Source organism: Rhizobium sp. 01T444, assembly GCF_056398305.1.
Genome location: NZ_JBFTPD010000004.1, coordinates 115344 through 173014, shown reverse-complemented (window position 1 = coordinate 173014; position 57671 = coordinate 115344). Strand labels below are relative to the sequence as shown.

53 protein-coding genes (1 of these 53 only partly in view) are annotated in these 57671 nt (G+C 56.5%); 23 read left to right on the top strand and 30 right to left on the bottom strand.

Annotated elements, in window-relative coordinates; translation table 11 throughout:
• Positions 1–124: 124 nt before the first annotated feature.
• The 5 genes from AC1DTN_RS09175 to AC1DTN_RS09155 form a co-directional block, all read right to left on the bottom strand.
• Entirely contained in the window at positions 125–1102 is a 978-nt protein-coding gene (locus AC1DTN_RS09175) for a glycosyltransferase (RefSeq protein WP_477920574.1), read from the bottom strand.
• 121 nt (positions 1103–1223) lie between these two features.
• Positions 1224–1967 (bottom strand): glycosyltransferase family protein, encoded by a 744-nt coding sequence (locus AC1DTN_RS09170; RefSeq protein WP_477920573.1) that lies wholly within the window; start codon positions 1965–1967, stop codon positions 1224–1226.
• Complete coding sequence (locus AC1DTN_RS09165) at positions 1960–3453, bottom strand: glycosyltransferase family 2 protein (protein ID WP_113320111.1); 1494 nt, start codon at positions 3451–3453, stop codon at positions 1960–1962. The genes AC1DTN_RS09170 and AC1DTN_RS09165 overlap by 8 nt, the downstream gene beginning before the upstream one ends.
• Positions 3450–4079, bottom strand: coding sequence for an HAD family hydrolase (locus AC1DTN_RS09160; protein ID WP_007823215.1), 630 nt, complete (start codon positions 4077–4079; stop codon positions 3450–3452). The genes AC1DTN_RS09165 and AC1DTN_RS09160 overlap by 4 nt, the downstream gene beginning before the upstream one ends.
• Positions 4076–4750, bottom strand: a complete 675-nt coding sequence (locus tag AC1DTN_RS09155) for a PI-PLC domain-containing protein (protein ID WP_439017868.1) — start codon at positions 4748–4750, stop codon at positions 4076–4078. Before AC1DTN_RS09155 ends, AC1DTN_RS09160 begins: the two co-directional genes overlap by 4 nt.
• 238 nt (positions 4751–4988) lie before the next feature.
• Between AC1DTN_RS09155 and AC1DTN_RS09150 the strand changes: the two genes are divergently transcribed.
• Together AC1DTN_RS09150 and AC1DTN_RS09145 are read left to right on the top strand one after the other, a co-directional pair.
• On the top strand, positions 4989–6494 hold the full coding sequence (locus AC1DTN_RS09150) for an oligosaccharide flippase family protein (protein WP_439017869.1): 1506 nt from the start codon (positions 4989–4991) through the stop codon (positions 6492–6494).
• 254 nt (positions 6495–6748) lie between these two features.
• Positions 6749–7141, top strand: coding sequence for a hypothetical protein (locus AC1DTN_RS09145; RefSeq protein ID WP_113320108.1), 393 nt, complete (start codon positions 6749–6751; stop codon positions 7139–7141).
• 62 nt (positions 7142–7203) lie between these two features.
• Here the strand turns inward: AC1DTN_RS09145 and AC1DTN_RS09140 are convergent, their stop codons facing one another.
• A complete protein-coding gene (locus AC1DTN_RS09140) occupies positions 7204–7575 on the bottom strand; it encodes a GFA family protein (RefSeq protein WP_477920570.1) in 372 nt (123 codons plus the stop codon).
• Between the two features lie 12 nt (positions 7576–7587).
• Complete coding sequence (locus AC1DTN_RS09135; RefSeq protein ID WP_477920568.1) at positions 7588–7851, bottom strand: hypothetical protein; 264 nt, start codon at positions 7849–7851, stop codon at positions 7588–7590.
• Between the two features lie 310 nt (positions 7852–8161).
• Here AC1DTN_RS09135 and AC1DTN_RS09130 point away from each other — a divergent pair, with 310 nt between their 5' ends.
• Positions 8162–8425, top strand: coding sequence for a hypothetical protein (locus AC1DTN_RS09130; RefSeq protein WP_113320105.1), 264 nt, complete (start codon positions 8162–8164; stop codon positions 8423–8425).
• Positions 8426–8497: 72 nt separating this feature from the next.
• Here the strand turns inward: AC1DTN_RS09130 and AC1DTN_RS09125 are convergent, their stop codons facing one another.
• Positions 8498–9052, bottom strand: coding sequence for a hypothetical protein (locus AC1DTN_RS09125; protein WP_113320104.1), 555 nt, complete (start codon positions 9050–9052; stop codon positions 8498–8500).
• Between the two features lie 198 nt (positions 9053–9250).
• Here AC1DTN_RS09125 and AC1DTN_RS09120 point away from each other — a divergent pair, with 198 nt between their 5' ends.
• Positions 9251–9541 (top strand): hypothetical protein, encoded by a 291-nt coding sequence (locus AC1DTN_RS09120; RefSeq protein ID WP_477920565.1) that lies wholly within the window; start codon positions 9251–9253, stop codon positions 9539–9541.
• On the opposite strand, the gene xth is transcribed toward AC1DTN_RS09120, so the two are convergent.
• Positions 9501–10298, bottom strand: coding sequence for an exodeoxyribonuclease III (gene xth, locus AC1DTN_RS09115; protein WP_477920670.1), 798 nt, complete (start codon positions 10296–10298; stop codon positions 9501–9503). The two genes, AC1DTN_RS09120 and xth, sit on opposite strands and share 41 nt — an antisense overlap.
• Positions 10299–10794: 496 nt before the next feature.
• Here xth and rpsU point away from each other — a divergent pair, with 496 nt between their 5' ends.
• Positions 10795–11031: a 30S ribosomal protein S21 gene (gene rpsU, locus AC1DTN_RS09110; protein WP_112545267.1), complete on the top strand. Its 237-nt coding sequence runs from the start codon at positions 10795–10797 to the stop codon at positions 11029–11031.
• Positions 11032–11100: 69 nt separating this feature from the next.
• A complete protein-coding gene (locus AC1DTN_RS09105) occupies positions 11101–11295 on the top strand; it encodes a hypothetical protein (RefSeq protein WP_477920563.1) in 195 nt (64 codons plus the stop codon).
• Positions 11296–11367: 72 nt separating this feature from the next.
• On the opposite strand, the gene AC1DTN_RS09100 is transcribed toward AC1DTN_RS09105, so the two are convergent.
• Positions 11368–12636, bottom strand: coding sequence for an acyltransferase family protein (locus AC1DTN_RS09100; protein WP_477920561.1), 1269 nt, complete (start codon positions 12634–12636; stop codon positions 11368–11370).
• Positions 12637–12832: 196 nt separating this feature from the next.
• Positions 12833–13462 (bottom strand): alpha/beta hydrolase family protein, encoded by a 630-nt coding sequence (locus AC1DTN_RS09095; protein WP_113320100.1) that lies wholly within the window; start codon positions 13460–13462, stop codon positions 12833–12835.
• 312 nt (positions 13463–13774) lie between these two features.
• Here AC1DTN_RS09095 and minC point away from each other — a divergent pair, with 312 nt between their 5' ends.
• From minC to minE, 3 genes are read left to right on the top strand one after another with little or no spacing between them, the layout of a single operon-like run.
• Positions 13775–14518, top strand: coding sequence for a septum site-determining protein MinC (gene minC / locus AC1DTN_RS09090; RefSeq protein WP_477920559.1), 744 nt, complete (start codon positions 13775–13777; stop codon positions 14516–14518).
• 30 nt (positions 14519–14548) lie between these two features.
• Positions 14549–15364, top strand: coding sequence for a septum site-determining protein MinD (gene minD, locus AC1DTN_RS09085; RefSeq protein ID WP_113320098.1), 816 nt, complete (start codon positions 14549–14551; stop codon positions 15362–15364).
• Entirely contained in the window at positions 15361–15618 is a 258-nt protein-coding gene (gene minE, locus AC1DTN_RS09080) for a cell division topological specificity factor MinE (RefSeq protein WP_007823242.1), read from the top strand. The genes minD and minE overlap by 4 nt, the downstream gene beginning before the upstream one ends.
• A gap of 78 nt (positions 15619–15696) precedes the next feature.
• Here the strand turns inward: minE and AC1DTN_RS09075 are convergent, their stop codons facing one another.
• The 6 genes from AC1DTN_RS09075 to AC1DTN_RS09050 all read right to left on the bottom strand — a co-directional run bounded on the left by AC1DTN_RS09075 (position 15697) and on the right by AC1DTN_RS09050 (position 21440).
• A complete protein-coding gene (locus AC1DTN_RS09075; protein ID WP_477920556.1) occupies positions 15697–16584 on the bottom strand; it encodes a MurR/RpiR family transcriptional regulator in 888 nt (295 codons plus the stop codon).
• Positions 16585–16634: 50 nt separating this feature from the next.
• The gene (locus AC1DTN_RS09070) at positions 16635–17681 is read right to left on the bottom strand and encodes an ABC transporter ATP-binding protein (RefSeq protein WP_477920554.1); all 1047 of its coding nucleotides are present in this window, start codon (positions 17679–17681) and stop codon (positions 16635–16637) included.
• Entirely contained in the window at positions 17678–18427 is a 750-nt protein-coding gene (locus AC1DTN_RS09065; RefSeq protein WP_477920552.1) for a glycerophosphodiester phosphodiesterase family protein, read from the bottom strand. The genes AC1DTN_RS09070 and AC1DTN_RS09065 overlap by 4 nt, the downstream gene beginning before the upstream one ends.
• 23 nt (positions 18428–18450) lie before the next feature.
• Positions 18451–19260, bottom strand: a complete 810-nt coding sequence (locus AC1DTN_RS09060; protein WP_477920550.1) for a carbohydrate ABC transporter permease — start codon at positions 19258–19260, stop codon at positions 18451–18453.
• Positions 19250–20119, bottom strand: coding sequence for a carbohydrate ABC transporter permease (locus AC1DTN_RS09055; RefSeq protein ID WP_439017877.1), 870 nt, complete (start codon positions 20117–20119; stop codon positions 19250–19252). Before AC1DTN_RS09055 ends, AC1DTN_RS09060 begins: the two co-directional genes overlap by 11 nt.
• Positions 20120–20180: 61 nt before the next feature.
• Positions 20181–21440, bottom strand: coding sequence for an ABC transporter substrate-binding protein (locus AC1DTN_RS09050; protein WP_477920548.1), 1260 nt, complete (start codon positions 21438–21440; stop codon positions 20181–20183).
• A 395-nt stretch (positions 21441–21835) separates the two neighbouring features.
• Between AC1DTN_RS09050 and AC1DTN_RS09045 the strand changes: the two genes are divergently transcribed.
• Complete coding sequence (locus tag AC1DTN_RS09045) at positions 21836–22900, top strand: acyltransferase family protein (RefSeq protein WP_442206734.1); 1065 nt, start codon at positions 21836–21838, stop codon at positions 22898–22900.
• Between the two features lie 167 nt (positions 22901–23067).
• On the opposite strand, the gene AC1DTN_RS09040 is transcribed toward AC1DTN_RS09045, so the two are convergent.
• On the bottom strand, positions 23068–24246 hold the full coding sequence (locus tag AC1DTN_RS09040) for an acyltransferase family protein (protein ID WP_477920546.1): 1179 nt from the start codon (positions 24244–24246) through the stop codon (positions 23068–23070).
• 605 nt (positions 24247–24851) lie between these two features.
• Between AC1DTN_RS09040 and AC1DTN_RS09035 the strand changes: the two genes are divergently transcribed.
• Positions 24852–25973, top strand: a complete 1122-nt coding sequence (locus AC1DTN_RS09035) for an acyltransferase family protein (RefSeq protein WP_477920544.1) — start codon at positions 24852–24854, stop codon at positions 25971–25973.
• Positions 25973–26602 (top strand): SGNH/GDSL hydrolase family protein, encoded by a 630-nt coding sequence (locus AC1DTN_RS09030; RefSeq protein WP_477920542.1) that lies wholly within the window; start codon positions 25973–25975, stop codon positions 26600–26602. Before AC1DTN_RS09035 ends, AC1DTN_RS09030 begins: the two co-directional genes overlap by 1 nt.
• 114 nt (positions 26603–26716) lie before the next feature.
• Here the strand turns inward: AC1DTN_RS09030 and AC1DTN_RS09025 are convergent, their stop codons facing one another.
• Genes AC1DTN_RS09025 through AC1DTN_RS09010 form a run of 4 tightly spaced genes read right to left on the bottom strand, consistent with a single transcriptional unit; the run spans position 26717 to position 29778 of the window.
• Positions 26717–27265, bottom strand: a complete 549-nt coding sequence (locus AC1DTN_RS09025; protein WP_442206730.1) for a serine O-acetyltransferase — start codon at positions 27263–27265, stop codon at positions 26717–26719.
• 22 nt (positions 27266–27287) lie between these two features.
• Positions 27288–28727 (bottom strand): oligosaccharide flippase family protein, encoded by a 1440-nt coding sequence (locus AC1DTN_RS09020; protein ID WP_442206729.1) that lies wholly within the window; start codon positions 28725–28727, stop codon positions 27288–27290.
• 51 nt (positions 28728–28778) lie between these two features.
• Complete coding sequence (locus AC1DTN_RS09015; protein WP_442206728.1) at positions 28779–29594, bottom strand: hypothetical protein; 816 nt, start codon at positions 29592–29594, stop codon at positions 28779–28781.
• Positions 29595–29619: 25 nt separating this feature from the next.
• Positions 29620–29778: a hypothetical protein gene (locus AC1DTN_RS09010; RefSeq protein ID WP_477818473.1), complete on the bottom strand. Its 159-nt coding sequence runs from the start codon at positions 29776–29778 to the stop codon at positions 29620–29622.
• Positions 29779–29805: 27 nt separating this feature from the next.
• On the opposite strand from AC1DTN_RS09010, the gene AC1DTN_RS09005 reads away from it, so the two are divergent.
• Positions 29806–30981: an alginate lyase family protein gene (locus AC1DTN_RS09005; RefSeq protein ID WP_442206727.1), complete on the top strand. Its 1176-nt coding sequence runs from the start codon at positions 29806–29808 to the stop codon at positions 30979–30981.
• 11 nt (positions 30982–30992) lie between these two features.
• Here AC1DTN_RS09005 and AC1DTN_RS09000 read toward each other — a convergent pair whose 3' ends face one another.
• Positions 30993–31487 (bottom strand): acyltransferase, encoded by a 495-nt coding sequence (locus tag AC1DTN_RS09000; protein WP_007823267.1) that lies wholly within the window; start codon positions 31485–31487, stop codon positions 30993–30995.
• A 259-nt stretch (positions 31488–31746) separates the two neighbouring features.
• Here AC1DTN_RS09000 and AC1DTN_RS08995 point away from each other — a divergent pair, with 259 nt between their 5' ends.
• The 4 genes from AC1DTN_RS08995 (at position 31747) to AC1DTN_RS08980 (ending at position 38642) form a co-directional block, all read left to right on the top strand.
• Positions 31747–32676: an endonuclease/exonuclease/phosphatase family protein gene (locus AC1DTN_RS08995; protein ID WP_477920538.1), complete on the top strand. Its 930-nt coding sequence runs from the start codon at positions 31747–31749 to the stop codon at positions 32674–32676.
• A gap of 162 nt (positions 32677–32838) precedes the next feature.
• A complete protein-coding gene (locus AC1DTN_RS08990; protein WP_477920536.1) occupies positions 32839–35217 on the top strand; it encodes a type I secretion C-terminal target domain-containing protein in 2379 nt (792 codons plus the stop codon).
• 373 nt (positions 35218–35590) lie between these two features.
• Positions 35591–37336 (top strand): type I secretion system permease/ATPase, encoded by a 1746-nt coding sequence (locus tag AC1DTN_RS08985; protein ID WP_477920668.1) that lies wholly within the window; start codon positions 35591–35593, stop codon positions 37334–37336.
• A gap of 49 nt (positions 37337–37385) precedes the next feature.
• The gene (locus tag AC1DTN_RS08980; RefSeq protein WP_442206845.1) at positions 37386–38642 is read left to right on the top strand and encodes an HlyD family type I secretion periplasmic adaptor subunit; all 1257 of its coding nucleotides are present in this window, start codon (positions 37386–37388) and stop codon (positions 38640–38642) included.
• A 198-nt stretch (positions 38643–38840) separates the two neighbouring features.
• On the opposite strand, the gene AC1DTN_RS08975 is transcribed toward AC1DTN_RS08980, so the two are convergent.
• The 3 genes from AC1DTN_RS08975 to AC1DTN_RS08965 all read right to left on the bottom strand — a co-directional run bounded on the left by AC1DTN_RS08975 (position 38841) and on the right by AC1DTN_RS08965 (position 42898).
• Entirely contained in the window at positions 38841–40094 is a 1254-nt protein-coding gene (locus AC1DTN_RS08975) for a glycosyltransferase family 4 protein (RefSeq protein ID WP_477920534.1), read from the bottom strand.
• Positions 40095–40162: 68 nt separating this feature from the next.
• A complete protein-coding gene (locus tag AC1DTN_RS08970) occupies positions 40163–41428 on the bottom strand; it encodes a nucleotide sugar dehydrogenase (protein WP_477920532.1) in 1266 nt (421 codons plus the stop codon).
• A 579-nt stretch (positions 41429–42007) separates the two neighbouring features.
• Positions 42008–42898: a glycosyltransferase family 2 protein gene (locus AC1DTN_RS08965; protein WP_477920530.1), complete on the bottom strand. Its 891-nt coding sequence runs from the start codon at positions 42896–42898 to the stop codon at positions 42008–42010.
• 1286 nt (positions 42899–44184) lie between these two features.
• On the opposite strand from AC1DTN_RS08965, the gene AC1DTN_RS08960 reads away from it, so the two are divergent.
• The gene (locus tag AC1DTN_RS08960; protein WP_113184822.1) at positions 44185–45039 is read left to right on the top strand and encodes a calcium-binding protein; all 855 of its coding nucleotides are present in this window, start codon (positions 44185–44187) and stop codon (positions 45037–45039) included.
• Positions 45040–45590: 551 nt separating this feature from the next.
• Complete coding sequence (locus AC1DTN_RS08955) at positions 45591–46787, top strand: O-antigen ligase family protein (RefSeq protein ID WP_477920528.1); 1197 nt, start codon at positions 45591–45593, stop codon at positions 46785–46787.
• Positions 46788–47455: 668 nt separating this feature from the next.
• Here the strand turns inward: AC1DTN_RS08955 and AC1DTN_RS08950 are convergent.
• Positions 47456–48517 (bottom strand): acyltransferase family protein, encoded by a 1062-nt coding sequence (locus AC1DTN_RS08950; protein ID WP_477920526.1) that lies wholly within the window; start codon positions 48515–48517, stop codon positions 47456–47458.
• 388 nt (positions 48518–48905) lie between these two features.
• Here AC1DTN_RS08950 and AC1DTN_RS08945 point away from each other — a divergent pair, with 388 nt between their 5' ends.
• Complete coding sequence (locus AC1DTN_RS08945; protein ID WP_477920524.1) at positions 48906–50390, top strand: SGNH/GDSL hydrolase family protein; 1485 nt, start codon at positions 48906–48908, stop codon at positions 50388–50390.
• 310 nt (positions 50391–50700) lie between these two features.
• Here the strand turns inward: AC1DTN_RS08945 and AC1DTN_RS08940 are convergent, their stop codons facing one another.
• From AC1DTN_RS08940 to AC1DTN_RS08930, 3 genes are all read right to left on the bottom strand, one after another.
• On the bottom strand, positions 50701–52017 hold the full coding sequence (locus AC1DTN_RS08940) for a UDP-glucose dehydrogenase family protein (RefSeq protein WP_477920522.1): 1317 nt from the start codon (positions 52015–52017) through the stop codon (positions 50701–50703).
• 102 nt (positions 52018–52119) lie between these two features.
• Entirely contained in the window at positions 52120–53547 is a 1428-nt protein-coding gene (locus AC1DTN_RS08935; RefSeq protein ID WP_477920520.1) for a mannose-1-phosphate guanylyltransferase/mannose-6-phosphate isomerase, read from the bottom strand.
• Between the two features lie 43 nt (positions 53548–53590).
• Positions 53591–55015 (bottom strand): phosphomannomutase, encoded by a 1425-nt coding sequence (locus AC1DTN_RS08930; protein ID WP_477920518.1) that lies wholly within the window; start codon positions 55013–55015, stop codon positions 53591–53593.
• 299 nt (positions 55016–55314) lie between these two features.
• Between AC1DTN_RS08930 and ung the strand changes: the two genes are divergently transcribed.
• From ung to AC1DTN_RS08915, 3 genes are all read left to right on the top strand, one after another.
• Positions 55315–56007, top strand: a complete 693-nt coding sequence (gene ung, locus AC1DTN_RS08925; RefSeq protein ID WP_007823289.1) for a uracil-DNA glycosylase — start codon at positions 55315–55317, stop codon at positions 56005–56007.
• A gap of 129 nt (positions 56008–56136) precedes the next feature.
• Complete coding sequence (locus tag AC1DTN_RS08920; protein ID WP_477920516.1) at positions 56137–57069, top strand: VOC family protein; 933 nt, start codon at positions 56137–56139, stop codon at positions 57067–57069.
• Positions 57070–57083: 14 nt separating this feature from the next.
• On the top strand, positions 57084–57671 hold the 5' portion of the coding sequence (locus AC1DTN_RS08915; protein ID WP_442206712.1) for an alpha/beta hydrolase. 21 nt of this gene lie beyond the right edge of the window; 588 of the gene's 609 nt are visible here — the first part of the coding sequence; its start codon is at positions 57084–57086; its stop codon lies off the right edge, out of view.

Here is a 57671-nt window from a genome sequence, read left to right as displayed (position 1 = left end):
CAGTTATCGCACGCCTGTGTCAAATGGTTCTCGAATGGCAGTATCCAGGCCAGTCGGTAGCCGTGCCATGAAGACGATTTGAAAGAGCCTACGCCAATCTGGAACGGGCGGATGCTGTCGACCATCAACGCGATAAGGCCTGCCATGGCGAAAGTCTTCCAAAGAACTTAGCGATGGCCGAGAGCGAGGCAGCCCGCATACGCAACAGTCGTTGCCGGCGAAGGGCATCGACGCGCGTTCCCGGTGCCTTCGCGAGCGCCGCCCTGGCCGCCCTTACGGGCTCCACCAGGCTGCCGGCGACATCCGGCAAGGCATCCACTTCCGCCTCGAGGCGCGTGAGGTAGGCGTTCAGACCATCGGCAGCGGCTTGCCGTAGTCGGCGGGTCGGAGCGTTGCGAAGTCTGCGCGTCGCCCAGCGCAGATGTTCCTCGGCATGCCGGTGGAGTGCCTGCGGATGCTTGTAGGCCCTGTGGTCGCCAAGCATGTCGGCGACAAATGCCACTTCTCCGAGCTCGCCGCAGCGCCACCAGAGCTCCATATCCTGCAGATATTGCCAGGCGGGGTCCCAGCGGCCGGCCTTGAAGAAGACATCCGTGCGGATCGTTGCGCCCGGCATCGCGACCATATTGTTGAGCAGCAGCAGTTCGCGAAATGCCTCACCGCTGTTGCTGTAACTCCACCCGAAGCGGCGGCCGGGAATAGGCTCACCCTCGTAGGTGATCTGCCGGAAACGGCCGTGGATCAGGGCAGGGTGGCGCATTGCCGCGCGCCCGATCGCGCGCAACGCCCCCGGTGCGAGACGGTCGTCGGCATGCAGGGTGACGAGGTAATCGGCATTTGCGCCGGCGGTATAGGCGCGATTCCAGTTGTCCGTGCGCGGCACGGTGTCTCGGTGCAGGGCCGGCTTCAGCAATGGAGATGAGTAGGATGCGATCATCTCCCGGCTGCCGTCCGTGGAGCCGTTGTCGCAGATATGGACCTCGAAGTTCGGATAATCCTGTGCCAGAGCGCTGTCCAGCGCCTCCGCAAGTGTCTCAACATTGTTGTAGCAGGGTATGATAATGGCGAGAGAGGGTAATTTGCTCGATATCCCGGCTGTCATGATGAACTCCCGTTTACTAGGTCCCCTGATCCCGCGAACGAGTGTCGAGGGGATCGTTAGCAAGGCTCCGCCCGTCTCCGTCGAAGTGGAACGGCACCGGTATTTTCCCCTATCCTAGCCACTAGCTGGCAAGGGTCACGTCTGCGATCTTGACATCGAACACGTCACGCGCCGGCAGCGTCCGGACATCGAAACCGTGTGCGACCACGCCGTTCAGCATAGGGCAGACAAAGAGCAGGCCGTTATGCGAGAGGCGCGCCCGGTTCTGCAGGCTGTGGGCCAGAGCCAGCTGAAAAACGGCGACGTTGCGGAACGCATAGACGCCTGCCGATGCATTCTCGGAGATGACGACCTTTTCCCTTGCTTCCAGCATCCGGCCATCATTTCCAAGCCTGATATAGCTGTATTGCGGATGGTGGGAGGCAAATGTGAGTGCCAGACCGCCGAGATTGGGTTCGGTTGCAAAGATTGCAGCAATATCCGCATCGCAGTCGAACATGATATCGCAGAGGTCGACGACAACGGGCGCATCCGGAAAAGCGACGAGTGCCACACCGGCCGCAGCGCTCCAGGCAGCGCCACCGCTCATTTCGGACAGCCAGACGATCCGCGCTGCCGGATAGCGTGCCTGCAATGTTTCCCGAGCGTAGCGCCGTGATGCAGGCCTGTCCCGCAGCACGAAAACAGGCACAGCCGCGCTGCTCCACCAGGGACGCGCCTCCAGCGTGGCGCCGAGCAATGTCGTCTTTCCAACCGGCATCTCCGCCTTCACCGAGCCGTCAGGCCGCTCAAAATCATTCCCGGCCATGGGAATGATGATGTTCAGCGGCGCCATCGCGTCCGGCCTGGTTCCGACGTCATGCATAGGCAGGCTCACGGCCCTGCAGATATTCGGCCAGATCCTCGGGCGTACCAAGCCCGTGCATGTTCCTGACATCGATCTCGTAAACGCCGATGCGTGCACCGTTACGGATGGCGTAATTATAGGCCGGGCAGACATAGAACTCGTTGTTGGTGCGATCGTTGTGCACCATCATGTCGAGCGCGCCCTTCATGAAATCGCCGGCGCGGCGGAAGAAGTAGATACCGACTGTTGCCAGTTCGGAGATCGGCTGCTTTTCGGCAACCCTGAGCACGAATCCTGCCGCATCGGTTTCGGCGAAAGACCATTTCGGGTCGCGCTTCGGGTCGCGAAACACGAGGATCGATCCGTCGAGATCGCGCGACATACAGTCATCGATGAAATCGACGATACGCATGTCCACCACCTGGTCGGAATTGGCGATGAGAAGGGGAGCTTCCTCATCGAGATGCTGACGCGCCAGCAGAACGGTGCAGGCGGTGCCTTCGGTGAGTTGATCGACCGAAACGACCCCGACGCCCTGCGAGCGAAGTTCGGCCACCGCATCCGCCTGGCTGTCCAGATGTTCGCGCAGCAGCAGGACCGTTGGTTGTCCACCCGGCGGCAGCGTGTTTTCGAGCACATGCTGGATCATCGGCCGGCCAAGCACGTCGATGAAGGGCTTCGGGCGGGTGAACCCGACCTTGGCGAAGCGGCTGCCCCGGCCGGCGGCCGGCACCACCAGTTGCACGGGTCGCTGGGCCTGTGCTGAGGATAGGCGGCGGACCCCGTTGACCTCGAAATTCTCGATCATTTTCGGGTTGTAGAAGCTGTGGTAGCGGTCCGCGGGAACGCTTGCGGAAACGACGCGGCCGCCATCCAGGATCACCTCGTTTAGCGACGAGCTGACATAGTAGCGGTCATCCACCGTCACCCCGTGCCTCAAGGCGGCAGTCGCGGCCTTGAAGAAAATCTGGGCCTCGCGGAAATAATAGAACCCAGCGATCGCCTTGTTGCTGATCACATCCTTCTCGGACGTGCGGTTGACGAAACCGTCGTCGCCGAGCGTCACATAGGACCAGCGCGGGTGGATCGTCTCGAAAGTGATGACGCCGGCATCCGCCTTGGCTGCCTCGAATTCCGCAATCACGGATGCAAGCCGGGTGTCGATGATCTGGTCGCTGTTGGCAATCACCAGCGGCTCGGTGGGGTCAATCTTGTCGACCGCCATCAGGCAGGTGCAGAGCGCACCGGCCGTCGGGCCTTTCAGCATGACCACCTCGGAACGGCCGTTGGTGCTGAGGTCAAAGATCCGCTCGTAGGAATATTTGACGGCATCCTGCTGGTCGACGAGGAAGAGGAAATGCGCGTCGCTGCCGAGCGACTTCATGTTTTCGATGGCCCATAGGATCATCGGCTTTCCGGCCACTTCGATAAGCGGGCGCGGATAGGCATAGTCTTCCGGGCTGAAATGCGGGCTTGTGCCCGTAGTGGGGAACAGGACGATCATGCCATCACCTCCGATACACGCTTGATCTCCGACACGATCCGGCCGTAGACAACGTCGGCCGGTGTTCCGATCTGCATGACGTAAGCGCCGCTGTCGCGCGCGGCCTTCAGGCCGTATTCATTGTCCTCGAGAATCAGGCACTCATCCGGTCTGAGGCCGAAGCGCTCCATCGTCGTCACATACATTTCCGGATCCGGCTTGGCGCGGGTGACATCCTCATTGGAAACGATGAGGTCGATATATTCTATCAATCCGGCGCGCCGCATCATGGACTCGATGGTGACACGGATCGAGTTCGAGCAGACGGCGATCTTGTAGCCATCGTGCTTGAGACGGCTGAGCGCGTATTGATGGGCAAACACCGGCTTGCAGCGGGTGTAGATCAGCTCCATCGTATAGTCCTGCTTCAGCTCGTGGATCAGTTCGTTGAGCCCCTTCGGCAGGCCATTGGTACGGGAGAGGATCTCCAGCTTGCGGCGGGTTGGCAGGCCATCGAACGTGGTCAGATGCGCCTGGCGGTCGATCGGCATGCCGAAAAGATCGAGCGCCCGGTTCAGCGCCTCATAATGCCATTCCTTGGCATCGATCAGCACGCCATCCATATCGAACAAAACAGCACGGATCATGTGACTTCCTCCTCAACCATCCAGGCAAAGCTCTGCTCGGCTGCATCGGGCAGATCGGTACAGATCATCAGCCGCTCGAGCGGAAGACCACTCTTTGCAGCCTGTCGCAATGCGCCAGACCAGGCGGCCCAGACCGCTTCATGCGGGCGCTTGTGCAGTTCCGGCGAGACCATCGCGACATATTTGCCGCGCCTTAGATCATCGATCGCGCGTTCGATCGAGGCCGGCTTCTCGGTGAAAGAATCCACCCATACGCCCTCACAGCGTTCGTAGAAGGACGGGTAGAGCTCGACCTCACTGTAGCGGGTGAAAACCGGGATATTGCTATCGAGATAGGGCCTGAGATCGGGAACCGACGCGTCGAAAACGAAGGAGCGTTTCGTCACCTCATATTGTTCCAGCATCGGCAGCAGGGCAGGGCAGAGGCCGTCCGCCTTGATATTGATGGCCAGTCGTCCCGGTGCGCCATTTGCTGCATAGCACTCAAGAACGCGCGCGAAGGACAATGCCCCGGTTGTGGCAGGATCGTGTGAAATTACCAGTTCACCATTCAGATCGCGAACATCCAGTTCAACGCCGTGTCCGGCGGCAAATGCCTTGTCGAATGCGCCTAAAGTGTTCCGCTCATGGGGTGCAAGCCACCAGCCACGATGTGCGAGTATCATCATCATTATGTCCCTCCGGCCCAATCGGCCAACAAACGATTTTGTGTCGTCACAAAGGGCGGATTAAATCCATGCATGTGCCGACCAATCTTCATATGCAGGATTGTAATTTCATCTTGACTATGCAGAAGTGAGTATAGATCGTCAATATCGAATATACACCAAAGTTGTTACTTTGGTAACACATGCGGTACGCGTAATAATGACAATATAAACTCAGATAAACTCAAAAGAACATGTGACCATGGGCACATCTAGTACGGCATCACTACCCGGCGCAGGGGAAGACCAGGAGCCGCGTAGTGTCTCTACATCACGGGATGCGCTATGGGTTTCGGGCGCTCGTCTGGTCAGCCAACTCTGCGGTATCGGTACATTGCTGGTCGCAGCCCGCGTCCTCTCACCGGCCGAGGTTGGCGTCTTTGCCATGGTCTCTTCGACCGTTTTGCTGCAATCGAAGATTGCTGAAGCCGGATGGAGCGAATATCTGATTGCTGCACCGCATGATAGGGAACTGCCCGGAACGGTTCTCTATTGCGCGCTTGCAAGCGGACTCGCCTTCACCATTCTCGGCTTGATTGGACTTGCTGTTTCCCTCGTCTGGCTGGCGCCGACCGGGTCGATCTTCTTCACTCTTCTGCTGCTGATGGCGACCATCGTGCCCGGCACCTTCATCATCTGTCAGAGCGGCGTATTGGTCAGGAGGCGACGCCTGCGCGAACTTGCCTTCTATCAGGCGTCCTCGGAATTTTCGGGCCTTCTCGTAACGACCGGAGGGCTATTGCTCGGCTGGGGCATCGTCGCGCTTGCGGCAGGACGCTGTTGCGTCGTGCTTGTCGCACTCCTGATGTCCACCGGCTTTGCGCGCTGGCTTCCGCGGTTCGAATTCCAGCTCACGACTGCCCGCGAGGCGCTTGCCTATTCCACCCGGCTCCTGGCATCGCGCCTCATGCAATTTGCACAAAGTTATGGCGCGGAGTTCCTGATCGTGTTCTTCATCGGCGCGACGGAGGTCGGCATCTATAGAATGGCAAGCCGTATCGTCGGCGCCGTCACAGAGCTGATTTCCGAACCCGTGCGGATGCTGGCATGGAGCTATTTCTCCCGCCAGCAGAACGCGGCGGGCAGCGGGGCGGAAGGCCTCAGCCGGCTTATGGGATTGATCATGGCGGCCACTGCTTTTGCCGCTCTTCCCGTCTTCATGGGCCTTGCTGTCATATCCGAACAACTCGTCAGCGTGCTGCTCGGGACGCAGTGGCTCGCGGCCGCCCCAGTTCTCATTCTGCTGGCAGCTGCGCGCGGCATTGCCGTCATCCAGATGCTCAACGAGCCCGTGCTCAGCATTATCGGCCGGGTTGCCCTGCTGCCGCGGCTGAACATGCTGTTTACGGCAACAAGCCTCGCTTGCCTTGCAATCGCCGGCTGGATCCGACCGGACCTCGTCAATATCGCGGTCGCGCAGGTCGTGGCCGCGGCATTGACAACTTCAGTGTCTCTCTACTTCCTGCAGCGCGGCACCGGATTCCGTTGGCCCTCCTTGTTGCGTCGGATCCTGCCCGCCGGGCTGGGCGCCTGTGTCATGGTCGGCGCCGTCGGCCTGGCTCTCCATATGACAGGCGGCAGCCTGCATCTTCCTTTGGTGGACTTGTTTATGGGAGTTGCGGTGGGAGGCCTCGCCTATGTCGTCATTGCATGGTCCAGCGGTCGTGCCTTAATGGCGGAGCTGAACCATGTGACGGGTGCGCAATAGCGGCATGGATGCGGATGCCTGTTAAACCCAGCTTTCGTTGGTCTCCTTAGCCAATGCTCGAACGCCATGCACCAAAAAATTGTATCCTTGTGGCGATTTATTTCATTCTCAAATGGGCGGGTGAGATCGCCCAACTCGACTGGCTGTTGCTCCTGTTCCAGGCATAAAGCGGTATGTATCGGCGAGCTTCGAACTTATGACGGCTGAGCGCGTTCTCATCTTGCGATAATCGACCCGGCGGATGGGAGGTGCTTATGACGGATATACGTACGCGCGGATTCAAGACGAAGGCTGAGCTTGACGAACATCTTGCCGACATCGAGGAGGCGGCCGAAACGGAACAAGTCATGCCTACGGTCGACCATTCGGTGGAGAAGCAGGAGACCGTCGAGCTCGCAAGATTGCAGGAGGATCTGACGTTGCTGCGCAGACACCTCGCTCTCCTCCGCGAGCAGGCGAAGACCGCGATCTCGGCACGCGCCCAATGGACGGATGCGAGTGCCCATGAGCAGCTTGGAAATTATCCCTGGCTGAAGCTCGCCGGGGTCATTGCCATAACATTCCTCGCGGCCACGCGGTTGCGGTTGCTGCCTCCGTCGAGAATGGCGACGATCCCTCTCGCCCTTTCACGCTTCAACCGAATGTGATCAGACTTTTGAGCTCAAAGCTCGGTGTGCGCAGCTGTCCGCCGTGAACCATCGGACGCCTGTCAGATCCGATCCTCCACGAATTGTTCCGCACCCTCGACCGGCTGCAGCCAGGGTTCTCGCCGCTTGATCCAGAGCTCATAGGTGGGCTTGAGCCTGGTCGGCGCATCCTGCAGGGTCCCGAGTTTGATTTCGGCCTCGTCCTCGTCATAGGCAAAGACCCGCGAACCGCAGGCCGGGCAGAAGCGGCGGCCTTGATGCACCACGGTTTTCCCGGTGGTCTTGAAGGCGGACGTCGGCCAGATCGCGTAATAGGTAAAGGCTGCGCCACTCTCCTGGCGGCAGTCGGTGCAATGGCAAAGCCCGACGCGCTTGGGTTCGCCCTCCACCTGGTAGCGCACCTGGCCGCAATTGCTCCCGTATCGTATGGTCATCCAATGCCTCCCTTAATGGTTCACCCCGAAAGGCGGTCGATTGTCGTCGAAATTGCCGTTGCTCAAACTGTCGTAGCGATTGAGGCTCGGCTCGCCGCCTCGGGTGCCGAAGGGCGTCAGCTGCACCATCATTTCCCTCGCACGATCGATTGCGTCTTCTTCGCTCAGCGCCGCCGCCTCGGGAAGGCGCACCGTCAGTTGCTCACCGGCGTCGCCGAAGAAATCGACATGCCAGGCCTTCTGCCGATGCGTCACCTTTGCCTCGTTCAGATGCATTGAAACCTCCGTTCGGCTTTTCCACCGGTTTCGCTTCTCTCGGGCATGGAGATCAGTGTATCAACCGATGTACTGGCGATTGGTTCCGAGCCCTCCTTCCTTCGGGTGTTCACTGCCGGCTTGCGGCGTTGTTCACTCAAGGCTTCACTCCGCCGGCACCTGTCGAAGAACATAAGCATTCATTGAAGAGCAGCGATCGATATAGTTTTCGCTCGGCGGACCTACATAGAGATGATCGAACGCATCTATTTGCGGTCCTCTGCGTTCACTCCAAGGACGGATCTTGTTCGAACCCTCGAAAGGAACGCAGATGAGTTTTCCAACCCCGACAAGCAATGATCCCACGCGCCGGTTTCAGGATGCGACCGATGCTGCCCGCGTTGCCCTGGAGGCGCTTATCGCCGATGCCAACGCTGCGGGTTGGAGCACGGATGAAATGGCCGTGGCACTCGTTGAGGCGGTACGGTCTCTCAAAGACGCAAACACCAGGGACCCCGACCCTGCCGACGATCCGCCAATCAGCGACGTCGATGCGAGGCAAGGGCAGATTGGACGTGGCGAGTTATTTGACTGAGTGACGACCAGCGGTCGCTCATAACAGACAAGTGACAGGAAGTGAGACCTCATCTCGCACGACATCGTCTCGTCAGATCCTGATCTGCAACAGGCCCCCTTTGGCTACCTGTCTGCCGTGGCACCAGAACGGATGGATCATGTCACTGATGGTCAGGATGTCGGCACATGGAACAAGCGGCGACCATCCTTCATTGGCATCGAGCCCGACGAAGGCCAGTCTTGTCAGGGATCTTGTGCCTGCCAGCAGATCTTCGTCATCAATGGTGATGTCCAGCAGCAGCACTTCCGGCGCCCGCACGGAGCAATCGACTGCTTCCCGAGCGATTGTCGTCACCGACGTGCTTGCTCCGATATAGAAGGCCATAATCGTATTGTTATCGAAGTCGGCGATGGCGGGAATGAGCAGATTTGCGGGCAGGGCCGTCAGCGTATCGCGTGTACCGTCAAACCGATGTCCGGTTGCGTCCTCGCCTGCGAGACTGCGATTTCCCGAAAATTGATAGAAGACCTCGCGTCGGGTCAGATATTCGACCGTCCAGCGACCGGAATGGTCTGCTGCATTTGAAGTCGCGAGTGCCTCGATCTCCGAGACGACTTCATGGAAGGTGGTGCGAGCGTTGGCCATGGCGATACTCCTTGAGGGAACAAAAGCGGATGGCGGGTGAATGTTCCTGCGAAAAGAGAATAACTTCCTATGCGGGCCTGATAACCAACGACGCCGATCATGATGCGGTGCCTTCGGTGTGGTCCCGCTGAAAGGCGCAAATAGCGCCATCATATTGACGCAGTGCGCGTTAACCTTTGAAAGCGAAAGGAGATGAGCATGGCCGGACACGATAGCTACTATATCGAGATCACCACGCGTCTTCGATCGGTGCGTTCTTTCTGCGACTTCCTGTCGAGCGGCGGGACTGTCGGCGTTGCTTCGGCGGACGGCTCACGCTACGGCGACGTCACCACCGATTTGCTTGCAAGAACACGCAAGGAAGCAGATGCCCTCGATCGCATGCGCCGTCAACTCTTTCCGGATCGTGCGGACGAAGAGGTTTCGCCGGCGCTCTATACTTGTGGACTCACCGGCTCGCGCCAGTCGCGTAAGGCAGGTCGAGCTTAATCATGACTGGCGCATGATCGCTTGTATGGTCCCAACTTCGCGGATTGCGCCGCACGCTAGCAGAGCGAAGATGCCCAGCGAGGTCGGGACTGAGAAGAACGTGGTCGATCCGCATTCCTGCATCCCGTTCGAATGAGTTTCTCCAGTATTTCCAGAAGGTGTAGATTCGCTCATTCGGGTGAAGGTGGCGAAGCGCATCCGTCCATCCCTGTTGAACCAACCTGGCATAGGCCTTTTTGACCTCGGGTCTGAACAAGGCATCATCGCGCCATCGTTCCGGGGAATAGACATCCATGTCTGTCGGTATGACGTTGAAATCGCCAATGAGCAGGGTGGGGACTTTGAGGTCCAAGAGCTCCCCGGCATAGTGATGCAGGCGCTGGAACCAGCGCAGCTTGTAGTCGAATTTTGGGCCAGGCGCCGGGTTGCCGTTTGGAAGGTAGAGGCAGCCGATCAACATCCCGTTTATGGCAGCCTCGATGTATCGGCTGTGGCTGTCATCCGGATCGCCCGGCAGGCCACGGCGTGTCAGCACCGGCAAAACGCTTCGCGCAAGGATCGCCACACCATTCCAGCTCTTTTGGCCATGCCAGACGGCACGATATCCGGCGCTTTCGATTTCCCGTCGCGGGAATTTATCGTCAGAGGTTTTCAGCTCCTGAAGACAGACGACATCAGGCGCATCTTCTTCCAGCCATCGCAGCAGTATTGGAAGGCGGCCGATGATCCCGTTAATGTTGTAGGTAGCTATCTTCAATCGACCTCCAAAGAGTGAGGCGGGCCGGACAGGTTGGACGATCGTCTGCCATTCGTCGGCCATGGCGGGAAACCGGAAAAATCGCCATATTCGCCATCCCCGCCGCGTCCGGTTGACACGGCCCGCGCTCGGCAAAGGGAATGTGCATGGCTTCAGAAGGTTCCCGTCAGGCCGCTGGTGGGCGGATCAGGCTGCCTTGCAATACCGTCAGGCCGTTCTTATTTACCTCCCCATCACCCCTATCGGTTTGGTAAGGCCCAGAGAACGACGCGTGCTCTTCTAGAAGAGGTGTGCGCGTTCCAGCCAAAACCTTAGCAAATATCGACCACTGGCTGGTTCATCACACATTGCGGCCGCGTCGACGCAGCGCGGCGGCAAGGCGTGATCCTCTGATCCCTTCAGCCAAGGCTGCCCACGATTGCGCCATTTGCGCAGAACGAATGCCGAGAGATCGCCAGCCGAGCGGGCTCAACACCACTATCCGCAAGGAGAAAACATGCAGGTTATTGTCAGAGACAACAATGTTGAACAGGCTCTCCGCGCCCTGAAGAAGAAGATGCAACGCGAAGGACTATTTCGCGAAATGAAGGAACGCCGGGCCTATGAGAAGCCCTCGGAGCGGCGTGTCCGCGAAAAAGCCCAGGCAATTGCCCGACAACGCAAGGCTGCCCGCAAGAAGATGCAGCGCGAAGGGCTTCTGCCGGCCGCAAGACGCCGCGCGTCCGCACGCTGATGACAGCAGCGCCGCCGCAATATGCCGGCGGCACTCTATTCTGGCCCTCTATTCTGAAAAGGGACATTCATGGAAGAGTTGCGTAGTTTGACGGTTTCCGATGATCGGCTTGACGACTGCCGCGAGGCTATCGGCCCGGATCTGCAGGATCTGATCGATGCGAGTGTCGCCTCCGGTTTTACGATCGAGGAAACATTGATCGCGATCAGCGAACTGGTGGCAGAAGAATTCGCCTCCGCGGTGAAACTCACGAGCGTTCACTGAGGCGGAAGATCAGAGAATGGTTGAGAGTGCATCAGATCAGCCAGATCCGAGAGACGCTGGAGATTCAATCACTCAAGCGCGCGACACGCGGTCGCGAGACGGTGCATCATGACTGTCGCTCACTTTTTCTTCTCCATCGAGGGCGTTTTGCATTTCCTCAAGAACTCGAATGAGCTGCGAGGTCGCCGGCGCCTTATCGCCTGAGGAGACTGTGCCGGAAGCGATATTGGCGGGCGTTTTCTGGCCCGTTCGCGATAGCACCGGTAGCAGGCTGACGATGAGTGAGGCGAAGAACTTCTTTCGGCGTTCTGCGACTTCCGCCAACAGGAAGCAAAGGATGAAACAGGCGACGAGCAGGGCAGCCGCCATCGGAACGTGCTCCTCCACCGGATGCAGGAAGGCCGCAAACATGAGGATAAGGGGCTGGTGGACAAGATAGAGCGTAAAACTGCCGCCAGCCAGCCATTTGATCGCCGGGCCTGTCTTCTCGAACAATACTGGAGCCTGGTAAAGCAACGATGCCGTACCGATGAGGTGCAGTACAACGGCAACGCCGATCAGATTGAAGTATACGAAATTGATCACTTCCTGAGACAGTGACCAGGTCTCGTACATGTTGGTTGCAGCGCGATCGGCGAAAAATTTCAGGCTGAAGAACAGCAAAAGCGACGCGGCGATCATCGCAATGGAGATGGGGCGTCGAAATGGCGGGCGTTCGATGACGCACTTCATCGTCAGCCAACCCATGAGCCACAGCGGCATATACATCAGGATTTTCGGGCCGGCGACCGCTGCCCAGAGACACAGCAACGGGATTTTCGCGCGCCGCGGCGAAAAGGCAAATAGCCCGAAGAACAAGTAGTACTGAACTTCGAAGCCCAACGACCAGTATGGTTCGCCGCTGCCAAAAACGGCATGGGCAAACCACAATTGATTGGTGAAGGTCACATAGGCGAGCGCGGCTTCGATTGATACCGGAGTGAAAAATCCGGTATTGATGAAGTCATAGTAAAAGGCGTTCGCGTGCATCCCGATGGTGTCGGCCACGAAGATCGCTGCGATCGCCAGCAAAGCAACAGGCATTATTCGAGCGAGACGGGCGACGAGGTATACGCGCCATTCCCTTTCGCTCACCTGCCCGACGTAGCTGATGACAAATCCCGAGAGAACAAAGAAAACCGCGACAGCTTCCCGTCCCCAACCAAGAGGTCCGATCTTGATGGAGGGGAGCAGGAAAACATGCGCATGGGAGAGAAATACGACAACGGCTGCGCCGAGCCGCAGCAGATCAAGATAGATGGAAAGATTGCCGTCAATCTTCCTGCCTTCGATCGCGCGCATGACTGATTTCCCGTCGGATGACAAAGGGCATGTTCAGCTGGAAGCCGCTTTGTTCAGGAGCTGATTTCTGCGCGGATGCGCGAGGGCGCATTCGATCAAGCAAACCTTTTAAAAATGTTTACTGAACAAGCTTAAATATTGAGGAAACGGTTGATATTAGTGGGAATATCGCGTCGAGCGAGCGTTGATTTGTTCGTTACAACCGTTCTGCCCAGGCCGCCGTATATTCGGACAGTCGCCGCATATGGTCGCCAGCGGAATATCCGGAGATCTTCTTCCGCGGCTTGAGATCGTGGTCGCCATCTTCCAGCCAGAGCAGATCAATCCGGTCTGAGAGCGTATAGGATACGACCTCTTCCCTTGATCCGAAGGGGTCACGCGTTCCCTGGCAGATCAGTGTCGGCGTGCGCAGGCTTTCCAGATGCACGGTGCGGAGCTGGTCCGGCTTTCCCGGCGGGTGAAACGGATATCCGAGGCAAAGCAGGCCCCGGACTTTCTTCGCCGCAAAACTCTCGTCGGCTATCATGCTTGCAACGCGGCCTCCCATCGACTTGCCACCGATGATGAGTCTGCCGGCATTTAGTTCGCCGATCGCCGCGCGATATTCATCCAGGAGATGGTCGGCACGCGGAGGAGGCTTGACCGCTCCGGTCAGGCGACGCTGCGCCATATAGGCGAACTCGAATCGCGCCACTCTGAATCCTCCGTCTGCGAGCGCTTTCGATAGATCCGTCATCGACGCGGAATCCATCGCTCCGCCTGCGCCATGAGCCAGGAGGATCGTGAAGCTCGCCGTTTCCGGTCCTGTGATCAAAAAGCTGGTCATTCCTTTTCCGTATGCTCTTATTGTGAGTCCATCATACTGGTAGCGTCATTCTGCGAGCGAATGTGCGATTTTAGCAAGAGCATGGCGTTTCATTCGAACCAAGGCTTTCCGATTTCCTGTTGCGTTTGAAATCAAGAAGGCCCTGATTTTTCGTGAGAAGGCCGAATTGTAACCGGCTGGAGGCGCGAAATTTGTGGGTGGGTCGCCGCCGCTTCGGGGAGCCATTTTTTGGTCCCACCGGCCCCGCGTTAACGATTTGTTAACCATGAAGCAGCTAAAGCTTTTAAATCGAAATTAACCAAGTTTACTAACGTGTTAACCGAAGCGCGCTCCATTCGTATCAAAGGCAGATCGTTTCTTGCGGTCGTGCTGACGCCTGATCTGCCATTCGAGGACTGGCTCGTGCGCCTCGACGACCTCGCTGCGCGCTCCGCTGGGTTTTTCCTCGGCAGGCCGGTGGTTCTGGATGTGAGTGAGCTCTCACTGGATCGTGCCGCGCTCAAGGCAATGGTTGCGGCTCTCGGTGGGCGTGGCGTCAGGGTGATGGGCATTGAAGGTGCACGGCCGTCGCAGCTCGACGCCAGCATGCCACCGGGCATGGTTGGTGGACGCCCGGCTGCTGACGTGGAGATGCCCGCTGCTGATGCCGAGGCGCAAGCGCAGAAGCCAGGTAAGGCGCAGCCGGCCGAGGTGCGGGAAGTTGTTGCGCCGGTTGTGCGCGCTACGCTGTCGTCGCTGGTATTGCACGAACCGGTACGCTCCGGCCAGTCGATTGTCTTCCCTGAAGGGGATGTAACGGTCATTGGATCCATCGCTTCGGGGGCTGAAGTTATCGCTGGTGGCTCGATACACGTTTATGGCGCGCTTCGTGGACGCGCACTTGCCGGATCGATCGGCAATTCGGCGGCGCGAATCTTTTGCCGCAAGCTTGAGGCCGAGCTTCTGGCAATCGACGGGATCTACAAGACGGCGGACGATCTGCCGGCGGAGCTGCGCAGTCAGGCTGCACAGCTATGGCTTGAGAACGACGCGATCATGGCATCGCGACTGACTTAACTGGGTGAATGGTTGAAACAGGAGAGGGATATGGGAAAAGTCATTGTTGTAACCTCGGGTAAAGGTGGCGTTGGCAAGACAACCTCGACTGCAGCGTTGGGGGCAGCGCTGGCGCAAAGGAACGAGAAGGTTGTCGTCGTTGACTTCGACGTCGGTCTTCGTAACCTCGATCTCGTCATGGGCGCCGAACGTCGGGTCGTCTATGACATGATCAATGTCATCCAGGGCGATGCGAAGCTCACCCAGGCGCTGATCCGCGATAAGCGGCTGGAGACACTATTCCTGCTGCCGGCATCCCAGACCCGCGACAAGGACTGCCTCACCGAAGAAGGTGTCGAGCGCGTCATCGGCGAGTTGAAGAAGCATTTCGACTGGGTCATCTGCGATAGCCCGGCCGGTATCGAACGCGGCGCAACGCTGGCGATGCGGCATGCCGATATTGCTGTTGTCGTCACCAATCCGGAAGTTTCCTCGGTGCGTGATTCCGATCGCATCATCGGCCTTCTGGATGCCAAGACGGAAAAGGCGGAGCGCGGCGAGCGGATCGAAAAGCACCTGCTTCTGACCCGCTACGATGTCACCCGCGCCGAACGCGGCGACATGCTGAAGGTGGATGACGTGCTCGAGATCCTGTCGATCCCGCTGCTCGGCATCATCCCGGAAAGCATGGATGTGCTGCGTGCTTCCAACCTCGGCGCTCCGGTCACGCTTGCAGACCAGAACAGCGCCCCGGCAAAGGCCTATTTCGAAGCAGTCCGCCGCCTCAACGGTGAAGTTCTCCCGGTGACGATACCAGGCGAGAAGCGGGGTCTGTTCGGTAAGATCTTCGGACGGAGGGCAGCATGAGCGTATTCGATTTCTTTCAGAAGAGGAAAACCGCGCCGGTTGCGCGCGAACGCTTGCAACTGCTTTTGGCACACGAGCGTATGTCTCCCGGTTCGGATCTCGTCTCTCTTCTCAGGGAGGAGATCCTTGCCGTTATCGCCAAACACGTCGAGATCGAGGGCGATCGCCTGCAGATAAGGATTGATCGTGGCGAGAACGTCTCGATCCTCGAGATCGACGTCGAGATCCCCGCCAAAGCCGCCCGTGCGGCATGAGGTTCGAACAGATTTATCCGGGAGATCGAAATGTCTCCCGGATAAATCATCGTGATGGCACGCGGCAGATTTCTGTTGCTACAGGATCACCGGCGATAGACCGCAGTCCGCGCGAAACGCCTTGAAACCACTGAGCGCACGCAGCGAGCGGCCGTCGTCGATGGCGGCGAGGTCGAGAATGACAGCGTTGGCGATCGTCATGGGAACGACGAGCGATTGGGACTCGCCGGCTTCTCCGCGGGAAACCGAGATTTGACGGTCGGGTGCAGGATCGATGCGGGCGCTGAGCAGATCGGTCAGCGCCAGGACCTTAGCGCCTCTTTCCGCGGCAATCTTTCTGATCTGATGGATGAGCGGCGAGGCCTTGCGGAAAGCGAGCAGCCAGACGACGTCGCCAGGTCCCAATGTCGCAAGCGCTTCGGCGATCAGATGCATCTGGCTGGCGAGATCGACTGCCGGATAGCCCGAGCGATTGAGCCTCAGCGCGATGAGCGAGGCGAGGGCGGCAGAATGGCCACGCCCGAAGACGAAGACCCGGCGGCAATCGCGCAGCACTTCAGAAAAGCCTCTGACATCGGCGTCGGAGACGGCGTTGCGCACCTGCTGGAGGGCTGCAATCTCGCTATCGAGAACGGAGGAAAGCACGCCGCCGTCTTCCGCCCGGACGAGACGGGCGGCCATGCGGGCGGMCGGACTTTCGAAATCGCCTCCTCCTTCGATAAGGTTCGCCTGCAGGAAGGTGCGGAATTCAGGATAACCTTTGAAGCCGAGGCGGCGTGCCAGCCGCACCGCTGAAGCTGGATGCACTCCGGCGCGGAAGGAGACGGCCTTGCCGTTTTCCATCGCCGCGCGAATGGGATCCTGCATCATCACGTCGAGAAGGCGCGTGTCGGCTTCGGTAAGCTTTGTCGAGTTGCGGCTGATAAGATCGCCGAGAAGCTGCGGAATTTCGCTCTGTCTTTCCATTGCATCACTTCTTGCGGTGCCGCTTCCGAGACAGGAGCGGTCAGCGGCGTCTAAATTCGACGATCTCCGGCTGAAAGATCGACGCGGCTCCCGCTCTGGTTATCGAAAAACACGGCCTGGTCAAGGTCGCACATGACCCAGAAGTTGTCGGCATGGCGGGGCACATCTTTACGCGAACTGGTGAGCGTGATGCGCCCGGCCGGGCTGTCACAATGCAGGATGATATCAGAACCTGTCATCTCTGACAGCATGAGCCGCACGGGTAGGGCGGGTTCCGCAGGTTCCTCGGCACGGATCGCCAAGGATTCGGGTCTTAATCCGGCGGTCAGCCCCCGCCGGCCCTGCCAGCCGGGAAGATGTTCGACAGGCAGGAAATTCATCGCGGGAACGCCGAGGAAGCCCGCGACAAAGCGGTTCTGCGGCTGGTCATAGATCGCTTCAGGAGTGTCAAACTGCAGGAGATCTCCGTCCTTCATCACCGCAATCCTGTCGGCCAATGAGAGTGCCTCGGTCTGGTCATGCGTGACATAGACGATGGTGGCGCCGAGCTGGCGGTGCAGCTCCTTGATTTCGGTGCGCATGGCGACGCGCAGCGCGTTGTCCAGGTTCGACAGCGGCTCGTCCATCAGGAAGATGGAACTGTTGCGCGCCATGGCCCGGCCCATCGCCACACGCTGACGCTGGCCTCCGGAGAGCGCACCCGGCTTGCGATCGAGGTAGGGTTCGAGCTGCAGTGTCTTGGCCACACTTTCAGCCCGCGCATTGCGCTCGGCCTTGGGCATGCCGCGCAGTTCCAGGCCGAAGGCAATGTTTTCGCGCACGGTCATGTGCGGATAAAGTGCGTAATTCTGGAAAATCATGGCGATATCGCGATCCTGCGGCGCAAGGTCATTCGCACGCCGTCCGCTGATTTCGATATCGCCCTCTTCGCAGCGTTCCAGCCCGGCAATGAGGCGCAGGAGCGTGGACTTGCCGCAGCCCGACGGGCCGACGATGACGACGAACTCGCCCGACTTGATATCCATGGACACGCCGTGCAGGACTTCCGGCCCGCCGGGATAGGACTTTCTGATGTTGCGAAGGGTGATGCCGCTCATTGTGCCGCCTCCACCCCGAAGCCGTTGCGAATGGCAATCGCAAGGTTCGGCCGGTCCGTCGTGAAGACCTTGACGCCGAGCGCCAGCACCTTTTCGATCTGCCGTGCCGAATGGGCGGCCCAGCAGCCGAAATCGAGACCGGCTGCCATGATTTCGGCCTTGAGAGCGGAATCGGCGGTATCCACATGAACGCCGATTTCGGGGATGTCATGCGCTTTCGCGACTTCGATCACGGCCCTGGCTCCAAGCTGACGCAGTACTGGCGGGCTGACGAGCCAGAGCTTCGGCCGGCTGGTGGTCGCCGAAAGCGCATCCTGCGATTCCACCAGAAAGGAAGAGAAGATCGTCCTTTCGAGCATGTTATGGCGTGCAAGCGTTTCCACAACGCGGGGCACGAAGTTGTCGTAGGGGCGGCCATCGACGCCAGGCTTGACCTCGCATCGAAAATTCACCTTGCTGTCGGAATAGATTGCGCAGAGTTCTTCCAGCGAGATCGGATGTCCGCCGGCGCCGTAATTGATGACGGCGGCGCGAACCTCCGCTTCGGTCATGGCGGCGATCGCGCCGCTCCGATCCGTCGTGCCGTCAAGCGTTGCGTCGTGATGGATCATGATCGCGCCATCGGCAGTAGGATGGACGTCGAATTCCACCTCTTCCAGCGGCATTTTTGCCGTTGCGACGAAACCTTGCGGCGTGCTGTCGCCGAACTCCAGAGTGCCGCCGCGATGCGAAGCGATGCGTGTCATTCTATGCTTGTCCTTGTTCATGATTATTTGACCGCGCCGAGCGTGATGCCGCGCACGAGGTGGCGCTCGACCAGTAGGAAGCCGAGCAGCACGGGCAACATGCTGAGGGTGCAGGCGGCCATGACGAGCGGCCAATCGACCAGGCCTTCGCCGGGATTGATGCGATAAAGGCGGGCAAGGCCGATCTGCAGCGTGTAGAGATCCTCCTTGCCGACGGCGACGAGCGGCCAGATGTAATTGTTCCATTCGGTGATGAAGATATAGAGGCCCATCGAGAAGATGGCCGGCCGTGCGATCGGCACGATCACCCGCCAGAGCACCTGCAGCGGTGTTGCGCCATCCATATAGGCGGCTTCGTCCAGCGCCTTCGGAATGCCCTTGATATACTGGCGCAGGAAGAAGGCGGCAAAGCCGTTCGAGATCGCCGGTAGGATGAGGCCGGCATAGGTATCGAGCAGGCCGGCCTTGGCGAGTGTCAGATAATTAGGGATCAGGCTTATATGGCTCGGGATCATCAGCGTGGCGACGGTGGCGCCGAAGAGCAGGTTGCCGCCGCGAAACCTGTAGCGTGCAAAGGCGAAGGCAGCCATGGTCGCGACCGTGATGCCCAGCAGCGTCACCAGGCCGGAGACGATGATGCTGTTCAGAAGATAGCGAGCGAAATTGTACTCGGTTACGGCACGAACATAGTTGTCCAGCGTGAACTCGTACCTGCCCGTGTAATAGGATTGCACCGTCTCGAAGGACATCCAGATCGAATAGAGCACGGGCGACAGGAAGATCAGCCCGGCAAGCAGCGCGAGGCCGGTGATGATTGGGTTCTCAAGCTTCATAGTGGACCCTCCGGCCGATGACGAGGGATTTGATCAGCGCCAGCACGATCAGGAAGATGAAAAGCAGGACGGCGAGCGCCGACCCCCTGCCGATGTCGAAGAGGGTAAACCCCACGCGATAGAGCAGGTTGACGAGCATGTCGGTAGCACCTGCAGGGCCGCCATGGGTCATGATGTTGACGATGGTAAAGACCTGGAAGGCCTCGATCACGGAAATCACCAACAGGAAATAGGTGGTCGGCATGACGAGCGGCACGGTGATCCGGCGGAACACATGGAAGCGCCGGCCGCCATCGACGGCGGCGGCATCATAGAGCTCCTGCGGAACGGCCTGCAGGCCGGCGATATAAATGACGATATCGTAGCCGAGCTGTTTCCACGTATTGACAAAGATCAGCACCCACAGAGCAAGCTGCGGATCCTGCAGCCATTGCACCTTGCCGAGGCCGAGCGAGGTCAGCGCGGCGTTCACCATGCCATAATCGGTGGCGAAGACCCAGGAAAAGACGACCGCAATCGAGACGGTCGATGTGACGGAGGGAAGGAAGAGCGCCCCTCGCAAGAGCCGCGAGGGCAATGTCTCGCGGACGAGATAGCTTGCGACAGCCAGCGCCAGCGCCAGTCTGATCGGTACTGAAATCAGCGCGAAGATGGCGGTGACTTGCAGCGAATTCCAGAAGTCGCGGGAATTCAGCAGTAGGCGGTAATTGTCAAAACCGACAAAAGGCATGGTCGGCGACAGGAAGTCCCAGTGCCGAAAGCTGAGGTTCACGCTGGTAATGACGGGAATATAGGTGAAGACCGTGATGAAGAGCATCAGCGGTGCAACGAGGAGATAGGGTGTGAGTTTGCGCAACATGGGACCGAAACAGTTGAGACGACGGGCCGTTCAAGGCCCGCCCTCTTGACTTGGGGGAGGCTTAGTTGCTGGAACGCTTGGCTTCTTCTCGGGTCTGTTCAGCGAAGTCCTTCATCGTCTCTGTGACATCGCGCTGGCCGAGTGCCATGGCTTCCCACATCTTGTACTCGGTTGTACGCATCCAGGTGACGACAGGCGGGCGAGCACGGCCATGGGCGAATTCGAGCTGCTTGATGGCGACGTCGATACCCTGCTTCTTGGCAAGTGCTTCGGCGGCGGCCGGCTGGGCAGCGCTCTTCTTGTTGATCGGCAGGTAGCCGGTCGCGGCAAACCAGATGGCATTGGCTTCCGGCGAAGCGGCATAGCTGATGAACTTGTAGGCAGCGTCCTGAACGTCCTTCGGCGAGGTCGACAGGATACCGATACCGGCACCGCCGATCGGAACGGAGCAGACCTTGTTGCAGGGCATCGGGCGGACTTCGAGCTTGTCACCGAGCGCCTTTTTGGCGCCGCCGTAATCACCCGTCGAGTTGAGCGAAATGCCAACCTTGCCGGCGAAGAAAGCGTCGCGGCCGACATCCTCATCAGTGACGCCATCGGGAGAGGCAACCTTCTGGTCGTGAACGAGCGACGCCATCCATTGATAGGCTTCGATCGTGTTCGGCGAGTCGAGCAGGATATCGTTGGTCTTGGAATTGATCAGCTCGCTGTCGTTGGACATCACGAGACCCCAGCGAGCGAACTGGCCGGGGGCCGCAATGCCGGTGATGCCTTCCGCGCCGAGCTTCTCGGTGATTGTCTTCGAAACGGCAAGAATATCTGCGAAAGTCTTCAGCGAGGGTTCCGTCGTAAAGCCGGCACGCGCCAGGATGTCCTTGTTGTAATAAAGGACCGGCGTGGAGGAGTTGAACGGCACGATGTAGTTCTTGCCGTTGTAGACGCCGACCTCACGCGCGTAGTCGTAAAGGTCGTCCTTCAGCGGGTCGGCGTTGAAATAGGGCGTGAGGTCGATCAGCGCGCCGCGGTCGGCGAAGAGACCGTAGCGGGTGACTTCCATGATGACGGCATCAGGCGCACGGTTGGCGGGGATGGCCGCCTGCAGCTTGGCAACGATATCATTGTAGTCACCGACGAATTCGCCTTCGATATGGAGGTCGGGATTGGCAGCTTCGAAATTGGCGATGATCTTGTTCAGCGCCTCGCCGGAGGATTTGCTGAAGCTGTGCCAGAACTTCACGGTCGTTTCGGCATGGGCCGAACCCACCATGGACATCAGGGCGACAATGCTGGCCGCGACCGTACTCTGCAATTTGGGTGACATAAATTTCTCCTCTGCAAAAAAAATTGCATTACGTTTGGCCGACGATTAGCGCGCAGACGCGACAGCTTCTTGAAGGCTGCGTGAAGTTTTGGTGACAGAGGGAGGTGGTGGCGGATCCCCGAGCCGCTATGCGCAGTGGAAGAGAGCTTCAATCCCGGCGGAAGCGAATGCGCCGGTGAGGGGCGATCTGGTCGGAATTTCGTCGATTAGCACGAATGAAGTTGCTTTCCGGTACGCGCAATGACGTTCCTCTGCTGAAAGTCGACTCCAGCCTATCAATATCGTTACCAGTGGCCGCAGCGTGCGCCGTGGGCGCTTTATGCTTTGCAGGTCGCCGACAGCGTGATATTCCCGACAACGCCCGCCTTTAATCTCAAATGATAAATAGAGATCATATGTCCCAGCAAGAAGACGCGGCGAACACGTCGCAGATGGATGCAGCCCCACAGCCCGTAGCAAGACCTCAGCGCAAATGGCTGGGTGATATCGAACGCCTCAAAGGATTGGCTATCATCCTCGTCGTCTGGGGGCATACCTATGACGCTGCCTTCCCCGTATGGGCTATCGGTCTGCGTAAGGCGATCTATGCTTTCCATATGCCGCTCTTCATGTTCCTGAGCGGTTATGTCTTCGTCTATGTCGGCGCCCATAAATTGAAGGGTTCGTTGTCCGCCTACACGTCGAAGCGCGCAAAGCGGCTTCTTATTCCGTTCTTCATTATGGCGGCGATCGTCATTCTTGGAAAATTCTTCGCGGGCCAGTTCGTATCGGTCGACAAACCCGTCAATGACCTACTGCTTTCTGTCCAGCATGTCTTCATCCACACCGAGCAAAGCCCATCCATGTTCGTGTGGTACCTGATCGTACTTTTCTACTTTTCGATTGGTACGACGTTTCTCTTCTCGCGCATGAATGTAAGCCTGAACATATTGTTTGCGGCGTCGATCATCATGTTCGGCCTGCATGTCGTGATGTTCTACAATGACGCGATATTGGACTACATCTATATAAACCGCATCTTCATGTTCTATGCCTTCTTCATGGCCGGCTGCATTGCCTGCCTGCACAGGGGCGATTGGGAACCGTTCGTCGAGCGGTATTTCATTCCTGCGATAGCTGTCTTCCTCGTGCTTCTCTATGTCTCGTTCGATTCCGAATGGCGCTATTTTCTCGTTGGCATGGCATCGCTCGTCGTGTTCCATGGCCTCATCCGCTCCCGGCTTTGCAACCAGAATCGCCTCCTGGAATTCATTGGCCAGAACGCCTTTGCCATCTATCTGTTGAACACGATGTTTGTCGGCGCGGTGAAGGCCGTCTTCGGGCGGTTCTTCTCGGTCAGCGATCAGGCGCTTTTGCTTCTCGTGCTTGCGACAACGGCAGGCGTTGTCGGGCCAATTATCGTCAAGTATGCGATCGGCCGCATCGGATCGCTGCGTCCAATCGCGGCTGCCATGGAATGAGGAGAGAGGCGCGGTCCGAACGGGCCGCGTATCCAGTGCAGCTCAGGCTGAACCAGCGGAGCAGTTCCAATCTCTGTTTCAGGTAATTTCAGGCGGCAAGTGCTTGACAGGTTGCCCATCGAAAACGGCTTTCCCAACAAGGAAAGCCGTTTCGGTCGTGTCCCGCTTCAGCTGGCGGTGCGTGTTCTCGCTTCGGAAACATCAGTTTCATCAGCGGCCGGTACCGTCCGGTAAACCTTCTGACGTTCGTCTTCGACGCTCTTGCTGCCGGCTTTCTTGGACCAGCGCTTTGTCGCCGTCGTCGTCAGGTTATAGAACGCGTAGGCCACAACGATTGTCAGGATCAGGCTCGTTGAGAACTGGAGCCAGTAGTTTCCGGCAAGGACAAGCCCGACGACAAACCATACGTGCAGATGCCAAAGATACATCTCGTAGCTGATGCGCCCGCCCATCTGGATGGGCCGCCATTCTGCCAGGCGAACGAGTTTTTCCGTTGCTGTTCCGAAAACAAAGGCGTTGATCAGCAGAAACATGCCGAGACCGTGAACGGTGTAGCGGAAGGTATCCTGAAAAAACTCATTGCGGAAGGCAATGCCGCCAAGCAGAAGAATGATGGCAAACAGGAAGGTCTTCCAGCCACGAAATTTGACCAAATGGTTTCTGGTTGCTTCATTCGCGAGCCCGAATGTCAGCAGGCAGCCCCAGGCGATCGAATCCAGGCGCGTCAGCGTAAAATAATAGTTGAAGCTTTCCGGGTCTGTAACGGTGTAGGCGGCCAGGATGCGCAGCGCAAGGCTGAAAATCAGGACGCCGATAAGAAGCGTAACGCGAGAAGACCATGTGCGCAGTGCCAGGAGCAGGAACGGGAAGAACATATAGAAATGCTCTTCGACAGCCAGCGACCACAAGGGACCGTAGCTGTGAATTCCTTCGGGCATCGGAGTGAAGACATTCATCACGACCGGTACGTTGCCRAGATAGAAGATCGCAAGCAGAATCTGGCTGAGCACCACGTTTTCGCGATCGAAAATCAGGTAGATCGGCAGGGTTATCGCGATCATCAGAAAAAGCGGCGGCATCAACCGTAGAAATCGTCGGGCGAAAAAGCGCGGCAGGGACATTTTCCCATAATGCCGTTCTTCCGATAGCAGCAGCCTCGAGATCAGAAATCCGCTGATCGCGAAGAAAATCGTGACGCCGAAACCGCCGGGGATCGCGGCAGAGAGGCGGAAATGAGCCACGACGACGATCAAGACCGCGGCAAGCCGCAAACCGTCAAGACCTCGAATGTAACCATAGGCGGGGCTGTCGGCCGGCGGCGGGGAAGCAGGTGCTAGCAGCGTCATTGAAAGCCTTTCGTTCGCTCGATTTTCATCGATGATTCAAGCAAGATTTTTACCGCTGTCACCCATGCACGCCGGTCTATGCTTCCGCGTGTCATTATTGGCAGCGGTTATGTCTGTCGGTACCTGAGAAGAGCCGAGAACGATTTTGTCCCTGCTTTCTTAGGACCCCAGAGTCATCGCGTCCAGAAGCATTTTCTCTCCAGCTTCAATTCGGATAGGAGAAATTGGCGACGAATTCCGATATGATACCGCATTGCAACAAAATTCGGAACGGGTCCTAGCGAGATCACAATATTTCGCGAAATTGTCACAGTCGCGCCGTTGGCGCTTCCCACCGTTGTGCTACGGTGCCAATCGAAAATGGCTCGCTGCTATGCTGGCGTGAAGGGGCTTATGGCTTGGCACGGCTGCATTCCGTTGATAGTCTTAGGCCTGATTTAAGTGTAGAAGCTGGAGAGCGCTCCATCGCCAACCCTTGCAAAAGGCTCCAGAATTCCGTCAAAGCTGCCCGATGAAGCTCCAGGACGTCTGTTGCGGTCAGCATTGCTGGCCGGGCGTCACTTTCATCTCGTCGGTCTGATATCAATACCTGCCAAGGAACCAGTATGCACGAAATCTATCAGAAGGTATTCGGTGTCGGCAAAGCCATCAAAGGTCTCGACGGCCTTCGCGCGATATGTGTTCTCTTCGTTCTGACCGATCATGCAGGCCTGACCAAAAGGTCGGAATCGGGCACGCTTGCCGTTTGGGTATTCTTCGCCCTGAGCGGCTTTCTCATCGTGCCAATCCTGTTTCGGGCGCGGCAACGCATCGAAGCGGGCAGCTCCGATGCTTCAACCGAGATCGTGCTTTTCATGCGCAATCGTGCCTTGCGGATATTCCCGGTCTATTATCTGACGCTCGCTTTGATCTTCCTGTCGACCGTCACCGTAGTCGCCGGCGACAATGTCGACAAATTTTACGGCAGTATCAGCTGGCTCCTGACCTATACGACGAATATCTATATCGGCTTCGTCAGGCATGATTGGTTGGGGCCGTTGTCTCACCTGTGGACGCTTTCGGTGGAGCAGCAGTTCTACGTGCTGTTCCCGCYGCTGTTCATCTGGCTGCCATCCCGATTCTGGCGGTCCAGCCTTCTGATATTCCTGGTTCTGCTGCTTGCGGTTTCGAGCCTGTGGGTGTTCGGCGACGAACTCATGTTCCGCGTCAACTCACTGTCGGGCTTTTATGCTATCGCAGTTGGCGGAGTTTTCGGCCTCGTCGCCAGACAGCTTGGCACGGTCAACTTACGTTTTTCCGGTTTGGCGATCCTTGCGCTCGGTGTGCTTCTCGTGCTGCAGCACCTCTATTTCATTTTTGGCGGACATCCGAACGCGGCCCTGATCATTGCTCCGGTTCTCTCCGGATTGCTGATCTTGCTGGTGACGGTCTGCCAGAACTCTAGCGCGACCCAGTTTCTTGAGCTTCCGCTGATCCGCGGTGTGGGTGTTGTCAGCTATGGCTTCTACCTGTTTCACGGTCTGCTGCTTGGTCCGTCAGGACGGCTTGTCGCGATAGCAACGGGGATGCGGGACGGGACGGTCTTCCAGATCATGCAGATTGTTACCGCCTTCATTCTGACGATGGTCGTATCGATTGCTTCCTTCGTCTTCTTCGAAGAGAAGATCATGCAGATGAAGAAACGGCGAGCGGCGCCCACGACCGTTGCTGCCGGTTCCAATGGCTGATGAAACTTGCTGCCGGTTTGATCGCTCTCTTTCTTCTGCAGGGGGCTGATGTGGCCGCGGCAGGACTGAAGATCGTAACATTCGGGACATCGCTAACGGCACGGGGCGGGTGGCAGGCAAGTCTCGAGAATGCTCTCGAGCAGTGCCTTCACCGTCCCGTTGATATCGCCGTTGTGGCTAAGAGCGGCTCAACGACGGAATGGGCCTTATCTTCTGTGGACCGCGTGATCGCCGAGCGCCCGGATATAGTGCTCGTCGAGTTTTACGCCAACGATGCTGCTCTGAACCGCTGGATGGGGCTCGGCGTCAGCCGGCGGAACTTTTCAACCATCCTCGAACGGCTGAGGATGGGACTGCCCGACGCACGGATATTCATGATGGTGATGAACCCGATGTCGGGATTGCGGGGGGCGATCAGGCCGTTTCTAGCGAGCTACATTTCGGCTCACCGCAGCGTTGCCGCAGAATGGAACGTTGCGGTCATCGATCATAGCGCCGGCTGGGAGAAGTTATCGAGTGACGAGCTCTCGACGGGCATCCCGGATGGCGTCCATCCGACCGCTGCAGCTGCGGCAAGTGTCATGGTCCCGACAATCGTCGAGGCGATTGGCGGGACATGCTCCGACTGACGTCGGTTCAGGCAAGATTATCATGCCCGCAAGAAGGTTCTCGACGACATCGGAATGCATTGGGCGCTTTAATTAAGTTTCAACAATCGATTGCCGGTTGGCAGCGATGTTCGGTCAGCGATTGTTGTTTGATCTTGGCTGGACGATGGCGGGGCCGGGCGCTTCTTTATATTTGATCTTCGCCGGCACGCCGACAGCGATAGCTCCAGCCGGCACGTCCTTGACGACGACGGCGTTCGCGCCGATGACAGCACGTTCGCCGATGACAACGGCTCCGAGGATCTTCGCACCCGCGCCGACGTCCACTCCATTGTGTAGGATCGGCACCTCGTTTGGCTTGTCGGCCGATTTGTTGCCGATCGTCACACCTTGACGCAGACGGACGTCATTGCCGATCCGCACCTCCGAATGGACGATAATCGATCCGAAATGCTCGATGACACATCGCTCGCCGATCTTCGCGTTGGCTCCGATATATATTCCGAAAAAGATCTCGGAAAATTTAATAAGAAAGAGGTGAATGACTTTCAGTGGCAGACGGATGGGCGCGAATTTTATCGAACGTACGGCGCTTCCGTATCTGTGAAAGGCAAGCGCCCAGAAGCCCTGTGAGATCAGCGCTCTCTTATGACTTCGGAAGTCTCCAGCTATTTCTCTAAACATGACGACTCGTTTCCTTGGAAAACTACGCCTTTTTCCAGGCTCTTATCATTCGCGCTCTATTCCACCATCCACGCAGGGCGTCCCGGTCGAGCAGCCCGATACCAACAACATAAGTGGCGACGAACAGCATTCCCAGCATCATCGCTTTCAGCAATATGGGATAATCCGGTGAGATGGCATAAGACCTTGTCAAATGAACCGCGGCTAAAGCGGCGAGAGCCGACAAGAAGAAAGCTCCGCACTTACTTATCATTGTTTTTACTGAGACCTCAGTTTTATGAGATCCGTAAAGTATACCTCCGACAATAACTGTTATATGGCAGCAAACATAAGCTGTTACAAGTGTAAACACGCTGCTATGCTGAAGAATAGTCAGCATAGCCGCAACGAGAAGTGCGGCGCAGCATTGCATGCGGAAAACGACACGCGGCAGGCCCCATGCGTTCAGCATGACCTCGTTGCAGTAACCGATGGATTGGGCGGCTCCGAGAACAGCTGCCAGGAACATGATGTAATCGGAATCTATGCCGTTGCTTCCAAAGCAAATGCGGGCGATCTCAGGCGAAAGCGCCGCGATGGAAATGAAGGCCGGCGCGGAAATCATCGAAAGTGATCGCAGGCTCGTATAGAACGCCTCCCTGAGGAGCGGCGGCCGATCAACCAGACGGGAAAAGTGCGGAAGATTGACGTCGACCATTACGGCGGTCAGCATCTGTGCGACCACCGCCGGAACACGCGACCCCATGATATAGAGTGCGAGTGCCGCCGGCCCGAAAAAGATCGGAATGACGATCTCGATCATTCGAAGCGAGGCGTAATTGAGCACGCGGGAGCCGAAGATACCCAAGGCGTAATGGAGAACGTGCTTCATTCCGGTAACTTGCGGAGCAGCAGGCCGCAACACGGGAGGGTACCAGAGAAAGGCAACGTTTATCAGCGTGGTCGCCAGCAACTGGCCGACCATGCTGTAGACACCGAAACCCAGGAAAGCCATAGCCAGTCCGGTCAGCGCGCCGAACACGGTTGACGCCAGCGAACGGAACGCAAGACGCTTGAACTGGAACTCTTTGCGCAGCAAGGCCTGCGGAACATAGCCAAAGCTGTTCAGAACCAGTGAGAGGCCGACGAGCTGCAATACCGGCTCTATGCCTGTGACGCCAAGGAGGCCGCCGATTTCGGCGGAGAAAAGTGTCAGCAGTCCATAAATAAGGACGGCAAGGCCGAAGTTCAGGATCAGGATGCTGGTCGCCATGCCGCGCGTGACGTCCTGAGTACGCACGATTGCATCACCGAAACCGTTATCGGCAAACAACTCCGTCAGTGACACAAGCGCGTAGGCAGCAGCGAACATCCCGATCTCGGTTTTATCGAGAATACGGGCGAGCACGAAAAAGGTGAGGATCGTGCCAAAGCGCGGTCCCCAGTTGCGAACAGCCGACCAGAGTACGGAACTACGATTCATGCGCGCCTCGTTTTGACATTGAGCGAAGACGTCAAGAGCTTCTCACCGCCATTACGCATTCCGCACCGCAGCAATATAGCTTGAAAGCGGCAGCTTTCCGCTCATGACCAAGGATACGCCGACAAGAAGTTTGCGTATGAAGGCGACTACGCCGGGCAGGCTCCGCTTCTTGTGAGCGGCGATGGCATAAAGCGTCCCCGGGAAATATTTCGGCTTGAGGCTTGCGTCGTGGTCCCGATGGCCGACGAGCGCTGCATCCGTAAAAAGGGTGCCACGGGCGAGATAGAAAGCGCGTATCGCGTAGTCGGTATCCTCGCCGCCATTGAGACGGGCACCGACTCCCAATGTTTCGTCGAATGCCGCCAAGTTCGGCAGCAGCCGTCCGCGGAAGAAGAATGTGTTCGATGATGCTCTCGATATCACTTTCTGCAATGCAGGTGCTTCCGTTGCCAGAACACTTCGGATTTCGGGTGTTGAGCTATAGCGGCAGAACCAAAAATCAATCTCCGGCTTCTCTGAAAACAGATTAGCAACCAGTGTTAGAAAGTTTTCCGGATACCAGCAATCGTCATCCGGGAAGGCATAGATGCTATCGGCGGTCACGACACCGGCCTTAACAACGTCCTGAAGAAGGAGATTGCGAGCCGCGGAAAGCGAAATCTGATGATTGATACGTCGCGTGCTGATCCACTCCGGAAAGTCGGCATCGGCGGCGTCGTCCGGAACATTCTGCAGAAGAAGATAGAGGTGGACATCGATCGAAGGGTCTGCGGCCTTGGCGCTTGCGATCGAATCAATCATCCTCTGGAGATGCTCGGAGCGACCCTGCTTTAGATTACTTGTCGAGAAAAGTGTGATTTTCGGCATGACTACTCTATTGTTCGAGAATATGTCAGTAGAGCTGTTTAACCTTCAGCGTGCGGCACGGCGTGCGGCCCTGATCTTGCGGTGCAACATAGACATTGCGGTCTGGGTTGAAAAGGAGAAAATGGCCGGTAAACGTTAACTTTGCCGCAAACATCCCTTTATGGTTATCTGCCACGAAGAGCACGGCCAATCACCGGAATCGGAGAGACATATGCCAATGGCTTCAAAGGCCCGCCGGAAGGCAGAGCCTTTCAATCGCGTTGTATTGTGGCTGATTTTTGCCCTGCTCGTATCCGGAGTTCCGGCAAGCGCCGAAGAGCCGCTTCGATATCTTTTCGAGCTGCCAGCTGCCAAGGCTCAAGATGCCGGTGCTGGCAAGAAAGTTCGTCCTTTCATATGCCCGGTACCAGTCGCGCCATTGATCGACATGAGTAAGCTGTTCAGCTTTTATAAGCCAAGCTACACGCAGTCGGAGGTCGATCCGGTCGCGATGAAAGCCTTCGCAAAGCGCTTGTGGCCGACAGGTGCCGTGACGAAGAGTATGCTGGAAATGATGCAGGCGGCATTTGATGTGCCAAGACAGCGAAGAAACGCTGCCAATTGCATCGTGCGGCAGACGCGGGTCTGGGCGGATGCCAATGCGCTGCTCGGCGGGGTCGAGGACAATGATCCGCTCGGACATCGTCAGGCGGTTCTCGCAGGGGGGTGGACAACGATTTCCTTTTCGAACGCCTATGCGGTGGCAAAGGAAATCGCGCCGCCGCCAAGCTCTGCCGACGCGCCCATCAGGGCCTGGTTCACCAAACTTTCAGATATGCTCGTTGCAGAATTCACACCGGCGCCGCGCGAGCCCAAATATGTCTGGCTCGACGGCAACAGCAACCATCGATACTGGGCCGCTGCTGCGGTTGGCCTGATGGCAGTTCACCTGCAGGATCGCACGCGGTTCGACTGGTCGATGGATATTTTGAAGTCAGCGCTGGATGAAGCGCCCTATGACGGCGGATTGCCGCGCGAGCTTTCCCGAGGCGGACGTTCGCTGAAGTATCAGAATTTCGCCATGGATGCGATCGCGATCCTCGTGCGGCTTGCCGATGTCAACAATGTCACGCTCACTCCTGACCAGGAAAAGAGGTTGCGGGCAATCGCCGGATTTGCCGCGACGATGTATCTCCACCCCGATCAATTGGAGGCAAAGATAGGATATCCTCAGGAGGTCGAGCCCGGGATGGTCACCTGGATCGATGTTCTACTGCCGCATTTCAGGAGCCGCGATCCGGAGCTTGCCGAAAAGCTTGACGGGATAGCGCGACCCTTGCGGCCGATGACCAATACCTTCGTCGCTTTGCCTGCCACCCGCCTCTTCGAAAATGGGGGGCGCGAATAAGAGGCTAGTGCCTATGCCTTTCGGACATTCGTGCCGCTCTTCCTCTGATCGGCAGCACGCTCAGCTTCGGGGATGTCAGCGAAAAGGAAGCGGCCGTAGGGGCCGACCTCGATGTTTTCGCGAATGATGGTTGCTGGATTGCCGGCGGCGATGCAGCGCGACGGTATGTTCTTGGTCACGACGCTTCCTGAACCGATGACGCACTCGTCGCCGATCTCGACACCCGGCAGGATTATGCTTCTGGCGCCGATGAAGCAGTGCTTGCCGATCTTGGTGTTGCGATAAAGGCCACGCGTTCTGTCATGAGTAAGAATGGCCACGTCGAATGCGACATACGACTTTTCGCCAACATAGATGCCCTTGGGATAGGTCTTGTCCAGCCGAACGCTCAGCGAGAAGGTTGCCGTCGGATGAATGTTCATCCCCCAGAACCTCGTATAGTAATGGTACTTAGCCTTTACCAAAAGCGATCTCAGCCAGAGGAATTTGTTCAAGCTGCGTGCCATTAAACACCATCTCCTTGTTGCGCGAACATCTCAGTTCTATCGGTGCCGAACGCGGGGCATATAAAGCATGGACAACAGGCCGGTGGAAGCTGCTTTGTGTGCAGTGCCAGAAAAAGCTTTGGATTGTCCGTTGTCATTTTGGGTGGCGCCTCCCCGAGTTTCTGTTAGCGTCGCAACGCCATCAGGGCGGGCGGAACCTTTAGGCTCATCCTGACGGGCCTGATACCCGAGGCATTTTCGCATCGCAGGACCGATATGAATGAGACATAATGTTTTTCGCGTTGTCTGCATCATCGTTTCCCTCCTTCTCCTCCTCGTTTCCGTCCAATACGTCTCCGATCTTTGGCCCACGGCGATCGTCGGTGCGCTGCAAATGCAGATCGGTGTCGTGTGCCTTGCCATCATCCTTCTTTCCGCTTTCTTCGTGCGGCATTGGTATAGCCTGCTGCTTGGTACGGCTTGTGTCGTGTTGATTGCTCACCCGATTCTGGCGCTCAGGGAATTTGCTCAGGCGCCTGAGCCAAGTGCGGTGCCGGCTTTGCGCTTGCTCTCGATCAAGATTGTCGATGAAAAGGTGGACGATGCGGCACTAGGACAGGCGATCGACGAGGCCAATGCCGACATTCTTGTCGTGACAAGTGCCAGCTCTCTTGCCAGCCGGCGTGATCTCGCCCGCCAATCTTATCCATTTCGCGTCGGCTGCGACGATCCAGCCAGTTCACGCTGCACCGTCATGCTTCTGTCGCGCCAGCCTCTTGCGGATCCTCGTTTCCAGCAGTTGAGCCCTATTGGCAGTGAATTGGCCGCCGCTTCCCTTTCTATTGATGGAACGCGCGTCCGCGTTTTTGCCACTCGTCTTTCCAAAATGTGGTTCGATACATTCCATAACTTCGAGCTCTTCACCATTACACGCACGCTACGGGAGACCCGCGAGCCTGTTTTGCTGGCCGGAGATTTCAGTGCGCCCGTCATCGTGCCAGACATGCGCTGGTTCCTTGGCAACAATAGGTTGAGCAACGCCTATCCGGAGCCGGCCACCTGGCCGGTCTCTTTCGGCCCCCTCGGCATCAGCAACGATCACGTCTTTTTCAAAGCGCCGATTTCCGTCCTGTCCCTCAAACGTACCGATGAAAGGGCGCAATCGGGATACATTTCACTTCTTTCCGATGTCGCAATCAAGATGGAATAAGGTTCTCGTTATGCGGGAGTTTTTCGCCTTTCGGTCGTAGGCTGTCCGGATTATTCTAAAAAAAGCGATAGTTGATTAAAACTTTAACGGTTGTTTGATGCCGATCTTAAAACTGTGGCCCTCAAAATAACTCCTGCAGCACTGATGCTCCTGGAGATTTTGATGCCCAGCACGATCTATCTCGATGCCACAGCCGGTGAAGCCGAATTGCGGAAAGCGCTTGCGACCGTCGCCAATGGTGGCGGCACGGTTGTCCTGGCAAAGGATGCCGATATTACGGTCAGCAAGGCCATCTATGTCGCAATCGGATCAGGCGATGTCACCATAGATCTCAACGGCGGCACCCTGCATCAGGTCACGGCTACTGAGAGAGTTCTCGGCGTTGGGGGAGCGGAATCGCCCCTACAAAGCGTCACGCTTGGATCCGACGCATCGAACAATGCAACCATTACCTATGCAACCCTGCCGCAGAACATACAGGTCGGCAGTTGGATAAAGGTGACTGCAGATGACAGCCTGCCAGGAGACCACATCGATCCCGGTGATGCGGGCCAGACGACGAAGCTTGGGCAGGCGGCCAAAGTCATCGCCATCAATGGTAACACGGTCGTTCTGGAGGGCTCGCTCGTCGAGCAGAACCTTTACGCGACCAATGTCCGTGCGACCGTCTATGCCGAAGGCCAGTTTACGATCAAAAATGGCACGATCGACGGCGTGAGCGGCGAATACAGCACGACCGGCGGCGATCTGCTCAACCTGCGCAATCTGGTCGATGCGGTCGTCGATAACGTTACGATAAAGGACGGTTCCGGTGGCATCAATATCGTTAACAACGTCAATGCCCACCTGACTGATATCATCGGCGCCAATCTGTATGCTGCCATTCACACCGGTGCATCGTTGAACACGCTGATCGACGGCCTCTTTGCCGAGCACGTCGGCCAGGCCATTGCGGTTCAAGGCATCGGAACGATCGCAAACGCCGCAAGCGCATCTGCCTATGGCGCCGAAATCAATTTCCTTGCCAAGAATTCGGTCGTCTACGACGCATCGAACTCGGCATATGACTTTCATTCGGAGAGCCGGAACGGAGTCTATACGGATGATCTTTCGTTCTATTCGCGCATGTTCGGCGATTTCCGCGGCATAGGAAATTCCTTCACGAACAGCGGCAGTGTCGGCGATGCCTACGGTATACAGTTCTATGAATATGGCGATGGCGACGCCCGCAATTCGCTTGTCGACAACCTAATCCTGCGTGAAATACAGAACTACGCCTTCATCATATCGAATTCGCCGGAGGCGAATATCGTCAAGAACAGCGTCTTCGAGAGCCTTCTGCAGGGATACAACATCCCTGAGTCGATGGTCAAATTCATCAATACGGTGCTGCTCACCGGCGTCGTGCCCGGGAATGACACCCTTGTCGGCACGTCGGCTGCCGACAAGCTTCTTGGCGGTCTGGGCGCTGATAACCTCTCGGGTGGCGACGGTGACGACTATATCTGGGGCGGTGACAAAGCCGATTTGCTTACCGGTGGGGCCGGACACGACCGCTTCGCTTATCATGCGCTGGGCGAAGGCGGAGATACAATCACGGATTTTCAAGTCGGCGCGAATGGCGACGTTATCGATGTCTCGGTTCTTGCCGCGCGCTTGGGATGGGGAAGCGGTAGTGACCTGATCGCAGATGGCCATATCCGGGTCATCCAGAGCGGAACATCAACTGTGGTTCAGGCCAATGACGGCCAGGGCTGGTCGATGCTCGCCATGTTGCAAAATACGGTTACCGCGAACTTCGATACGCACAATCTCCAGACGTCGCTCTCTGCGACCATGCAATGGGCAGACGACACACCTACGTCTCCTTCGACGCCCCCCACACCACATACAGGCACGGACAAGGCCGATAGTTTCGCCGCCGGCAAAGGTGCCGATCTCTATTACGGTTCCGCCGGTGATGACAGTTATGTCTTCAACGATACCCGTGATCACGTCACCGGTGAATTGGCCGACGGCGGCAAGGATACGATATGGTCTTCCGTCGGCGTCGATCTCCGCGGTGAGTCATTCGTCGAGAATTTGCGGCTTACCGGGGCCGCCGAAATCAGCGGTATCGGCAATGCTCTCGCCAACATGATTAGCGGCAATGTCCAGAGCAATACAATCGCTGGCGCCGGCGGCATTGATTCTCTTTATGGGGGTGGTGGAGCGGACACGTTCTACTTTGCCGAGATGGGGGCGGCAAACAAAGATACCATCTGGGACTTCAGTGACGACGATAAGATCATGCTATCGGAGTCGGTATTTGCGGGGCTCGATTCAAACGGCGATCATATTCTTGATGAGGCGGCGTTCACGATCCTGACCAAGGTAGGAGCATTTGCGACGAGCAGCGGACCGCAAGTGATCTACAATTCGGCAAGCGGCGTAGTCTCCTACGACGCGGACGGATCTGGCGGGAAGGCGGCGCAGGACATCGCTTTTATCGGCGCGAACAAAGCGTTCTTCGGTTATGACGACGTGATATTGACCTATTGACCCCGGTAAAAGGGGCAATCGATCTTTAGTACTGCCACGGATGGACCCCATAGACGCGAGTTGTCGTCCAAATTTGGGCTGATTTGATGTAGATATCTCAACAAGCGCTAAGTTGTTTTATCTCTCGGCTTTCCTGCTGTGTTGTTATGCTCTCTCGAGGCGCATGTTGACATTAATTTTGTTGAGAGATTCTATTTTACCCAAAATTTATTTTATTTTAGGTTCGAGATCGGAGGCGCGACCTTGCCGTCACAGTGTCGCATATCTTTTAAGACGTTTCTGTGATGTTACAGAGTAGATCGCCGGAGGGGGAATTACCTTTGAGCGCTGTTCAGAAGGTGTCGAAGATTTGAATAATTTGATAGCTGGCTTTGTGCTGCCACGGAACAAGAACACGGGTGCCGAGGCTTTCTCGCGCTGYAAGAGCGCGTTCGTGGTCGTCGCACTGGCAAGCGCTCTGGTCAATATTCTCTATCTGACCGGTTCGTTTTTTATGCTGCAGGTTTACGACCGCGTCATTCCCAGTCGAAGCATCCCTTCTCTCATCGCGTTATCGCTGCTCGCACTTCTTCTCTACGTTTTCCAGGGCGTTTTCGATGTTTTGCGCGGCCGTATGCTCGTCCGTATTTCCGGCGTCTTCGATGAGGTGCTGAGCGGGCGTATTTTCAACTCGGTCATGATGGGACCAGTCAAAACAAAGGTTGACGGCGACGGGCTGCAAACCCTTCGCGATTTTGACCAGATCCGCAGCTTTCTTTCGAGCTCTGGCCCGGCGGCGTTTCTGGACTTGCCCTGGATGCCCATCTACATCGCGATATGCTTTATGTTTCATCCGATCATCGGAGCGATTGCCATCGGAGGCGCATTGGTTTTGGTCGCGCTGACATTCCTAACCCATCGAGCAGCGCAGGTGTCCACAAAACAGGCGACCGAACTCGGCAATCGGCGCAATGCTTATCTGCAGGCCGCCCAGAGGAACGCCGAAGTCGTTCAGGCCATGGGAATGAGGGGCGATCTGGCCGACAGGTGGCTCGAACAGAATGATGCATACCGGATGATGTCGCGCGCAGGTTCCGACACCGGCAACGTCTATTCCACGATCTCCAAAATTTTCCGGGCGGTCTTGCAGTCCGGAGTGCTTGCAACTGGCGCCGTTCTGGTAATCGAAAACCAGGCGACCGGCGGGATCATTATCGCATCGTCTATTCTTACGTCGCGATCACTGGCGCCAGTCGAACAGGCGATTGCCAACTGGCGGGGGTTTGTTTCAGCCCAGCAAGCATGGAAACGTCTCAAGACTACCTTCCGTGAATTGCCGGAGAATACGACCCCGCTCAGGCTACGCGCACCTTATCGCCAGCTGACTGTGGAACAGCTCGTGAGCGGTCCCCCCGGCAGGCAAGACTTCACCATCATGGGAATCAGCTTTTCGGTCGATGCAGGTAGTGCTGTCGGCGTGATCGGTCCGAGTGCGTCCGGTAAATCGTCGCTCGCCCGCGCGATTACGGGGATCTGGCCTGCCTATCGCGGTTCGGTCCGGCTTGACGGCGCCGCGCTCGATCAATGGGACGACACCGCCCTCGGTGCACATATCGGCTACCTGCCACAAGATATCGAGCTTTTCTCGGGCACTGTTGCCGAGAACATCTCGCGATTTCAGCCAAATGCTGAGGCTGAAGCGGTTATTGCTGCTGCTGAAATCGCCGGAGTGCACGAGATGATCCTGCGGTTGCCGAACGGCTATGAAACCCAGATTGGTCCAAGTGGCTCGATGCTGTCTGCCGGTCAAAGGCAACGCGTCGCGCTGGCGCGCGCGCTTTACAAGGATCCTTTTCTTGTTGTCTTGGACGAACCCAATTCCAACTTGGATGCTGACGGAGAAGCTGCACTTGCAGAAGCAATTCTTGCCGTGCGCCGGCGCGGCGGTATCGTGGTTATTATTGCGCATAGACCTAACGCGCTTGCCGGTTGTGACTTCGTGTTGATGATGAAGGACGGTAAACTTGCGGCATTCGGGCCCAAGGATGAGGTGCTTGCGCGCGTTCTGCGGCGGGAAATCAAGCCAATTCCAGCAGAACGATCGACCCTGAAAATCGTTGGCGACTCCCAGGAGCAGTAACATCGTGACGGTATCTGAATCTCAGCGTTCGCTACGGCGCCATTCGGTGATGGTCGTTGCAATGGCAATCTTGCTTGTCGGCAACATCGGGGGGTGGGCAGCGACAACAACACTTTCAAATGCCGTTGTCGGCGAGGCGACTGTTGTTATCGACGACAACGTCAAGAAGATACAGCACCTTGTTGGTGGTATTGTTTCCGAAATTTCGGTTAGCGAAGGCAGCCATGTCAACGCAGGTGATGTGCTGCTAAGGCTCGACGGGACTTCCGTTAAGGCCAATCTCGGTATCATCAACAGTAACCTCGCGCAGCTCTACGTGCGTAGAAGTCGTCTCGAGGCGGAACGACTTGGGCAGCCCAGTTTTTCAATGGACGAACTGGAGGCAAAGGGTGTTGATCTCGAAGGAAATAAGCTGCTGATTGACGGCGAAATGCAGCTCTTCAAGACGCGTCAATCTTCAATGGTTGGACGCAAAAAGCAGCTTGAAGAGAAAATGGCGCAGCTTGATGAGGAGATCAAAGGCGACACCATACAGCTGCAGGCGATCGACGATGCCACCTCTCTCGTCAACGAAGAGCTTGCCGCAACAGAAGAGCTTTATGAAAAGAAGCTCGTGACCATGCAAAAGATCAACAGTCTGAAACGTCAGAAGGCCGATCTTGATGGCAGTCGCGGTAGCCGGGTAGCATACCGCGCGCAGGCGGAGGGCAAAATTGCCGAGATCAAACTGCAGGTTCTTCAGCTTGATGCGGACCAAAGTGCCGAAAATTCCAAGGACTTGACGGATGTCGAGGGCAATATTGCTGAGATGGAGGAGCGTCGTATCGCTGCTCTCGATCAGCTTCAGCGGCTGGATTTGAAGGCTCCGCTGAGCGGCCGTATTTACCAACTCTCAGTCCACACGGTCGGCGGCGTCGTCACTCCAGGCGAAACGCTTATGCTGCTGGCGCCAGACAATCGTGCACTCACGGTCGAGGCAAAGATCGCAACGCGCAACATCGACCAAGTGCATGTCGATCAGGATGTCGACATTCGATTCACTGCATTCGATCAACGGTCGACGCCGGAAGTTCAGGGCAAGGTCTTGTCGGTATCTCCAGATGCCATCACCGAAGAGCGGACAGGCGCAAAATATTATCCGGTGCGCATAAGACCGGAACCCGAAAGTCTCGCAAAGCTGCAGGGTATGAAGCTTTACCCGGGCATGCCGGCTGAAATCTTTATCAAGGTTGCCGACCGCTCAGTCATATCCTATCTGACTAAGCCGCTAACGGACCAGATGAAGCACACCTTCCGCGAGGAATAATCGAATACCGGACTGCGTTAGAGACCCCTCAAAAAAGCACTGCTGAGATCGCGGGCAGAGCGACCATGGTGAATTGCGAAGGCATTGCATCTTGGGGATTCGCTGCCGGTAAGCCATCAATGGGTGAGCAATAAAAATAAAGCCGCATGAGAGCAAACTCATGCGGCTTTTTGTTTGGGCTTGCTTTGCTAACGAAAATCAGCTCTGCCGCTTCACCTTCTTGTAGGCAGCGATCAGATTGGGGATCTGGTACGGCCATGCAAGGCTGCTTGCGACACGTTTGCGGCCAATGGCGCCCATCCGCGCACGCTCTTCCGGATTTTCGAGGAGGGCCACGATTTTCTCAGCGAAATCCTTCGCATCGTTGGCCTTTGCATAAAGCGAGGCTTCCTCAGCGCTACGTCTGCCTTCGGTAACGTCAAACTGAACGATCGGCTTGCCGAGCGCCATGTATTCGATGATCTTGTTCATCGTCGACTTGTCGTTCATCGGGTTGACGCGGTCGGGATTGACGCAGACGTCGGATGTCGACAGCACTTCGAGAAGATCATGGTCGGATACGCGTCCCGTGAAGGTTACGCACTCTGCAAGGCCCATTCTTTCCGCATCGGCAGCCAGGCCCTTGGCGCTCGGACCGCCACCGACCAGGACGAACTGAATGTCATCGCGACCCATCTGGTTCTTGATGTAGGCCACGGCATCAAGAAGGATATCAACGCCTTCCTGAGCACCCATCACGCCTACGTAGCCAACGAGGTACTTTCGGCTCTTCTTGAGCGCTTCATTGGGTTCGACGGCAACGAAGCGTGAAAGATCCGGTCCGCTTCTGACGACGTAGATATCCTCGGCTTTCTTGCCTCCGCGCACCTGGGCGATTTCGCGATAGCTTTCGTTTGTCGAGATGACGACGCGAGCGCTCTTGAAGGTGATCCACTCGAAGCAGCACATCAGTCTCCAGAAGAAGCCACGCTTTTCGTACTTGGCCTCGTAGAGCTCGGGATTGATGTCGTGATGATCGAAGATATACGGAACACCAAAGAGCCGGAATTGCCAGGCCACCAGGAAAATCAGGTCCGGCGGGTTGCAGCCGTGAACTGTATCGAAGCCGTGACGGAAGAAAATCTTCCAGGCAAGGACAGTTTCCCAAAAGAGCGCGACACCATATTCCAGCAGGTAGCCTAATGCTCCGCTTGCATCGAGCGGCAGGGGATGCCGGTAAACATGGATTCCCTCGATGCATTCGTAGCGTTCGGTGAAGCCCTTTCCAGTCGGGCAGATGACGCAAACCTGCGCACCGGCGGCGGTCAAGGTCCTGGCTTCCTGCCAGACGCGACGGTCGAAGGGAACCGGCAGGTTCTCGACGACGATCAGCACTTTTCGCCCCTTCAGGGGCAAGACACTCAGATCTGTCGCATCATCCGGGGCCATATCGATTGTTTCTTGAATTGCCATCGATTGCCTACTCTCGATAATTCTCAAAGAATCGGCCCCCGGAGAGGCCGACGGCGTGTTTTTGCTTCTTAGTGCAAGGTATTCGTGTCAACTGTCTTGGCAGCTTTCACATCTATCTTTGCCAAACTTCCGTTTGTGTCGATCACCAGATCGTATTCGGTGCTTTCGGCCTCTTGCTTGGAAACCATGATTTCCGAGATGGATGGAAGGTGCGAGAAGGCATAACCCATATTCTGACCCAGCAACTGCGTTGGCTTGACGGCCGGATCGTAGATGCTGAGCTTGTAGCCGGAGGTGATCAGCTTGTGGGCTAGGTTAAGCTGGGGGCTTTCGCGCAGGTCGTCGCTTTCTGCCTTGAACGCGAGTCCAAGCATGAGGATGTTCGCCTTCGGCGCGACGTCGCGCGTAACGTAGTCGAAGATGAAGCGTTTGTGCGCCTCGTTCGAACGCAGCAATGAATCGACCAAGTGATTAAAAGCGCCGACCTCCTCGGAGATATGGGCCAGTGCCCTGACATCCTTGGGAAGGCAGGAGCCGCCGAAGGGGCCACCGGGGCGCATATAATAAGGCGAGATATTCAGCTTGGTATCCGAGACGAAGATCTTGTGTACGGTCTGGGGGTCGATATCAAGCTGGACGCAGACGCGGCCGATTTCGTTGGCGAATGCGACCTTGACCGCGTGCCAGGTATTATCGACGAATTTGGTGAACTCGGCTTCGCGGTAGCCGGTTACGAACATTGGCGCACTGATATTCTTATAAAGTTCAGTCATACGCTCGGACGGCTGACCGTTCTGAGTGCCAACGACGATTTTCGGCGGATTGAAGTAATCCTTAATGGCCACGGATTCGCGGAGAAATTCAGGATTGTAGACGATTTCGACCAACTTGCCGAAATCCTTGCCAAGATGCGCCTTGAAGATCGGTGCAATCAGTCCGTCGATCGAACCCGGCCGGATCGTGCTACGGAAGACGACAGTCAGCGGCTTCTCGCGACCGGCGTCCACGCCCAGAGCAATCTGACGCGAGACTTCGGCAATGAATGTCATATTGTGCGAGCCGTCAGCTGCACTCGGCGTACCGACGCAGACAATGGCCAGATCACATTCCGAAAGCAATGTTCCGACCTTCGAGACGACCGTCAGGCGATTGTCAGCCAGACCTGCCGCCAGGAGGTCGTCGAGCCCGGGCTCATAGATTGGCGAATGCCCGGAGAGAATGAGTTTTACCTTGTCTTCGTGAGGTTCCACGCCGACGATGGAATGACCTTCTTTGAGCAGGCATCCGGCACCTGTGAGACCGACATAGCCAAGGCCAAAGATTGCAATTTTCATTCGCACGCTCCTGGGGTTTGTGACTGTGCGGAGATAGTCGAAAATTTACATCGATTACGCAACCGCAAAAAATGAACGTTTCGCCGATGATCAATTTCGATCACATTTGTATAGTGCATATGACATTTTCGAAATAGCCATTCTGGGGATTTTTTCGAAAAGGGGCAGGCGAAGCTTCGACTGCTGGCGGCATCGAATTGTTTTTAAACGATTTTTTCGGTTTTCTCTTTGCTCCCTTTATGCTCGTCGGGCATGACGGCACATTTCTTGGCTGGTCGCTGCAGCAACGGCGATCAGTCAACGAAAAATTGTGCAATGCAGCATTCACGTTGTATTTGGGGGCTCGAAAGGTCGCGATTGATCCATGAATTTGAGAAATTTAGTGCCAGCTGTGATTCAAAAACGACAAGCCCACCCTTCCTTCAAAGGGTGGTCAAATGATCTGAACTGGCTGTTCCCTGGGGCGCCAAACCTATGTTTGCAGGGTCTGAACGCCGATGGCGTCATCAAATTCAGACGCGGAATACCTGCGTTCAGAGGACGCCACCTGGGGTGATGCCATCTGAACGCTGGAATTCTCTAGTAGCGATTTGAATAGAAAGCGCCAGCGGCCAGCAGCTTCAGAGCGCGGGTGACGTTTTGCGGGCCTGCGTTCGCCGACAGGCTCTTCCATGCATGCTTAAAGCCCATGCTAGGAGAGCCGATCGTGCGAACTGCGATTTCAGCCATCTTCATCTCATGGGCGGCGATGATGATATTTCTCTGCCGCTGATTGCTGACGCTCGCCAATATTTTGTCGCGCATCATGTTGTGGCCAAGAATGAGCTTGTCGATATTGCGGGAAAGCTTGTCGTTTCCGTCATAGCTATAACGCACCATTATTTCGCTGGTGCTCAGGAGCGAAGAAATCTGTGACAGACGGAACCACAGATCCCAGTCTTCGCAATTCGGCAGGCTTTCGTCAAATCCGCCAATATCCATGAAGCTGCTTTTGCGGATAAGCGCAACAGAAGCCGAGCCGAAGATATTTCCCTGGCTGAGATGTTCGAGCGTGATTACCCTTGGCGGCACACGCGAAACGCTTGGCCTATCGATGTAGTCGTATTTCATCCCGCAGCCGGCTGCAGGGCATTTTTCGTCGTCCGACAGGAGCTTCAACTGCAGCTCCATTTTTTCGGGAAGCCACTCATCGTCGGAATCAAGCAGAGCAAGCATGTCGCCCGACGCCGCGCGGCAGCCTTCATTTCTTGCGCCAGAGGCGCCTCGGCTTTTGCTCAGGAAAATTGGCTTAATAATTGAATGCGCTTCGGCAAGCTGGCTGATTGCCGCCGGAGTAGAATCTGTCGAGCCGTCATCAACGATGACTATCTCTTGTGGAACTACCGTTTGAGCTAAAATACTGTTTACGGCTCGGATGATCTCGGTAGGCCGATTCTTAACAGGTATTACTGCTGATACAGCGTAAGCCATTAGAATTCCTCGCGAATGAATCCCTACGCCCCGTTCAGGCCTAGAATGGATATTAATATTCCCTGGCGATTGCAACGCCTAAATCTCTGTGGAAATTGGCGACATTGCGGCCTGACTTTGACCTTCATAAAGAAATAATGGCGGTCCAACTGGATCCCCAGGGCCGGCATAGGGTCGATTAGCGCAGTGAAAACAAATGGCTAAGGCTTCACGTGATGCACGCTGGCGCCTTATTTATAAGTGAATGAATGCGTGCAAATTGGCCCTGAGAGGCACTGCCTGAATGCGGCTCACCGGTGGTTTCCACAGGCGACGATCAATCGATATCTTCGGAATTGAGCCGTAGGGCCTGACAGCAGGGTGCCTCATGACCTGAGTATTATAATGTGCGCCAATGTCTCGAAGGGCAGTCCATGGAGGCTCGCGATCACATCTTGAAATATGGTCGTGCCAGTTTATCGCGCGACGACGTGTGAAAAGTTTGCGACCGGGGCCGTTCCCGGATCCACGGATGCGGGCCACCATAGAACGCGCTATTCAGCGCGATCTTGTGGCATTCACCGAAGTTGGAGGCGCTTGGGATATTAGGAAATCCTCGCGCTCACACGGTTCGGCCACCGGATTTGCGCCATGCCGCCGGTCATCGCACCTCGTCTAGCGGCCCGGCTTGCTCGCCGCAGCTCGGCAATGGCTTTCCGGTGTCAGGTCCGCAAGGTTTAGTCGAGCTGAGAGCCAGTACCAGAGCCTATGAGCGGTTGCCTACGCTCTTTGCGTGGTGGGGGCCCTCGTCAAAGTTGATGGATTTTCGCTCGAGGCCCGTCACATCCCAGCGCCAGCGCTCCTGGCTTGTTTCTGGTTTTAACACTGGTCGTTCCAGCTAGAATATCGGCGGCTCAAGCCGAATAAATGAAGTCGATTGGGCGCTCGGTCGCCATTATCCGCGATAGATAGAATGAAACGAGTCTGCGGAAGGCCCCGTGACATTGAAAGTCTGCAGGCGGCGTCGGTTTCTCGGCTACGCTACCTCACCTAATTGGCACCCCTCAATATCGCTATTCTTGTAATTCTCTCCGTTGGATATTTTAACGTGCAATAGTTGCGATGTTCCGCTGTTGAGCGCGAGTACACTTTAAGCGGGTGATCTCGAGTTAAGTATATTTTTATCAGCCCAATTTTGTTCTCAACTTCAGGGTTTACAATATATTAATTCTTTAATAGTCAAGGGAACGAAAGCCGACAGCGCTTCACTATAAATATCTTACTTGTGTTTCAAAGGGAGAATCGAAATGGCTAACGTTCTGGGTACCAATTCAGACGACACTCTCAAGGGTACGGCTGGAAATGATGAGATTCGTGGGCGCGACGGTAACGACACAATCTATTCTGGTAACGGTGACGACAAAATACTCGGTGGTAACGGCAACGATCTGATCGGCAGCGGCACCGGAAAAGATGCAATCTACGGTGATGCTGGCGACGACGTAATCAACTCGCGTGAAGGCGACGACTTCGTCTTCGGTGGTGCTGGTAATGACATCATTGCCTCCGGCGACGGTAGCGACCATGTTTGGGGTGGCGAAGGCAACGACGCGATCTACGGCGGCGCAGGCGACGATTTTCTGGGCGGTGGTGTTGGCAACGACATCGTGCGCGGCGGTACCGGCGCTGATTTCATCACTGGCGATGCTGGCGATGACCGCGTTTACGGCGACGAAGGCAACGACATCGTTCACGGCAACGAGGGCAATGACCGCGTATACGGCGGCGTCGGCAACGACAAGGTGCTCGGCGACGACGGTAACGATTTCGTCTTTGGCGATGACGGCGATGACGATGTCTACGGTGGCGCTGGCGACGACTTCCTTTATGGCGGCGCAGGCAATGATTACCTGGTAGGCGGCACCGGTAAGGACACTTTCGTTTTTGAAAGCGGTTCGGATTACATTGCCGACTTCACCATCGGTCAGGACAAGCTGAAGTTCGGTGCTGCTGGTGTAAGCCAGTATAAGTTCGCCGACATCATCTCGCATGCTGCTCAGGACGGCGCCAATACCGTCATCACGCTCGATGCGAACCATATCGTGACACTGCAGAACGTTAATGTAGCGGATCTTCACGCTTCCGATTTCCTCTTTGCATAATCGAGAGCCGGAAGGTCATAACCAATTCGATCTGGCGTGCGAAAAGGCATGACAGACGGGTTGGGGATTTACTAGAGAGTTCAAGGCGGCTGTATCGATGGATATTGCCGCCTTAATTGTGGGCAATCGAGCGTTCCGCCGGTGGCAATTCTCCTGCCCGGTGGCTGATGCTGGCAGCATTTCGAGTGCGCAGCCACGAAATAGCCTGGATAATCTGTCCAAATTGGTTGCTGGAAAATCAGGACGATGATTGTGGCGAGTCCGCCGGCACGATACCTGAAAATTCTGGATTAAGGGACATGCCCGGTTGCTTAATTATACGCGCGCCGTCATCCGACGCTTTATGGTGCATTGCGAAAAAATGAGGATTGAAGATATATAGGTCCTTGAATGTTGACGGTGACAGGCCGAGCACGCTTTGTCGTAGAAGGCCATATTGCTGAATCGATGCGCCAGTTCGACATAGGACCATACTCGATTCGGTTTTGTTGATACGAAAGAGCATATCAATTACGTCCTTCTAGTTAAGTTAGGTCAATTGGAAGCGATATATGGCGTTTAGAGCGATCTTCGTCTTTTCTCTTGTGTTGCTGGTATTTAATATCGGCGCGGCGCTGCATCTTTCCGGTAGTAACGCTATTGAGAAGTCTTTTTTTATACTTGCTTCTTTCGCGATTTTGTTTCGCGGTCGCCCCGACAGAACGATATTGGCGCTTCTTTTTGCGGAATTGTTGCTTGTAATTATTCTGGGCGCCTCGACGCCCTATAACGGCTTCAGTTGGTCCGTTTTATTTGTTTCTTTGAATCAGATCATTGTTCTCTTTGCGTTGCTGGCCGGAAAAACCAGCTACCGAGATCAGCAGCTCATCTGGAAAGTAACCGCGTTCCTGCCGTTGGTATGCGTGGTCCTCGGCTTTGCCTATCAGGCCGTGGGCATCAAACCCATGATCGCCACGGAGTTTGCAACCGGTGTCCCGCGCTATCTGGGCTCGTTGTCGGCGGCGRCATTCACATCAGCGTTGGGAATGTGCGGCGTATTTGCCGGTGTGCAGCTGGTGCTTGGCGGTCAAAAGAAATACGCAGCGCTCGTGCTCATCAGTCTGCTGGTTCTCGTTGCTGCTGGAGGCAGAGCGACCCTGGCGGTTTGTGTTGTGGTGACAGGTGCTTCGGTGCTCGTTCAACGCGGCGTAACCATCACGACCAAGATTTCGCTGGTGGTGATGGGCTTGATCGGCGGTCTGGCGATCGTGGCGGTGTTCTGGGACAATTTTGCGACGCGCTTTCTGCAGAGTGGCGACAGCGGCCGCGGCATCATGTGGGACTATCTGCGTACCGTCATCGACCAGTATCCTTACACGGGCATCGGCTTCGGTCACCAATTCTATATCACGCCGCACGAAATCGAGATTATCGTCGGTTCTACCTCAGCTCATAATGACTTCATCCGGCTCTCGGTCGAGCTCGGCAGCACGGGCATGATCATGTTCTATGTGCTGCTAACCCTTGCTGTGCTCAAGGCCAGCTTTCGGGGTGGCCGTCCAAACGTGGTTGCTATTCTGGCCTATTCTGGCTTCTTGTTCCTCTCCAACTCAGATAATGCTCTTGCTTCGCCTCTGGAATTTCCGCTTATTTTCCTCGCGCTGCTTGCAGGGCATAAAAAGCCCGTTCCTCGAAGGGTGCGTCAAAGACAGGAATTACCGATAATGCAGCAGGTCCCGCATCAAGCTTCCGCTTCTCCAGGAGAATAACAGGAAGCTACGACTGGCTGGCGATTTATCGGCAAGCACTCGGTTAGGTACTGCTCTGTCCAGTAAGGCTCAGTGTCTGCATTTGGCAAACCGGTCGACGGTTCGAGATCCAGTCAGTCTTCCTGTTGAGTGCTCTTGCGGCTTGAGCGCTTGGGTGCCGCATGACCTGCATGCGGTTGGCCTCTATATGTTGATGCCGAAAGTCTGGAGGCGGCTGCATTGCCGAGATTGCCCCGACATTGGGTTGGCTGTTGCATGAGGTCCGGGAAAGCGACCTGGGCCTGCAGTCGTGATGCCATCGAGCGGTCGATTGAGCTGAAATAGTGTCTGCAGAACCTGATGGAAACCGACGATCCTGCAACGCCGCAATTCTGGTCAAGGAGATCAGGTTGGGCGTTGTCACTGGCGGCGAGTTGGGAGAGCTCCACGGAACTCTCTACCCGGCGCATTTCTGGACAAAGTTGGCGAGCTAGCCCGCGATAGATTGTTGAAGAGCTTTGGGTCCTGCCGCAGGCGCCTCGTGTATTGCATGTAATCCCCGCGACAGTAAGGCTTGACGTTCCAACCCGCGCTCTACGGCTTGCTGCGAGGTGATGCCGTATTCGAGCACTTGGCCTAGGATGAACCAACCTCAGGGCAAGTCAAGGCAAGGGCATCTTAACGGGTCATCAGCTTGTTGGAAGAGGTGAAGACGTCGCGCGGAAGAAGCGTCGAATAGGCTCGTCAAAGCACACAGCAGCCAAGTATGCCAACATGATTGCTGTAACCATCGTTATCCCAATCATAGTGAACAAAGCTATGCCTTCAAGCTTCAGCCGGACGCATATGTATGTGCTGATAAGTACAACCGGCATATGCGTAATATACAAGGGGTAGGAAATAAGCCCGGAAAACTTGGCTAAAGCTTCAAATCGAGATGAAGGTTCCCTTACGGCGCCCAGCATTACAATGATCGGGAAGACGAGTAACACGCTCACCAGCTCAAATATGAAGTTAAACCGAGACACAGGAAACAAAAATATCGCGAGCAAGACAACGCTCAGCAAAGCCGGTGACACGGTCGGAATGTTCCTCAAACGACCCGCCATCATCAAGCGCCCGAGCAACACACCTCCTGAAAAAGAGAATGTTACACGAATGGCACCCTCGAAGAGTTCGCTGGAGCTGTCTCCTACATCGAAACTGCCGTGATAGGTCACCATTACAACAGCGGCAACGGCCGAGGCGGCCAAAACACCTAATAATCTCGGCAGGGTGAGGTAGGTCGCGGCCAGCGCATAAACTGCGTTGATAGCAATTTCGAAAAACAGCGACCAGGCTGGTGAATTGAACGGGAAGAGATAATCGTTGCCTTCTACTCGTCCGAAGGGTGATATCAAAAAAGCGTTCAGCGATGCAAACACAAATTCCGAAGTATTAAATTCACCCTTTGGCAGCATTCTCAAAGCAAAAACTGCGGCGCTCAACGCCATGCCAAGTGCAAACAGAGGATATAGTCGACGTAGTCGAACTATCATAAATTGCTTGAACCCCATTCCTTGTTGCAATCTGGCATCATAGGCGATTGCAATAACGAAGCCGCTCAAGGCAAAAAAGAAATCTACTCCGAGGTAACCATGCAGCGATAAAGAGCCAAGGCCGTTTTGCCAAACGATGTGAAAGAAAAGCACCGAGATCGCGACAAGGCCGCGAAGGCCATCGAGCGTCAAATAATGCTGACGAACAGGCATAGTCCTTCACCCGCAATTAAGGTTACGCTGCAGGAATCGATAGCATGCTGCATTAGCGAAAGGAAGCGCAACAATTGTGCGCAGCACTATTTGTTGCGGCATTCCCCAGCCAAGACATTCCCCTTGGTGCCGTCATCCGTCTCATGGACTGGTGGGCCGGATATAGTCTTAAGATTTTTGCAGTTATAGGCGACTGTGGCGCCTGGCGAAAATACGACTGATGGTTCGCGATGAAAAAATTGCTCGGAACATCAAAGGCCGCAGGTCATTTTCGGGTCTCGGACACTGCTGTCCCCAATACCGTTCAAAGCGTTTCGTTGTCATGCAAATGTCGAGTTTTCAGTCATGACTGAACGACGGTGTAGCGCTAAGATCGAGATGGAATGTCATGGATTTACAGCTTTATCGTCGTACATTTCTCGCCGGCTTTTTATCACAATTCGGTTCCTTTTTTGTCCAAAGCTCTCAGGCGTTTTCTGCCGCGATGCCGTCGATCAGGCGGGATTTGCCCAGCCTCCCGCTCAAAGTTGGAGCAAAGGTTATGGGACTGGGGCACAGCTTCGTAGCCAACAGTGGTTATACGGTAATCTATCCAGGGAATCCGACGCCCCGTATCGATACTGTGACAGCAAATTGGCTTGGGACCATCGGGCCGCTACGAAACGTCGATAATCGTTTTAATCTCGACTGCTGGTATGATCCGACCGTGCCGACCAAAGCAGCGGTGACGGGCCGAATGGCGGGGGCGATTGCAGGACGCGGCGGCGAGCACATACCGCAGACGCTCGCGCGATTGCCGTGGTACATTGAGCGGGCACCCGACATCGTTATCCTCGATATTGGCACGAACGACGTTGCCAGTGATAAGATCACCCTTGAGGATGCGATAGCGCGGTACGAAGCGCTTTTGAAGCCTTTGCGAGATGCCGGGATCTGGGTCGTTTCCATGTTGCCCGTCGACCGTATCGGTCACTCAGTTGGGGCCTGGCCTGCGAGTGATCCGCGGCATGCCCTCAGCAACGGCCTTGCTGACCACATCGTCTCCATCGACGGCCGGGACGGCGTCAAAGTTGTTGATGACCGGGAGGTTCTCTCGAAGGCGATCGCCGAGGGCATCGCAATCACAGAGGACGATGTTCACTTGAACACGGTGGGCCAATGGCTACGCTATTCGGTACTTTTGCCGATACTGCGCAAAATGGTGACGGAAGGCGATTTCTATAGCAGAGATGTGACGTTGGCCAACCTTTCGCCGCTTGGCGGCTTCTTGGGAGGGAGAGGCAAGCGATTCGGTGTTGACGGCGTTCTCGCCGATGGCCTTGTGGCAACACGCGGCGGGGGACAGACGGATAAAATTGCCGGATCAAAGGAGATCGTATCCGATGGCCTGGAAAGGCAGATCTTTACGATCGATCCTGCGGACAACGCAAACGACTCCCGGGTGTGCACGTTAACGCTGTCCTGGCCCGACATGGACCTGGAGAAACTCGGTCTCTCTGTGGGCGATTGGGTTGAAGCGGGGTTCGACTACGAATTGTCGGAGAGCAATGACTGGCTCGGGCTCGAATTTAGTCTCGAGGCGAACAGCCGGCCGGCAATATGCCGTTATGCTGCAGTCGGCGGCATGATTGTGCGCCTCAACGCCACGCAAAATGGACCACGATTGACAGCGCCGTTGTCCGGGAGAGCAACCATCCCGCGCTTTAGATTGCTTGGATCGGATGATGTCGCAGCTCCGGCAGATTATATTCGAAGCTCGCTGCGGCCGATCCGCCTTCACTGGAACAAGGATTCTGCAGACACACTGGTCGCAAAATTCTCTCCAATCATCATCCGCAAAAGTACCGATCCCCGTCCTGCCTGGAATCTGTGAAACGCGCCAGCCGTTGCTCTGTCGGCGGTCGGGTCGGCAGGTCGAAGAGAGCCAACTCCATACGACTTGCTTGCTTCAGCAGCCCGGCGGATTTTCGATATCGTGGCCGCTGGCTTTAAACGGCAGCGTGCCTCTGACTCGCCGCCCGGCAAAGACGTGAGCGAGGGCAGGGCGCATGTCCCAACGCCGAATGAGGCATCTTCTGCGGATTGCAATACAGCGTAGAAGGCCGTTTAAGCCCGCTAATCATGCTCGCCTTCACCGAATAGAACTGACGAGCCCTGCCATTCTGTGGTGAACTGGAGCAGCCTTAAACTTTTTCGGGTTTCTTGCCGACGGCAAAATAGCCGAAGCCATATTTGGTCACTTCGTTGACCGGATAAATGTTTCGGAGGTCAACGATAACCGGCTTTTTCATGATGGTCTTGAGGCGCTTGAGGTCGAGCGCGCGGAATTCGTCCCATTCGGTGACAATGACGATTGCATCGGCATCCGCGGCAATCTCGTATGGGTCGTTGCCATAGACGACCGGGCCGAGCATATCCTTTGCCGCGTCCATGCCCTCCGGATCGTAGGCATGCACCGTTGCACCACCATCGAGCAAAGCCTGGATGATCGTGAGCGACGGCGCATCGCGCATGTCGTCAGTGTTCGGTTTGAAGGTGAGACCGAGGACCGCAATCTTCTTGCCACGCACGTCGCCATCGCAGGCGGCGATGACCTTGCGGCCCATCGCGCGCTTGCGATTGTCGTTGATCGCAACGGTCGTCTCGATCAGGCGAACCGGACTGTCGAAGTCCTGCGCGGTCTTGACGAGAGCGAGCGTATCCTTGGGGAAGCATGAGCCGCCGTAACCGGGGCCTGCATGCAGAAACTTGTCGCCGATACGCTTGTCCATGCCGATGCCTTTGGCAACCTTCTGGATGTCGGCGCCGATCTTCTCGGAGAGGTCGGCAATCTCATTGATGAAGGTGATCTTCATCGCCAGGAAGGCGTTGGCGGCGTATTTGATGAGTTCGGAAGTGCGGCGTTCGCAGAAATAAAGCGGCGCTTCATTGAGGTAAAGCGGGCGGTAGACCTCGCGCATGACCTCGATGGCACGCGCATCCTCAGTGCCGATCACGATACGATCGGGGCGCTTGAAATCGGTAATAGCTGCGCCCTCGCGCAGGAATTCAGGATTGGAGACGACGGAAATATCCTTTTCCGGAAACTCATCTCGGAAGATCCGTTCGATTTCGTCCCCGGTACCGACCGGCACGGTGGATTTTGTCACGACCACCGTGAAGCCCCTGACGGCGGCAGCGATCTCTCGCGCCGCTGCATAGACATAGCTCAGGTCTGCATGGCCGTCTCCGCGGCGGGACGGCGTGCCGACCGCAATGAAGACTACGTCGGCTTCGCCAACGGAAGGGGCGAGATTCTTCGAGAAATCGAGGCGGCCGGCGCTGCGATTCTGCTGGATAATGGCTTCGAGACCGGGCTCGTAGATCGGCACTTCGCCCGCTTCAAGAGCGTTGATCTTGGCTTCAGATTTGTCGACGCAGGTTACATGGTGGCCGAAATCTGCAAAGCAGGCACCCGAGACGAGGCCAACATAACCCGAACCAATCATCACAATGCGCATGGCGTAACCTTCGTTCAACAAAAAGTGGCCCGACCATCAAGGCGGACCACTATCCGTTACAGGGGCGGAGAACCAAGTTCAAGACCGCCAAAAAGCTTAGGTTCAGGTTCTGCCGAACTCGTCGACGATACGGATGATATCGTCTTCGCCAAGATAGGAGCCTGTCTGAACTTCGATGAGCTCCAGCAGAATCTTGCCGGGATTTGCAAGGCGATGGACCTCACCGAGCGGGATATAGACCGACTCGTTTTCGCGCAGCATCTGCACATTGTCCCCGATCGTAACTTCGGCTGTTCCCTTCACCACGATCCAGTGCTCGGAGCGATGATGGTGCTTCTGCAGCGACAGTTTCTTGCCAGGCGTCACGAAGATACGCTTCACCTGGAACCGATCGCCATTGAAGATCGAGGTGTAGCCGCCCCATGGACGATAGGATGTGGGATGCGTCTCGGTCAGCTTCGACGTCTTCTTCTGGCCGGCAAGCAGCTTGACGAGCTTGCCGACTTCCTGGCTCTCCTTCAACGGTCCGACATAAACAGCATCTTCGCTGGCGATGACGGCGACATCGTCCATGCCCTGGACGGCGAGGTGAACGCCATGGGTCATGACGAGCGAGTTGCGGGTGTTGACAACAGTCGTGTTGGCGGCCGCGATGTTACCGTTTTCATCCTGAACGCCGGTTTTCCATACCGCATCCCAGCTGCCCATGTCCGACCACCTGAAGGCGGAGGGCACGACCACCGCCTTGGACGTCTTTTCCATGACTGCGTAATCGATGGAGATGTCGGGGCTCTTTGCGAAGTGTTCGGCATCGAGACGCGTGAAATCGAGATCACGCGTTGCTTTGGAAAGCGCCTTGTCGGCTGCCTTCAGCACATCAGGCGCATATTCCTGCATTTCGGAAAGCAGTTCGGCGACCGGGAACATGAAGATGCCAGAGTTCCAGTAAAAGCCACCGGCGGCCAGCATTTGCTCGGCCTTCTCGCGTGCCGGCTTTTCGACGAAGCGCTTGACCTCGTGCGCGCCGCTGGGAAGCTGCTTGCCGACCTCAATGTAACCATAACCGGTCGCCGGCTCCGTGGGCGTGATGCCGAAAGTGACGAGCTTGCCCTTGAGAGCCGCATCCCGTGCGGTGCGGATGGCGTCGAAATAGGCTTCATCTGCCAGGATTTCATGATCGGACGCCAGCATCTGGATGATAGCTTCCTTGCCGAAATGCTCGGAGGCCAAGCTTGCAGCCGCCGCCACTGCCGCAGCAGTGTTGCGGGCAACCGGCTCCAGCAAGACCGCGGCAAGCGGAATATCGAGTTCGCGGGCCTGTTCCGCAACGAGGAAGCGAAAGTCCTCATTCGTCACGACGACAGGGGCTTCGTAAAGCGCCGGATCGGAAACGCGGACCAGGGTTTCCTGAAACAGCGTCTTGTCCCCGACAAACTGGATGAACTGTTTCGGCGCGGTTGCGCGCGAGAGGGGCCAAAGGCGCGTGCCCTTGCCGCCAGCCATGATCACGGGGACGATTTTCTGTGTCATCGGATATTCTTCCTTGAAATGAACGGCCAGGTTTGTCGCATGCTTACCGGGCTTCTGCCCAGCGCTTAATTCGGGTCAATCCCGCATTCAAAAGTTCTAAGGCGGCTGCCTCTCCTTCGGCTTCCACGTAGCAACGCATTTCTGGCGCGTTGCCGGACGGACGAAAATGAATGATGCGGCCATCACGCAATGTCACGCGCAAGCCATCAATATCACTTTTCGAACCGACCTCGCCAATGGGCTGCAGGAATTCTGCGAGATTGGCGTCGGATCCACGCAGGTAGGTCATCAAGGCTGCGCTGGTTTCGACCGGGAAATTCTCAAGTCGGTCGGCCGCCGCAAAGGGCAGTCTATATGAGGCCGCAACGATCGAAAGCGGTTCCTTGCGGATTGCGGCGAGCGAAAGCGTTGCCAGCATCGGCAAGAAGCAATCGCGCGTGGGCAATGCTCGCACGCTGTGGCCGTTGATATCGAAGGGTGTTGCCGTCAGGAGCCCACCATTCGCCTCGAAGCCCATCACGAGATCCTTGCCTGCGGCAACGGCCTCTTCCATGCCGGCGATAACGAAGGGAGAGCCGACACGGGTGCGAACGACTCTGAAAGATCCTGCCGCTTCGATTCCGGAATTGGAGGTGACCGGCGTGACGACGGTACCGGCGCCGAGGAAATTGGCAGATATCAATCCCAATAGGTCTCCGCGCAATGGCGTTCCGGTTTCGTCGGCAACCAGCGGGCGGTCGCCATCGCCGTCGGTGGAAACAATCGCATCAAGGCTATGCGTGGAGGCCCAGCTCTTCAGAAGGGCGATCGTCTCTTCGGAAACGGCTTCGGTGTCGACGGGAATGAAGGTTTCGGACCGACCAAGGGCGATGATTTCGGCGCCATAATGGGCAAGAATATCGACCATCATGTCACGGGCGACCGTGCTGTGCTGATAGATGCCAATCTTCATACCTAGAAATGCGCTTGCCGGCAGGAGAGCCGCATTGCGCTCGAAGAAGAGCTGCAGACACGGCGCAGAGTGATCTTCCACTGCAGCCGGCGCGCTCACCACAGCTTCGCCGGAGGCTTCGATTTCGGCGGCAAATCGGGTAATTGCTGCTTCGTCCGTTTTGTCGATCTCGCCGTCGGGACGGTAGAATTTGATGCCGTTGCGGTCCGCCGGGATATGCGAACCCGTTATCATCAGGCAAGCGGCCTTTCTTTCCAGGCCGTAAAGCGCAAGCGCCGGTGTCGGGACGGTGCCGCAGTCGAGAACTTTGAAGCCGAGGCTTGCAAGTGCGCCGGCGCAGTTACCGGCAATCTCCGGGCTGGACTCCCGGAAATCACGGCCAATCAGGATGACATCGCCCTTTGCGGCTTTGTTGCTCTGCAGCAAATATTTGCCGAAAGCCATGGCATAAAGCGCCGATGCGCGTCCCGTGAGATCCACCGAGAGACCACGAAGGCCGCTTGTCCCAAACTTCATACGAAACACCCTCGCGCTGTGAACAACCGATTTCTACTGTGCTGATTTGCTTGGGTAAACAGCAAAATTAGGGCATAGTTAAAACGGCAGACGGCATAGCAAAGTATTGCCATCATTTGCGTATCGTTACCAGCACTTTTGGTAATGGTAGAGAATTTCCAATTTATGACAGCTGGAGCACTCTTCGCATCTGCGAGATGGCAAGGCATAGCGTCGCAACTGTCGCGTATTGTGGCTCTGAGTAATTTTGCTAGAACGGTTTTCGTACATAGGCTGCATCGGTCCGGGAGGTTTGCGTCGTGAACGACACGTCAGTCACTCTTGAAGAGAGTTGGAAAGCGGCGCTCGCCGGCGAGTTTGCAAGTCCCTACATGCAGCAACTCAAGATCTTTCTCGTGGAGCAGAAGCAGCTTGGCCGACGGATTTTCCCGAAGGGCGGGGAGTATTTTCGCGCGCTGGATCTGACGCCGCTTGCGAAAGTTAAAGTCGTGATTCTCGGGCAGGATCCCTATCACGGTATCGGCCAGGCTCACGGGCTCTGCTTCAGCGTTCGCCCCGGTGTGCGTATTCCGCCGTCGCTCGTCAACATCTACAAGGAGATGGAGACGGATCTTGGAATTTCGCCGGCGCGGCACGGCTTCCTGGAACATTGGGCACAACAGGGCGTACTTCTCCTCAACAGTGTGCTGACGGTGGAGGAATCTCAGGCTGCCTCGCATCAGGGCAAGGGCTGGGAGCGCTTCACCGATGCCGTGATCCGCAAAGTGAACGACGAATGCGAAGCTGTCGTTTTCATGCTCTGGGGCTCCTATGCTCAAAAGAAGGCGGCCTTTGTCGACGCAAGGCGGCATATGGTGCTGAAGGCGCCACATCCGTCGCCGCTTTCGGCCCATAACGGTTTTTTCGGATCCCGGCATTTCTCCAAGGCGAATGCGTTTCTGCAGTCACACGGCCGTGAACCTATTGATTGGCAGCTTCCCGTCAATCCTTGAACGTTGTCGCATTGTCGTTCATAAAATGGAGACAATGCGTGTCAGCTTGCCGGACTATGAGAACCGGCTCGAAAAGCTCATCTATGACCCATCGAAAGCCCGCCTGTTGCGGGCAGAAAGAGGTCTCAAATGCTCGATCAAATCAAGGGTCTGCACCACGTCACATCGATGGCGGAGGATGCCCGGACCAACAACCAGTTCTTCACCAATGCGCTGGGCCTGCGCCGCGTCAAGAAGACCGTGAATTTCGACGCCCCTGACGTCTATCACCTCTATTACGGTGACGAAACCGGTTCCCCGGGTACGATCATGACCTACTTCCCTTTCCCGAAGATGGCGCAGGGGCGTCCGGGCACCGGCGAAGTCGGCACCACGGTCTATTCGGTTCCGCAGGGTTCGCTTGGCTTCTGGAGTGATCGCCTGACGAAGCTCAATGTCACTGGCCTGAAGACGGAAGAATCGTTTGGTGAAAAGCGCCTGAATTTTGCCGGTCCCGATGGCGACGGTTTTGCGCTCGTCGAGGTCAAGGATGATACCCGCACTCCCTGGACGCATGGAGGTGTCAGCGAGGATCATGCCATCCGAGGCTTCCACTCCGTTGCCATGCGGCTGAGAGATGACGGCGCCACGGCCGAACTTCTGAAGTTCATGGGTTATGAGGTTCAAGAAGAACATGAGGGCGTCAAGCGTCTCATTATTCCAGGCGGCAATGGCGCGCATCTCGTCGATCTCGAAACCATGCCCAACATTGCCCGCGCGCTCCCAGGCGCCGGTTCCGTCCACCATGTCGCTTTCTCCGTTGAAAACCGCGAAAAACAGCTCGAGGTTCGCAAGGCACTGATGGACACCGGCTACCAGGTCACCCCGGTTATCGACCGAGATTACTTCTGGGCGATCTACTTCCGCACGCCGGGCGGCGTGTTGTTCGAGATTGCCACCAACGAGCCCGGTTTCGACCGCGATGAGGATACGGCTCACCTCGGCGAAGCACTTAAGCTGCCGCAGCAACATGCCCATCTGCGTGCCCTTATCGAGCAGCATCTGCAGCCGCTCGAAGCCTAAGCGGAGGTAGGACGATGACGAACAATGGCTATGTGCACCGGCTGCATGCCGGTGCACCCGGAAAGCCCATTCTTTTCGTGCTTCACGGGACGGGTGGTGACGAGAATCAGTTCTTCGATTTCGGCAGGCGCTTGCTGCCGGAAGCGACGATCGTTTCGCCGCGCGGCGATGTTTCCGAATATGGGGCGGCGCGCTTTTTCAAGCGAACCGGTGAGGGGGTCTATGACATGGCCGATCTCGCTCGGGCGACGGACAAGATGAGTGGCTATGTCCAGGATCTGGCGTCGGCACATGGCTCGTCCAGAATTCTCGGGCTAGGATTTTCGAACGGCGCCAACATTCTGGCGAACGTGCTTGTCGAGAAGGGTCTGTTCGACGCGGCAGCTCTGCTCCATCCACTCATCCCTTTCCGGCCTCGCGCGAATCCCGATCTTAACGGCCGTAGGATATTGATTACGGCAGGCCAGCGCGATCCGATCTCGCCGGCCGCGTTGACGGAAGCACTTTCTGCCTATTTCGAGGGCCAGAAGGCGCAGGTGCAGACGGAATGGCACTCGGGAGGGCATGACATCCGGCCGAATGAGATCGAGGCCATCGGCAGG

Bases quoted from the DNA above. Each gene is read 5' to 3' on its own strand.
- AC1DTN_RS09175 (WP_477920574.1), bottom strand. From the start codon at position 1,102: ATGACAGCCGGGATATCGAGCAAATTACCCTCTCTCGCCATTATCATA.
- AC1DTN_RS09170 (WP_477920573.1), bottom strand. From the start codon at position 1,967: ATGCATGACGTCGGAACCAGGCCGGACGCGATGGCGCCGCTGAACATC.
- AC1DTN_RS09165 (WP_113320111.1), bottom strand. From the start codon at position 3,453: ATGATCGTCCTGTTCCCCACTACGGGCACAAGCCCGCATTTCAGCCCG.
- AC1DTN_RS09160 (WP_007823215.1), bottom strand. From the start codon at position 4,079: ATGATCCGTGCTGTTTTGTTCGATATGGATGGCGTGCTGATCGATGCC.
- AC1DTN_RS09155 (WP_439017868.1), bottom strand. From the start codon at position 4,750: ATGATGATGATACTCGCACATCGTGGCTGGTGGCTTGCACCCCATGAG.
- AC1DTN_RS09150 (WP_439017869.1), top strand. From the start codon at position 4,989: ATGGGCACATCTAGTACGGCATCACTACCCGGCGCAGGGGAAGACCAG.
- AC1DTN_RS09145 (WP_113320108.1), top strand. From the start codon at position 6,749: ATGACGGATATACGTACGCGCGGATTCAAGACGAAGGCTGAGCTTGAC.
- AC1DTN_RS09140 (WP_477920570.1), bottom strand. From the start codon at position 7,575: ATGACCATACGATACGGGAGCAATTGCGGCCAGGTGCGCTACCAGGTG.
- AC1DTN_RS09135 (WP_477920568.1), bottom strand. From the start codon at position 7,851: ATGCATCTGAACGAGGCAAAGGTGACGCATCGGCAGAAGGCCTGGCAT.
- AC1DTN_RS09130 (WP_113320105.1), top strand. From the start codon at position 8,162: ATGAGTTTTCCAACCCCGACAAGCAATGATCCCACGCGCCGGTTTCAG.
- AC1DTN_RS09125 (WP_113320104.1), bottom strand. From the start codon at position 9,052: ATGGCCAACGCTCGCACCACCTTCCATGAAGTCGTCTCGGAGATCGAG.
- AC1DTN_RS09120 (WP_477920565.1), top strand. From the start codon at position 9,251: ATGGCCGGACACGATAGCTACTATATCGAGATCACCACGCGTCTTCGA.
- rpsU (WP_112545267.1), top strand. From the start codon at position 10,795: ATGCAGGTTATTGTCAGAGACAACAATGTTGAACAGGCTCTCCGCGCC.
- AC1DTN_RS09105 (WP_477920563.1), top strand. From the start codon at position 11,101: ATGGAAGAGTTGCGTAGTTTGACGGTTTCCGATGATCGGCTTGACGAC.
- AC1DTN_RS09100 (WP_477920561.1), bottom strand. From the start codon at position 12,636: ATGCGCGCGATCGAAGGCAGGAAGATTGACGGCAATCTTTCCATCTAT.
- AC1DTN_RS09095 (WP_113320100.1), bottom strand. From the start codon at position 13,462: ATGACCAGCTTTTTGATCACAGGACCGGAAACGGCGAGCTTCACGATC.
- minD (WP_113320098.1), top strand. From the start codon at position 14,549: ATGGGAAAAGTCATTGTTGTAACCTCGGGTAAAGGTGGCGTTGGCAAG.
- minE (WP_007823242.1), top strand. From the start codon at position 15,361: ATGAGCGTATTCGATTTCTTTCAGAAGAGGAAAACCGCGCCGGTTGCG.
- AC1DTN_RS09070 (WP_477920554.1), bottom strand. From the start codon at position 17,681: ATGAGCGGCATCACCCTTCGCAACATCAGAAAGTCCTATCCCGGCGGG.
- AC1DTN_RS09065 (WP_477920552.1), bottom strand. From the start codon at position 18,427: ATGACACGCATCGCTTCGCATCGCGGCGGCACTCTGGAGTTCGGCGAC.
- AC1DTN_RS09060 (WP_477920550.1), bottom strand. From the start codon at position 19,260: ATGAAGCTTGAGAACCCAATCATCACCGGCCTCGCGCTGCTTGCCGGG.
- AC1DTN_RS09055 (WP_439017877.1), bottom strand. From the start codon at position 20,119: ATGTTGCGCAAACTCACACCCTATCTCCTCGTTGCACCGCTGATGCTC.
- AC1DTN_RS09050 (WP_477920548.1), bottom strand. From the start codon at position 21,440: ATGTCACCCAAATTGCAGAGTACGGTCGCGGCCAGCATTGTCGCCCTG.
- AC1DTN_RS09045 (WP_442206734.1), top strand. From the start codon at position 21,836: ATGTCCCAGCAAGAAGACGCGGCGAACACGTCGCAGATGGATGCAGCC.
- AC1DTN_RS09030 (WP_477920542.1), top strand. From the start codon at position 25,973: ATGAAACTTGCTGCCGGTTTGATCGCTCTCTTTCTTCTGCAGGGGGCT.
- AC1DTN_RS09025 (WP_442206730.1), bottom strand. From the start codon at position 27,265: ATGTTTAGAGAAATAGCTGGAGACTTCCGAAGTCATAAGAGAGCGCTG.
- AC1DTN_RS09020 (WP_442206729.1), bottom strand. From the start codon at position 28,727: ATGAATCGTAGTTCCGTACTCTGGTCGGCTGTTCGCAACTGGGGACCG.
- AC1DTN_RS09015 (WP_442206728.1), bottom strand. From the start codon at position 29,594: ATGCCGAAAATCACACTTTTCTCGACAAGTAATCTAAAGCAGGGTCGC.
- AC1DTN_RS09005 (WP_442206727.1), top strand. From the start codon at position 29,806: ATGCCAATGGCTTCAAAGGCCCGCCGGAAGGCAGAGCCTTTCAATCGC.
- AC1DTN_RS09000 (WP_007823267.1), bottom strand. From the start codon at position 31,487: ATGGCACGCAGCTTGAACAAATTCCTCTGGCTGAGATCGCTTTTGGTA.
- AC1DTN_RS08995 (WP_477920538.1), top strand. From the start codon at position 31,747: ATGAGACATAATGTTTTTCGCGTTGTCTGCATCATCGTTTCCCTCCTT.
- AC1DTN_RS08990 (WP_477920536.1), top strand. From the start codon at position 32,839: ATGCCCAGCACGATCTATCTCGATGCCACAGCCGGTGAAGCCGAATTG.
- AC1DTN_RS08980 (WP_442206845.1), top strand. From the start codon at position 37,386: ATGGTCGTTGCAATGGCAATCTTGCTTGTCGGCAACATCGGGGGGTGG.
- AC1DTN_RS08975 (WP_477920534.1), bottom strand. From the start codon at position 40,094: ATGGCAATTCAAGAAACAATCGATATGGCCCCGGATGATGCGACAGAT.
- AC1DTN_RS08970 (WP_477920532.1), bottom strand. From the start codon at position 41,428: ATGAAAATTGCAATCTTTGGCCTTGGCTATGTCGGTCTCACAGGTGCC.
- AC1DTN_RS08965 (WP_477920530.1), bottom strand. From the start codon at position 42,898: ATGGCTTACGCTGTATCAGCAGTAATACCTGTTAAGAATCGGCCTACC.
- AC1DTN_RS08960 (WP_113184822.1), top strand. From the start codon at position 44,185: ATGGCTAACGTTCTGGGTACCAATTCAGACGACACTCTCAAGGGTACG.
- AC1DTN_RS08950 (WP_477920526.1), bottom strand. From the start codon at position 48,517: ATGCCTGTTCGTCAGCATTATTTGACGCTCGATGGCCTTCGCGGCCTT.
- AC1DTN_RS08945 (WP_477920524.1), top strand. From the start codon at position 48,906: ATGGATTTACAGCTTTATCGTCGTACATTTCTCGCCGGCTTTTTATCA.
- AC1DTN_RS08940 (WP_477920522.1), bottom strand. From the start codon at position 52,017: ATGCGCATTGTGATGATTGGTTCGGGTTATGTTGGCCTCGTCTCGGGT.
- AC1DTN_RS08935 (WP_477920520.1), bottom strand. From the start codon at position 53,547: ATGACACAGAAAATCGTCCCCGTGATCATGGCTGGCGGCAAGGGCACG.
- AC1DTN_RS08930 (WP_477920518.1), bottom strand. From the start codon at position 55,015: ATGAAGTTTGGGACAAGCGGCCTTCGTGGTCTCTCGGTGGATCTCACG.
- AC1DTN_RS08920 (WP_477920516.1), top strand. From the start codon at position 56,137: ATGCTCGATCAAATCAAGGGTCTGCACCACGTCACATCGATGGCGGAG.